This window comes from Terribacillus halophilus (genome assembly GCF_900162685.1).
Lineage (GTDB): Bacteria > Bacillota > Bacilli > Bacillales > Amphibacillaceae > Terribacillus > Terribacillus halophilus_A.
Genome location: NZ_LT727828.1, coordinates 230,687 through 288,357, shown reverse-complemented (window position 1 = coordinate 288,357; position 57,671 = coordinate 230,687). Strand labels below are relative to the sequence as shown.

Genomic DNA, 57,671 nt, shown 5'->3' with positions numbered 1-57,671 from the left:
CGAACAGAAGAAATTGTCTATGATCAGGATCACTTAATCTCAGTAAGTGAAAATGCAGGTCAACTACTTTTAACAGCTGAGTTTCAAAGCTATGTAAACGAGCGTAAATTCAAAGTTCACCTGTGCCGAAGAGCGGATCCAGAATCTAAAGGTATGATTGAAAATGTAGTGAAATACATAAAAGGCAACTTCGCTGATAGTCGTGTGTTTAGAGATATAGAAGATTGGAATAAACGGGCAAGGCAGTGGCTCGAGCGTACTGGAAACCACCAGGTTCACCAGACAATGAAAAAAAGACCAGCAGAAGTGTTTCTCCTCGAAAAGCAACACTTACAGCCAGTCTCTTCGTTACTTTCATATGAAAGTACCAATAACCAAAGTATAACAAGAAGTGTCAGCAAGGACAACACGATCCGGTACAAGTCAAACCGTTACTCTGTCCCACTGGGGACTTATCAAAATATGAGTGAGAATCTTGTGTGGATTGAAATCAGGGAAGATGATCAGGCCCTGATCATCCGTAAAGAAGCAAATGGTGAAGTGATTGGCGAGCATATGATCAGTTCTGAAAAGGGAAAGCTGATTCAAAACCGTCACCATACTCGTGATCGCTCCAAAGGTGTGGAAGAGCTTAAACAACGCCTCATTTCCCACTTTGGAGATCAGGTTCGCGCAGCTGCATATTTAGATGAGATTAGCCAAAGATACCCTAGGTATCGGAGAGATCAATTTACAATTATTCATAAGGTGATCCAACAATACCCAGCTTTAATTGATACTGTTTTAACCAAGTGCACGACAGAAAAGCTCTACAATGCGAATGACTTTCGCGATATCGCTCATCACCTTGATGCTTTACGAGATGAGCCGATTGAAGAAGTACAATCTTATTACACGAGTCCGCCAAAACATTCTCATATCAAAGCCTCTACCCGTTCTCTAAATGCCTATACTAGCATTTTAGGAGGTAGAGCATGATGAATAAGACAGTACATGAACTACAAAATCAATTCCGGCAGCTACGCTTAGCAGAAACGGCGGAGGAGCTACCACAGCTTCTTCGCGAAGCTGAAAAAGCATCGTGGACTTACTTGGAATTTTTAGAGTCTATCACTCGCTTTGAATTAGCCAAGCGTGAAGCGAAAAGTCTGGAGAAAAGAATGAAATGGGCACGCTTCCCTTTCGTGAAGTCATTAGACGAGTTTGAGCTGAAAGGCCAAAACATTCTGACGGCTCGCCAGCTCTCTCAACTGCGAGAATTAAGCTGGCTGGAGCAACAGTACAATCTCATTCTTTTAGGTCCTCCCGGCATCGGAAAAACGTATATCGCAATTGGTCTTGGATTGGAGGCTGTTTACAGAGGGTTCAATGTTAATTTCGCTACAATGGGAGAACTTGTGCAGCTTCTAAAATCAGAAGAATACCTGAACAAATCTAAAGTTCAGCTTAAGAGAATTAGAAATGCCGACCTAGTGATCATTGATGATTTAATGTATATGGCCATGGATCAAAGAGAAGCAAACCTATTCTTTCATTTGATTAATCATCTGTACGAACGAAGTTCGATTATCCTGACGTCAAATAAAAGTCCAGATGAATGGGGCAATTTAATCGGAGACCAAGGTATCACCACAGCGATTTTAGACCGTTTACTTCATCGAGTGGAAGTGATTCATGGAGGCGAGGAAGAGGAAAGCTATCGGATGAAAAATCGGAAGAGCATCTTTTCAGCAGAAGTGTAAAAAGGAAACGAGCAAAAAGTGTAAAATTCAACTTGACGTCTACAAGTTGCTTAGGGTAAGTAGCAAAAGGGCTATTGATGATGCATATCAAAATAAAACTCAGATAGGTTCTAATAAGTTTATAGGTGAGACTCCATCAGGAATTAAAATAGAAATGTTTCTGAATAAGAACGGTTTAATAGCTACAGCTTACCCACTATATAATAAATAGCATAAAAGGTGTAAAGAGCATGAAATATTCATATGAATTTAAAAAGGATTTATTTGATATAACTAGGATGAAATTATCGGTAGAATTAAGTGTTTTCGAGGATATTTCAACAGAAGAAGAAGCGGATGAATATGTTAGTTTAAGTACTTTGCCGTCATCATAAGTATTCTTAACTTATAAAATGTCATCTCGTTCGGTTCTCACACTTTTCGCAAGAGATAAAGTATTACAAGGTACTCCATGATGGTATAGCCATCATGAGGTCTCTTTTCAAGCATCTTCTCTTATTTCATTTAATTAGTTGTATACACGAAAAAAAGCACCTGTTGTTCCTTGACAATCAAGTGCCTTATATCGCTAAATATAGCAGTGTATTTATTGATTTATCATTATTTAATCGTCCTGTAAGCCTATTACAATCCATTCATCAATAATATCCCAGAAATCAACATTATATTCTGGCTGATCATTCGTAAACCACAGTGTTGCTAAGTTTTCCTTGCAGTTGTTTAAATCTATAGCAATATATCCACCCATTCCATTCTCAAAAAATCCATAGGTAGTATCAATATTAATTCCTAAAGGCTCATCCAACTCCTCAAGAATTCCCCATTCATATTCACTAAAATGAGTTATTCGCTCTAACGGTATTAAACCCATTGCTCTACTTGGAAAATAATAAAACCCGTTGTGTAACTCTTCATAAAATTCATTAATGGATTGAGGAACACTCGACCATACTTGTTGCATTTTTAAGTTATGAAGGGATTTGTTCGGTATTCCCCCTTCATAATAAAGAATTTCATCATTTTCACTTTTAACACTGTATAGTACAGCATATTGTCCATTATCTATAATAAGTTCGAATTCTAAGAGATTCTCTTGCAAATACATTATAGTATTACTTAATTCTTCTTTACATGCACTATTCCATAAAGCTATTAATTTCTTTTTCCTTTCTTCCTTATTAGTTTCGATAAGGACCTTCATCCACTTTTCAGGGATAAGCTTTTTTTCAATATTGAGTAAGTCTTCTTTAGACACAAACTCGATGCTTTTTCTATATTGTTTTAGAAAAGACAATTTATCCATTTTGATTTACTCCCTTTTATTTATAATATTAAACTCATCTATCATCTTTTGAATTTCAATTTCTAATTCTTTTTCTTTTAGTATCATTTTCTCCCTAAACTCAGCGTTTACAGGAATATTTTCTTTTTTGTAAATATACCAATCCGCAAAAGATTTCGAGCCTTTTGAGGTATTTGCCGCTTCACTGAGTCCTATAAAGTTTTCTACAAAGTTAGCTACATCCTTTTGTTGTTTATAAGTTAACGTGTCAAAGTCTTCCATACGAGCTATTTTCTCCAATGAAACAATATGGTCTGCGTGTAATTTCTTATCAATTATTTTACCAGGTAAAGCAAAGTCTTCTGTTCCAATTATATCATCTATATTTTTATTTACTTCTTTTTGTATTTTGGAAGAAGGAGAAGCTCTTCTTAATTTACCATATGTTTGGTCAGAAATTTTCCTTTCACCATATCTTGCACCTTGCGTGCTTTTACCCGTACCCTTAGCAACTCTCCCAATATCCCCCGACGCCCGTACACTAACCCCCGCAGTATCTACCTGCCCTGATCCATACATCACTGAATTAGGACTTCCGCTATGTTTGAACATGATTGGTGTACCATCAGTTCCTGTACCTTTCAACAGTTGGTCTGTTTTACTGTATTGGGCATCTTGAAGCTGCTTTATTGCTTTGGCTTCTTTCCATTCCATTAGGCTTACTGTGTTGTTTCGCAGAATAGAGTTTGTTTGGTTTGCACCGTCTGTTAGTGTGTCTGTCTGTTTTGTTAATTGTACCATTTCATGGGGTGTTAAGCCTTGTTTTGCTGCTGTATTTGTAAGATTTTTTCCTGTTACTTTTGATACAGCAGCGATATCTTTTACACTAGTTGCTGACAAATTACTGCCAAATGATCGGAAAGCTCCTGCACCTGCTCGTAGAGGAACGGCCCCTAAGATAGATGTGGCTCCTCGTATAGCTCTCTCATCAGCAGCTATGTCTCTTTGTGTTATCCAATCTTTTCCCGTAACGGCACTAGAGGCTTCCAGAACACCCAGTCCTGCGCCCGACAATCCTGCTACTAGTGGTGCCCCTGCAGGCGGAACTAAGATAGTTGCTATTGTTACACCGCCTAGGATACCTAGGTTGACCCAGAATTCAGTAGATAACTGCCCATCTTCAATGGATTTGTATTGAAAAGCCCCGCTGTTCATCCTTACATCTCTGTAATCATCATATGAGATATCGTCAGTTTCTGATTTATCCGATTGCTGTTTCCATATGGTAAATTCCTGCATCATTTTGTCAGCATAATAATTATCTCCGTTGAATAGGTCATCGATGGTTACTTCTTTCTTATCCAGCTCGAATTTGTAGGTACCCGTTTCATCCTTATACTCTCTTTCTTCCTTTGCATCGATACGGTTGGTTGTGCTGTAGTTGGAAATAGTAGCGTCACGCATGGTTTCTACAAATTCATCCATATCTTCATAAAATGGCTGATCTATCTTTTCTTCAATAAGATTGCCAACTTTTTTACTGTATTCTTGAAGGACTGCATAATCCTCATTCAGCGCTTTATACTTACTTTTATGATTTGTATGAGAGAAGGAAACGACACCATCTGAATCATATCTTGCTATTTTATCTTGCAGGTTTTCCAGGTTCTTGCTGATATCTTCCAAGGAAGAGAAGATGCCTTGTCCAAGTTGAAAATAGCCAGACTGTGTGAGCCCTTGGATACTGCTTTCTACCTTCTTCCACTGATCGTTGTGAAACTTCACATCCACTTGCTACACCTCCAATGCTGCTATGATGCGAATTGCTGCATATTCATCTGTCTGCATCATTTGAGTGAGTGTGTCGTTTACCAACGTGGAAATACGATTGTAATGCTCCACAAGCTCTAAGAATTTCTCATTTGCTTCTGGATATGCTGCAATGGCATCTATTGCTTTGCCTTCTGTATAAAACTCTACATCCATGATTTCTTTGATGGCGGGTACTGCATTTGTCTGCAGCTCTGTAGCAATAGCGAGTAAACGGTTATACACATCTGTCATCTGTTCTGGATTGATTGTAATGGTAGAACTCGCCATTTAAGCACCCTCCTTTTTCTGATAGGGAAAGTCCATTGCATCGAAGATTATCTTCATGAAGTAATGCTGGCTAGCATGATAGAACTTTTTCCGGAGACAATCGATCATAATCAATTTCTCTCCCTCTATCATTACAATCCAACTTTGCAGAAAGTCTGAATTGCTCAGCGAACGCGGCTCTTGAGACTTATGACAGATATCCAAGCTGAGGAAGTCATCTCTGACCCCAATTTGCTCTATCTTTTCTCTTTCTTTCCTATCGAGTTCCTTCATCAGGAACTCTTTCTCTATTGGCAGCGGCTCTCTGCTCATGACCGGCATGCGCTCTGTAAGCAGCTGCAGGACGAGCGGTTTTTCAATAAGAAATAGCTGATAGCTTGTTCCGTGTTCCTTTTCAACCAGCATAACGAGATTATCAGCGTCTTGCTCTCCAAAGGCGAACATAAGATGATTGCACTGAACGTATTTTTTACTATGTACATACTGGCGAATCACTTCCGCTACAAATCCACCTTCGTCTGTAAAAGCCCCTTCGTCTGTCAAATAACCTTTGGCAATCAACCGTTCATGTGCTTGTCTGAATGGTTCATCGCCCTGCAGCTCATACACCTTCTTATCTGGTAAACCATAAAGAATAGACGCTCCGAACGATGCCGCAAGCAGATATAGCTCTGTTGCCAGAAAACTTTCCTTCATACATCTCGCACCTCCCTTACCAATGCACTGTTCAGAAAGTCATACTTGTAGTCTCTTAAATTATCCAAATACGTGAGAAAACTATCACGAGACTTTCCTTCCCAGCCGTCAACATTCGCAGCCTTAAGCAAAGCCTCACATTGCTCATACGATTTATCCAAGGATGCTTGTAATCTCTTCGCCGCCCTCTGTACGCGCTGCAGTTCACTAGACTTGATCTGAACATCTTCAGCCATAAAACCTCTCCTTTATCCAGCTAATTACTTTTCTTCTTTTGCTTCGGCAATCGCTTTGTTTTTATAGTAGATATAGCGTTCGTATGCGTCGCTTCTCGCTCTGACTAACTTTCCCCGATGCTCTATCTCGCTATCTAAATAATCTACTAGTTTCTGATCTAGTCTTTCTTGTGCCGGAATATAATCGCTTGTCGGAATAGCACCTTCAGGCATACAAGGAATGCCGCTTTTATAAGACGAGTACGCCGATTCGGCTTCGCTTACCAGCTTGTCATGCTCTGCTATTGTGTCCTCAATTGCTTGATACAATTTCATGTACGCATCACGCTTATTCTCAGTCTCCGTATCAAACCAGCCAAACCAGCCCATATGTTCATCCCCTCAAAAATCTGTACTATACTCTGTAAGCAGTGCCAGTATGTACGTGCTCACTACCGGCAATCTTTTTTTATCCGTTTTCCTTTTCTCAAAAAACTTCATTATTATTACAGTAAAGGATTCCAAGTGAAAATTCAGTAAGACTTCTGCCTTGTTTTACCATTTAAAGGGGCTGTTTAACCTAGTAAAAAAGTTGCATTTGCACTCCTTATGCCTCATTAAGCGCTTTGTGCAGACCAAAAAAGCAGTTCAGAAGCGACCTGAACTGCTTTTCTAAATAATTTATATATTCCAATTGATGTGGCATTCTATTTTGATTCTCCATTCCGCACGCCTTCTTGTGTTATGGAGAGCTAAAAATGCGTTCCGTTTGGTGAACTTCTGACTATATAGATGTATATTAAATTTGCAATCATCACCTTTTTCCAAAATGATTATTTCCTTAGGAGATGAACAGAGCAAATACACGCACTCAAATCTCCTGCGTTATATTCTTTCTGTATCTTTGAAGTATATGATTGTATTTGGCATCAATTTCACATTTCAGTGCTAATTGTAATCTTCTCGTCCTCTGTCCGGTATCCGCTTCCCCGCTAATTTAGGTATAAGTGATGAAGACTTGTTTAACACCGTTATCATAGAGCATACCAATTCCCAACAGAGAGATTAATAGCTCCGTTCGCCGTCTAAATTGGATTAGGAATAGATAAACTGGAACCCTAAAAAAGTGAATAATTAATTATCATTTCCCCTTTTCTATAATTCATCACTTTAATATATCTGAAAAATAACAATATTGAAATTTATTTAGATATGTTATACAATCTGACAAACAGTCAAAGAAGAGGTGGATGATGAAATCTTTAGAGCGATTTAGTCAGTTTGTCGGCAGTACATTTGCGTTTTGGGTTATTTTATTTGCGGTAGCGGCTTTCTTGCTGCCATCTGGATTTACGTGGATTGTGCCTTACATAACACCATTATTGGGAATTATCATGTTCGGAATGGGCTTAACATTGTCTGCCAATGATTTTAAAGAGGTGGTAAAGCGTCCATTTGAAGTTTTTGTAGTCGTGGCCGGGCAATTTTTAATTATGCCGCTGCTTGCCTTTGCTTTGGCAAAAGGACTGCAATTGTCTCCAGAAGTGGCTGTCGGCGTTATCCTAGTCGGGTGCTGCCCAGGCGGAACATCTTCTAACGTCATGACCTTCCTAGCCAAAGGCGATGTTGCCCTATCTGTAACTGCTACAGCTGTTACTACTGTTCTCGCACCAATTGTAACACCTGCACTTATTCTTTTATTCGCAAGCCAATGGATTAACATTAGTCCTGTCTCTTTATTTGTCTCCATTGTGAAAGTCGTTATTATACCAATCGTTTTAGGTCTGCTAGTAAAGCGCTTCTTCAACAGACAAGCCACAGCAAGCGTAAAAGTACTGCCGCTTGTCTCAGCCGTCGCCATCATCGGCATTGTTGGAGCCGTCGTATCCAATAGCCAACAGCAAATTGCACAAACAGGCTTGGCAATCTTCGGTGTCGTGGTGCTTCATAACATACTCGGCTACCTAATCGGATTCGGAATTGCTAAGCTCTTGCGCATGGATCTGCCCAAAAGTAAAACAGCTTCAATCGAGATCGGCATGCAGAACTCTGGATTAGGTGCACAGCTTGCAACCGCACACTTCTCCCCACTCGCCGCTGTTCCGAGCGCTATCTTTAGTGTTTGGCATAACATCTCGGGGTCTATCTTGGCAAATATTTACGCAAAGATGGGTAATCGTAAGAAGGAGGAAGCTCCTAAGCAGCAGATCTCTTAGTTACTATTGGCTACCCCGTCTGCTGGGGTGGCTATTTTTTTCATGCTGCTTTTTGAATAATCGCCTCCCTTTTCTCTCTGTTTCTAGTATTTTCTTTGTCTAAGTCATTACCTCTTACTAAGCTCACTATAATTATAAAGGTGAACTACATACTGGGTATGTTAAATTTATGGGTAATAATAAAAACGGTAAAGCAAAATTCGAATTTGTTGGCACCAATAACAATGGAGATATTACTACTTATCACACTCAAAGCGGCAAGAAGTTCTGGAAAACTATTAATGGAGAAAATGTACCTGTAATAAATCCAGCAGATTAGAAAGTGAGAAAGTGACTGTGACATATATTGCCAAACTAATAAAACTTAACCCTCATATTGAGGAAGAAGTCACCCTTAAAATTAATGATGTGGAATTTACTGCATTTGCCTTTGTATGTCCTTACCCAATTGAATTAGGGAGAAGTTACCCTATCTCGATTGGATTTACAATTTTAGACGAATTAAACATACACGAACTAAACGAAAATCGAAAAGAGATTGTCCGTCTTGATTCGAGCTATGAATATCTAATAAGAGGTTTATTACAGAGAAATTCGTTAGATGCTGGGATAATTATTAATGATGAAGACGAATATTTTTCGGATTATCCAAATTTAATAGGCAAGCAAGTTGAGATCAAAGTAGACAGGATAAGTGTAGAGTTTCTACAAGAAAATAAAATTGATTCTTAAAAAAAAGACAAACACACCCAATTGGGCGACCTGAAAATGGTAAGAAAAAGCATTATGCTGGTAATAGATAACTAGACTGACCTACCGATCTGAGACACAAATAAAACACACTTATTAGGCTGCCATACCATCATATTCTTTTAGTGCGTGGTAGCCTATTTTTTCTTGTATGCGTTCTTTATTATAATACTTCATGTAACTGATACGACCTCTGACATCTTTTTCTGATATAGACCTAGAGTTAAACCTAGAAATATATAGATCCATCGTTCATAGATAACGCTATTAGAAATACGCGGCTTTTAAAAGAAAATAGAGCAGGAACTTGTGTGTATCAAATAGACGACGTTAAGATAGAGACAAGTGTATTGGGTGACTTTATATCTGTTATTTCAAAATAAAAGACAAGAGGATGGAAAAAAATGTGTATTAAGTATGATCAATATGATCTTCTAGAACTTTTTCAATCGGAACCGATTAGTGTTTCAGGTAATGCAGATGACGGAGAACTGATTTATACATATAAGGATTCTCAGAACTTTGAAGTTGTGTTAATGCTAGACGCCTACCAACAGTTGCTCAATTTAAGTATTCTATTTCAGGATTATACTGTATTTACAGGAGAATTTAAAAATGTTACCGAACTTAAAAAAACAGAAGAAGCAATGTTAATAGAAATAGATAAGGAAAATAAAGTGAGAGTAAAATTCCGTAAACAAGTAGGAGTAGAATTACTATAAAGCTTTCTTATAGCTCTCTTTTGCTTATTAATGATTGATTATATTGCTTCAACGGGCTTACCCTCTCAATTGAAAGTGCCCTATTCATCTTCAGTTTTACAGCAGCCCCCCTTTATGTCTCGTTTTTGTCCGCTATAAATTATTCACTCTCCTAATTCTACATCTTATTGAACTTTAATACAGTCTACTCCACATCTATTCCCTATGACTTCCTACTCGTTTTTCTAAAACTACAACTCCCTAATCCTGGTAATATAGATGTGTTTTCCTCACAAACCCTTTCACCATATTTTCCCTTTATTATAATTACTTATTAGGAGACAGTTAACGGAAAATTAGGTGGTGAAACAATTAAAAACTTAGATGTACAAGACATCCAGCAGCAAGTCGACAGTACAAAGAAATTCATCAACAAAACAAAAGAAGGCGTTGAACAAGTCAAGCAAGCCATAAACGGCATTGCAACCCTGAACGATGGATTCAAAGGCAAAACCGCCGACTCCATCCGCTCATTTTATGAGGAAGCGCATAAGCCCTTCCTCGAATTTATGGAAAGCTTTTTGGTACAATATGAAGAGGCATTGAGTTCTGTTACGGAGGAAGTTCGATCTTTTGAATCTAATGAACAAGGTTTTATTCGGGAAGAGTTTTTGCAAGATGATCTGAAAGCTAAGCTAGTGAAAGCTTCCACTAGTTTAACCTCCACATCAATAGCTATTAATCAGCAGCTGCTTCATGTAAGGGATATCGCCAACGTATCATCTGTGAACAGCGATCCGTTCATAGAAGCTATTGATAAGGGAAAAGAAAGATTATCAGATACCCTTTCTAATATGTACGATATGGATGCCAGCGCCACTAGTAAGCTGGATAAGCCAGAAGATGATATTCAGAAAATGAGGACGTATCTGGCAAAGCTGAGAAGTGCGATTGATAAGAATAATATCAGTGTTGATTCTTTCCATTTAACGCAATTTAAAGGCGAATTCTTTGCTTACCATGATGAGTTTAAGCTCTTGGCAAAAGGCAGAAATGCACTTGCGACTGGGGAAAAGGCAGAGATTACAGAGCAAGATTTCAATGAACTGTACCCCTATAAAAAAGAAGAAATATATGTCTCCGATGGCCGCTATGAATGGCACGGAAGATATTATACATTAGAAGACGGCAGAATCGTACGGGAGTATAAACATGATACTGGCGGTGTTTCTTATGAATTTGTTGATAAGATTCCAGATCCCCGAGCAGCTCCTGATAACTGGTTTAGTAAATCCCTTAAGTGGACATGGGACTTCTTTACGGAAGATATTGCGACTATTTTTGATCCGGAAGCTTCTGCTGGAGAGAAATTCTTTGCGTTAGCTATGTTTCTGCCGATAGGGAAACCTGTTAAAGTGATTAATAAGGTTGGCGGCGGCTTTATTTCAGATGGTGTTAAATATCTTGAGGATGTAATAAGTAATTATAACAAAGGACCATCCGTGAAGAAGTTCGATAGTATTGATTCTAGCAACATTAAGCAAGGGAATAAAAGTGTACTGGCCCCTGGTGGCGGATTAGCTTCTCATGAGATAAAGGGTGGACACTTATTAGAAAGGCACATTGGTAAAACTGACAAAGAATTATTAGATAGAGTGCAAAATAATCCAAGAATCGCTGGTGCATCTACATTTCAAGATAGGACAACTGCAGAAAAAGTGGCAAATAAAGTGTTAACTAATAAGGAAAACAAAGACCAAATTCAAGAGTGGTTAAAAAACACTAATAATAATCGAAATTTAGTTTTGACATATGAAGGTACTGAAGTCATTGGTCGTGGGGTTAGAAAAGGATCTACAACAGTGAAGGATATGACAGATGCCAGAATCGTACTTAAAAAAAGTTCTGATGGAGAATTTATTCTTACTGGTTATCCAAACTGATTAATGGAGTGATATAGTAATGAAAAAGAAACAACACGATGAGGTATTCCAATTTTTAGCAGGTAATTTTCATCAAGATATTGAGTCTCCGGAAGATGCACTTGAAGAATTATTAAGAGAATCAAACAAATATTATCTTAACGATACAGTCTTGTTCCTCAAGAAATTCATTAATAGTGCACCAACTAAGGACGAAAAGAATAACTTTATAGAAGAAAGCGCCGATGGAGTGTACTTTCCTGCACTTGAACAAGAACCTATTGATTGGTTACAAGACATTATATTGAGACTTGAAACTGAATTAAAATAGCTTAGTCCTTAAGTTATAAAAGACGAGAATTTAGATTCTCGTCTTTCTTCTTATGTATGCCCGCTCTATAATTATGTTTCTTAAAGTATAAACATGTGTTTTATCGTAACTAGTAGTGAAGAATTGAATTTACTAAACCAGTTATCAGGAGCTGCACGAGGATCTGGAATCTTATCAACAAATTCATAAGAGACACCACCAGTATCGTGCTTGTATTCCCGCACGATTCTGCCGTCTTCTAACGTGTAATATCTTCCGTGCCATTCATAGCGGCCATCGGAGACATATATTTCTTCTTTTTTATAGGGGTACAGTTCATTGAAATCTTGCTCTGTAATCTCTGCCTTTTCCCCAGTCGCAAGTGCATTTCTGCCTTTTGCCAAGAGCTTAAACTCATCATGGTAAGCAAAGAATTCGCCTTTAAATTGCGTTAAATGGAAAGAATCAACACTGATATTATTCTTATCAATCGCACTTCTCAGCTTTGCCAGATACGTCTTCATCTGCTGAATGTCATCTTCTTCCTTATCCAGCTTGCTAGTGGCACTGGCATCCATATCGTACATATTAGAAAGGGTATCTGATAGTATTTCTCAAAAGTGATTTTGCTAATTTAAGGATATCTGCTGCTCCCTGACCCGTTAAGGATACAAAGACGAATGTCTTAACTTGGTCATCCTTTAAATCATATCCCCTCATATGAGCTATCGCTGCAATCATTCTGATTTGTACATACATAACAGATGCTACATTGGCTGGAATTGCTACTGGGAGTGTAATTAAACCGCCTAAACCAGTTAAAAAGCCACTTGTAACCCCTTTTGCATTCTGCCAACGAATTAGGCTATCAATAGAATCTTCCACTGAGCTATTTCTTTTTAAATAACTTTCTGCTAATTCTTCTGCTGAATCTGTTCCCGGCAGGCCGTTTACTGCTTTTTCATAAGCCCAATCTAATACGTTTGATACTTTACTCTCTGTTATATGATTACTCATAATCTTAATTACCCGCCTATATGCATGATATACTTTTTCTGGTTATTGAATAAAACTATTTTACCGTAAGGAATTAAGACAATCTGAAAATTATAGTTTAGATTGGATAATAAAAGATTAATTCTCAACCATTCTTACAGGGCAAGGGAGTTCCATTGATTACAGCTACAAAGTCCTACAAATCGAGAGTAGTTATCAACAGTGCTTTCCTCGAAACAGATATCTCTATCCTAATAAAATACTAAAATTGAATTAGGACTAGGTGATACATCTACCTAAAAATAATTTGTAATGGCATCCCAATATAAATTTTAATCCACCATGGATATGTACCTTATTTTTCTAATATAGTAAGATAGTACATATAGGCTATGACATCGTAAATAAGGTGGATTTAATATGATATATGATAATATAGAAGACTTAATGGACAAGGCTCAGCAAGCTGAAGGGAAAACATTCGGAGAGATTGATACAACTGGAAGAATTAAGAATCTCCGTTCAAAAGGAACACTAGGAAATATTATTGAGGAAAGTTTTTTTGGCTATGAGATAAACTCCGTTGCCAAGCCTGATTTTGAGAACCTAGGAGTTGAATTAAAAGTAACTCCCTTCAAGAAAAATAAAAATGGTACCTACTCATCAAAAGAGCGTTTAGTCTTGAATATTATTGACTATATGGAAGAATTCAAAAAAACTTTTGAAACTTCTTCTTTTATGAGTAAAGCAGCAAAGATGCTAATAATGCTTTACAAACATGAACAAGATATCCCTATCAGTGACTATAAGATATTCAAAGCATTTCTAAATGAATTTCCTGAAGAAGATTTGTCAGTAATGCGTAGAGATTGGGAAACAATTGTATCTAGAATAAAAAATGGCGAGGCACATTTAATCTCTGAAGCAGATACGATGTACCTCTCAGCTTGTACCAAAGGTGCAAACAAAAACTCTATAAGAAAACAACCCTTCTCAGATACCAGTGCTAAACAACGGGCTTTCTCTCTTAAAGCATCTTATATGACGGGCTTAATCCGTAATTACCTTACACCAGAACATATGGAATCTTTCACTAAGGTTGAAGAGCTAAAATCAAAGCCACTTGCTCAAATCTTGGAAGATAGATTAAGACCTCACTTTGGAAAAAGGGTCGACACATTATGCGATGAGACAGGAATCAAGTATAATCCTAATAATAAATCTATGATTCCACTTCTCATGGCCCGCTTACTGGGTGTAAAGAAAAATGACGTTTCTGAAATTGAGGAGTTCTCTAAAGCTAATATCAAATTTAAAACGGTCAGTAGAGAACCTGATAACACTATAAGGGAGCACATGTCATTTAAAAATGTGGATTTTGACACACTGCTCCAAACAGATTGGGAAGAGAGTGAACTCTTTAAGTTATTTGAGGAGAAAAAATATCTATTTCTAATCTTTAGGTATACTGAAAAACATATTCCTAAAGTAAAAAGGATACCTTATTTTGAAGGAATCAAAATATGGAATATGCCCAAGGCAACTATCAACGGCCCTTTATATGATTTATGGGTTGAAACTCGTAGGATTACTAAGGCTCGCGTAAAACTTGTCCCAAAAGGGAACAGAGTGTTTAACAATTTACCAAAGTCCGACTTTAATGGAATATGTCATATAAGGTCTAAAGCACAAGACGGGAAAAATAAAGTATTACTTCCTGATGGTCAGCGGATAACGAAACAGTGCTATTGGCTGGATAGGAAATACGTCGCTGATATACTGGATAACAAAAAATACAAATAAACAAAAGGCTTTCCTAATTAAGTAGGAAAGCCTTTTGTTTATTAAACGTCTTTCTCGGAAAACATCAGGTCTAGTTCCCCTTGATTTCCATCTGCATTCTCTTTTTCTATTTCTATTACCCTGCCCCCCATGCGTTCAATCAGACCTACTACCAATGCATTTCCCATGCAAAAATATCTCATTCTATCAGTCATACTATTGGTCCAATTATCCGGAAAACCATTTAGTCGTTCACATTCTACAGGTGTTAGAAAGCGCAACTTTCTGGTTTCTGGATCCTCTACAACGTGTGTACTTCTATTAACTGTACCTTCACTGGTTAACATTGTTCTTCCTGGCTTATCAAGTGATTCTGGAAACGCCATGCCTCCCTCAGAAAATACATATTTATGGCCTGTTGCTGAGGTTCTCTCTATCTTTTTTGGACCTTTTAGGTAGGTGAACTTTTCGATGGCCGTCTCGGATAAATAATATTTTTCATCCACACCGGACTCTAGTATTTCAGCCAAAGTTATGGGCTCTTCTTCAGATGGTATTACTTCTTCCGTGTAGACAACATCGCCTCTCATAATACCGGCATTATAATAATTCATTGAGAATTCATCAGATATTTTCACTAAATCGTTCTGCATAATAAAAGATGTTGGTTTTTTCTTATCTGATATCTCGCCTTTAATCGGAAAGATCTTAGCAAAGAAACCATCTTTGTGAATCATATCACTATCTTCCTTGTACTCCCTGTTTAAGATATACGGCGTTTCGTCCTTAGTAGCAAATATGAAAACCCTTCTTCTCCGCTGAGCTTGTCCGTACTCTGCAGCATTAATGACTCTCCATTCCACTGAGTACCCCAAGTCTCTTAAACTAGCCAACATTATAGAGAAATCTCTCCCACGTTGTTTAGAAGGCGATTTAAGCAAGCGATCCACGTTCTCCAACAAAACATATCTTGGCTTTGTCTCCCTCATAAGCCTTGTAATCTCCCAAAAAAGGACACCCTTTTTACCTGTAATACCCTTTTCTCCATTAAGACTTCTAGCAACGGAGTAATCTTGACAAGGAAAACCTCCTACTATCATATCTATATCTTGTTTCTGAAATATTTTAGTATCAACCGTACTTATATCCTCATTTGAATGCATTCCTCTACCCATAAAATTACCAGCATAACAATCAAATGCATGCTGAGCTTTCTTTGAGGGTTCCCATTGATTTCCCCAAACCACGTCAAAACCGCCAGCAGTCTCCAAACCAATACGGAAGCCTCCAACTCCAGCAAACAATTCTATAACATTTATCACACCGAACATCCTTTCGGTTTATTTCCTTGAGTTAATTATATAAAAAGATATATCAAAGATCAACCATTTTGATTAACTTTATAGATAGTAAATTTAAATTAATAACCACTAATTATATCAGAAATACTCAGTTAACATAACCACTAATTCAATTCCTGAAATATGTCTTCCGTAGATAATCTAATTCTTCTATTGCACAACACGTTATTCGGAAAAAATAGATATCTTTTATACAGACTGTAAGTTAATTATTCAACACAAAAATATAACATGAAATCTAGCTAATTACTAATATACAGATATATTTGATTTCACATGCTACCTCTTAATGAAATACATTAATCTATCTAGTAGATCATCAGAAGTTTTTGTTAGACAGAAAAAATAGCCACCGCAAAGAGCTAACGATGGCTATCCACTATATTAATGCTTTAGTCAATTATTCATCTCTCAACAGCTCTACCCTTTCATTTAACGAAGAAATATTGACAACAACTGGTTCGCTTTGCTTCAACCTTCCGTCTGTTCCAAGATTAGGGCCATAAGCGATACACTGTCCCTTGTTTAGGGTTACCAGTCTCTTCTCCCATTCTTTCTTGGAAACATTGTCATGTGCAAGATTGGATGCAATTGTCGTTACTTCATTTTCGGGCGGCAAGAAATACACTTTCTGGCTGGAATTTTGCAAGCGGGCGATTTCATCTGTCGAGAGTAGCCCCTTAAGAAATTGTGTGGCATACCAACCGGACCAACCAAACTTCCTTCCTTCCGTCAAAATCTTGGCACTCGGTGATTTATCGCTATGATCCAAGTTTTGGGCTTCGTCCATAATAACCGGAAGAGGAATCGTTTGGTCACCATGTTGAAGTTTGTAATACCATAGATCCCATAAGATAAATTCAGTAATCATCTTCTGAACATCACTTGCAAAGCCTGCAAGCTGTATTACAATTACTTTTCCTTTATCTTTCTCCAGCTGTCCCCAATTGAAATCTTGCGATTTATCGAAAGGATTTTTATCAATCATGGGATTTAACTGAGACAGTGCTGTTTTAGCAGGACCCGAAGTATCTTCTTCTAACTCACCCCGTAACATTTCCAGATTCATTTCATCCCCGTATTTCCTCAATCCTCGAATGATTGCCTGATATATAGCATTCAATTGCTGTATTCCCAAATCTTTATAGATTGCCGCGAATACGCTTTTCATTCTCTCAGCCACATCGGAGAAATCTTCTTGGATATACTCGTCTTCATCCAATTCTTTCTCATTCCTTTTGAAAGGATTAATAGGGAATTTATCTCTGGCTACCAGGATTTGTTGTAGGTTATCGCCCAGGAACTCTTTGAATTCAGGTTCCAATTTAGATTTTTTAAACCCTCCTGTGTAGTCGAAAATGATACCAGAAATATCATTAGCAGCAAGTTCCATCAATAAACATTGTATAAAGTACGTTTTTCCTTGTCCTGATTTTCCTGATATCAAGATGTGTCGGTTCGCAAGTTCCTGATTTCCGTATTCCCAGTATAACTTCTGGGTAGAACCTTCAACTGTTCCTAACAATACGCGGATATCCTCTAGTTTTTTTGTAGGCTTCTCATCAATCTTCTCGAGTGCAGGTAAGACTTCAGTAGTTGAATTTAATTCATCACTTTCCACGAACTCTTCTTTTTCAGGAAGTATGTTGTCCTCTGGTAAAGACTTCTGTTCATCAACGATATTATTAATGACTTCCGACTTTCTACCATAAGTATTCGATAAAAGAAGAGACGTGTTAATATCTGTCTTTCCTTGATGAATCCGTGATTTGACCGATTCGATATCTTCAATTACTCCTGAATATGCATCTTCCTCAGACAACTCCAAGATAAGTGTGCCTTCTTCTTTCCTTGCCGATCTCCAAGTTGCCTCCTGTTTGAAGGATAACACCATTCCATTACCTATATGTGGTCTTAAGTGGTAACCTATTTGGTAATCATCGTTCAGAAGTTTAGCTTTCACTTTCTCTATCATGTTAAAATTCTTTTCTGGCCAGAGTCCATTGGCAACAAATTTTTGAGCATTGGCTAAGAACATTTGAATAAAAAAGTTACGGAAGAAAGCGTTTTTGAATAGACTCTCTCCGTTTTCCTCTTCTCGTCGTAATTGATAATCGAATAGTTTCCGCGTAGTTGCTATCTGATCTTTTGCCTTGGCTATGGTCGACACTTGGTTCAAGCCTACCTTGACCTCTACAGGGTAATAATGAAGATAAGTTTCACCGTTATCTTTTACTTCCAATCCTATCAACAACAAGTCATCGCTAGTCGAACCTTTTACACCTAGGTTTTTCGCTGAGAAAACTCCTTCACTTTTCGTCAGACCCACTACCCCCGCAACTCTTAGTATTTCTTCTAGGGAAATAGGTACCCATAACAAGTTCTTGTCATCTAAGAAGCTTAACGTATATTTTATCGCGGAGATGATGCTCAATTTTTCTCGAGAGAATTGTCCTTTGCTTCCGATAATGCGTAATAGCCACTCGCCGTTAATTGCATTGAAAGCACGGATAGCAGAATTTATTTCTTCCTCATTAGCCGTTATATATTCTTCCTCTAAATATTGTTTGATTACATTCCTATATTGAGATGATTTGTCCGTCACTGTGATGGCATCGTATTGACTAGAAGAAGTATATTGATCACTATAATGGATTATCAACAATTCTCGTTTCGACCGTTGAAAGAAATCCAAATCAACATTCGGGTCGATAAATGTCACCCAGGAAGAGGAATCATACAAAGAATCCAAAATTTCTTCTTTCATAGATGTAGTCCTAGTCACAATGGACTCATACTTCCGATAAGGGTTGCTCCCTTCGTTTTGAAGATTGCCTGCAAGTTCATTCATCAAATATGCTGTTGAAATCAACTCATCCTGTTTATCATGGACATTTTTAATTCCGAACCCTGTCCGATAATCATGTCTTCCTGTCACGGAGGTAACCGAAGACAAAAGACCATTCAACGACAAACCAGTTTCCATTTCTTCTATGTTGTCTTTAGCATGGCTGTCCTGGGAAACCATCTTATAAAAGGAAATGTGTGCGTAATCGTAATTCCCTTCATCTTGTAGCTTATAATAATGGATATTTTCTCGAACAATTCGAAGCATATCTGTCGGATCGAGCTCTTTCGAATCCAAAGAGATATCCAATTTGTCTTCAATGATATCCGTACTATTGTATAGGGAGAACTCTTCAAAGGCACTCAGACCGTCTCCTTTTCCATAAAGTGCAACATGCAGAGGAGTAATTCTTTGCGGCCCATAATTTTCAATTTGAGTTTTGATGAATTCAAACAGCCCTTTAAGCACTTCTCTGTCATTTGTGATGTTAATGACATTAACCTTTAGTGGTGATTTAGCTCCTGCTAAGAACAGGTAATTGAAATGTTCAACAAATTGCTGTAACTTTTCCCTCACAACATTACTTAAGTAGGCATTGGATTCCCCTACAGTAACTTGTTTCAAAGGCTCATACCTAATCCACTCACTAGCATCATGCTGGACAACTGGTCGGTAGAGAACATCATTAGCACCATAGATGTAAGGTAACAAGTTGTTCGGGCGCAATCGATCCAGTATGTGCTGTTCCAACGGCTCTCCTTTTAAATGCCTGTGGACAGCTAGTTGATAAGCAACATTTAGAGGATGTAAAGGCGTCATATGGATACGGTTCGCTTCTTCTATTGTTCCAAGCTTGAATATGCTTTTCTCAACATCCGTAATGATGGAATTTTCCTCTATGGATTGAATGCTTTCTTGGTAAGAATTCAAATAGTTTTGACTCAACGCTGAAAGCTCATCATCCATGAAGGCAAGACTCGGAAGTAATTTCTCTGATTCATAATAATTTAGCAACCGCTGATAACTTTCCCTCAACTGTTCTGGAAGTTTTAATTCAACTGATTTTAAACCCGTAGCAGATTTTTCAGCGAAATGCACTCTTTTTTGTATCCAATTCTCTTCCATTTCTAAATAAGACTTAAATTCATCTCTAGGAGTTTTTATTATTGTACCTGACAGCAACTTTCCGCCTTCATAGTAGAAATGGCTTTGTTTTTCACGTTTCATTTTCCATATTTGTTTTCCTAGGACTGGAGTTACTTTGGTTACTTGATCTTTTACTTTAAAAGGGATAGAAACTCCGTTAATTTCTATTTGGAACAACAAAGAATCGTCAGACCAAGCCGGTGAGGCATTGGAAATCTCAATAGATTCTTCTTCCAAGTTCATTTTGATTGATTCTCCCTGTTCCTCTATGTACCATTCCTTGTGTTGAGACTTGTTCTCCCCAATCAGAATGTTACCCCCGCCATTGTGTATGACTAATCTTTCTTCGTTTTCTTTTATTTCATATGAAGTCTGAATCCGTTTCAGAAACTTTGGTCTGCATTCCACGATAACGAAATTGAATTCATACATCGACTTCGTATCGTTTTTATGTTTATAAACCACCTTGTAAAATGTGGTCTCGCCAACATTATGTTCTAGCGAAACCTCCAACTTTTTACCGGAGATTCGGACCATGTCTATGCTCTTCTTTTGTATGAATTCTTTTTTCAAATGTTCATCGAACTCGAAAGTGAAATTCACTAAACTCTTCCGTTCAGGATTGAAAACGATAATGTGGCGTTTCCGTTGACCTGCTTTTGTTTCACGAAACGGCTTCTCCCAATATTCAAGACCTTCCTTTGTCTTTTTATCAACAGATTCGAAGTACTCAAGTGTTTTTTTATCTTCAATACGCAACCGTTCATTGGACTCTTTAACAAATGAATAATCGCTATGTTGCCAGTCATCCTTCTTCAATTGAGTGACACCTTTATCGTCAAACGTTTTTTCGAGCTGCTGATCTAAATTCTCATATTCATGAATATGTTGGACCTTTTCGAAAAACTCATGGTTTTCTTCTAATCTCTTACGCATTTGGGAAGGTTTATATTGGTATAGATGTTCATCATAAAACAATCCCAGGGCTGAATAATTTTGTTCTTTTATACTTCCCTGTGATAGAAGTCCGAGTACTTCGGCAAAATCGGACAATGCAGGTTGCAACACCATATCCTCCAACTTTTTTCTGAGATGAAAACCGGCAACTTCCTTTTCCGCCTTAGATAAGTTGGATGCCTCTATCTCTTGCTGCAGTGTTTTTGTGATGGAATTGGCGTGGAATGGCATTCCCTCTTTTTGAAGATCGCTGCTTCCACCCCGGATACTGTCCAACGTTTCATGGCATATACTAAGCAGAGCAGTGTCTTTCCAAGTTCCTGACTGTTCTCCTGCTTGGTTCCTAAGTGTTACAAGAAAGTCTGGAGTGACTTGATCGACCGTTGCAGCTACCACAACTCTTATATTGCCGATTATCAAGCTGAATGTATTATATGGCGATCCCTTTTCGTGCTGGTAAGTATATGTCTCTGCAACATCTTGTTCATTCAAAGCCCGATAAAAATTCTTAACCTGTGACTCCTCGTCGAATTGTAGGTAAAAACGTTCTCCTCCTTCTAATGATTGGCTTTCGAAGAAAGTAATCAGTTTATCGGATAGGTAGTTATAAAATTGGTTTAACATACTGCGCATCCCCGCTATCACTCTTTTTATCTAATATGTTCAGTTTATCGAATAGTTGTACAACAGCTTCTCGTGAATGGCGATCCAAAAAGATTCCTCGCCGTTCAAATTCTCGGAAAACATCTTTCAAAGACTTACGCTCGTCTTTCACACTTATAGTCGTCAACAACAAAAGAAAATCCTGCGATATATTTAACATATAACCAAGTATCCCTCGAGTTTTTAAGAAATACCTCTTACCAACCTCTTCGACAGATAATGCATACCGGCTTTTCGTCTCAGCAGACAGACCTTCATCTAGACTCTGGTATAAATAAGATACAAGGGATTCATAATCTTTCACGACAAAGTTCATTGAAGGAAGAGAAACGTGGTAACGATATTCTTCTATCCACGTTTGTATCGCGTCGAATAATTCACTTTTTTGTTCTTCTTCTAATGTGTCTAGCTCATCTCTTAGTTCGTTGTAATCTTTAGCTGATGTAGTCCCGAATATAAAATTCAATTGTTCCAGGCAGTTAACATGAGTCAATATATGTTTAGAAGCGTCTTTGATAAGTTGATAGCCGCGCTGGTAGCCAATTCGGCTCTTGCTCGAACTTTCCCAATCCAGTGTATAGACAATTTCGCTTACTTTATAAGCACCATCTTTTTTTGATTGATTCAATTTCAAAGTCAATTGCGTAATATAAAAGAAGTAATAATAGGCTAGAAACAAATGGATATTTTCGATGAAATATTCTTTGTGTTTTGCCAGGTAAGCAATATCCTCCTTGAATACCTCAGTTATGGTTGGAAGCATTCCCTGGTAGCGCACACTTTTCTCAGAAGGCCTAAGGTGATCCATATGATTTAAAATAAGCTTAGCGACAAGATGATCGGATTCATCTTTTCCAAAGAATTTCTCAATTAACTTGTCTTCCTCCATCAGTACATCACGTATGAAAAGCGCAATATTCGCTTCGCCCTTTGATTCGTCCCCAGCAGTTAAGGGTATATATTGAAACATATGAGGGTGGAACACTTTCATTGTCTTCATATCTTCCGATACGAACATACGTATAAGTCGGACAAAGAACGGAATATCCTCCTCAGCCGGTTTAACCTTTTCAGTTATATCTTTTATTACCGACTCCATTTCCACATCCTTGTCCAGGGCATTTCCATTTATAATCCGTGAAAATTCACCTGTAACCCCACTAAACCCTTCGGCAAATTTCGCACGCTCTGGATTCCTTGTTTGAAACGGCAATATGGGACTTTTCTTATTGATTGTATGTTTCAAACCTTTTTTATCCTTTTTAATGGATAATGATTTTCGCAACTCTTCTAGCTGTTCTGTATAATTCATGACTTACTCCCTTTTGAACGAGAATTCCTCGAAATCTTCATCGTATTCTAATTTAAATAGAACATCCTCTGCGCTATCATAGACTACGATTTCATCCTCTTTGTTTCCAATTACCATCAAACTATCAATGAATTCCAAAAATTGGATCGCATCCTCTTTATCCTTTTTGTTGGGACGATAACCGTTCAATACTTTTAGAATAGTTTCATATAAAGGATAGTCTATCTCCAACATTGCATGTTTTGCTTTATTCTTATCTTGGAAACCTATCAACAAGGTGGTTTTGAACCGCTGAAAAGTCCCTTCTCCACGATTTACCAAATGACTTGTATATCGCTTCAATTCTAAGGATTGCGCTATATTCATCAATCCCAGAGACTCTTCAAAATATATATAAGAGTCATGATGGCGTGGCCCTCCTTTCCATGCAAAAACAGCCTCTTCAGTTTCTGTATAAATAATTTTCAAACCTGCTGGTATGCCGACATTAAAAGCATATAAATGCTTCATGAACCGGTTATAGGTGTCATTTTCAAAAATTGATTGTGAATCGCCAATAAAATACGCCAAACGTATTAAAGAAGCATTCAACAACTGTCTAGTAGCTTTCGTCAGCTCATAGAAAGCTCCCAGGTCCGATAATACTTTTTGCCACTCATATAAGGCTTCTGATTGACTATAAATCTGAAATACATCTGAGATATTTTTAGAATTATTCAGTTCAATCAACATCATGTCAGTTTTCTCTGAACGAATATGAATAGGGTCCAAATCTGCTACAACTTTCAATAATGGCGAGCGGTCCACACTATTGAAAAGGATGTTAGGAAGCAATACCTGTGTTTCCTCAATTACTGTCGACGAGGTCTTATATTCATCTATACTTGCAGGCACCAAGATATCATGGATGAAGTTTAATAATGTCCTAGTCGAAAGAATGAATTTGTACTGTACAATAGCTTTAATCAATATATCAGACAACTTATCACGCACTATACTCTCTTGTAGCAATCTATAGTTAGTCATAACTGGACCTGTTACTTCTTCTTCCTTGTCTTTGATGTACGCTGAATAAAAAGGATTTTCCTCGGTAGACTGCACGATTTTCTCAAACAAATTCGTAAAGTAATCCGATTTTGGTCCTTCTTTTGTAAGCTGATAAGGATGGTAGTCAGCGAAACTAATAAGGTTGAAGTGATGCTCCGAGTAATCTTCCGATACCAAATCAGTATCAAAAACACCAGATTTATTAATAAAAGCTGCAAGTCTTGTATAATTCTCTTCAATATATTTGGATTCCAAGAAATTATGGAGGACTCCCAGATTAATAGCCAGAATGAGCTTTTTATTTGTTTTCTCAATGTTATCGTCCGAAAAAGGAGTCAATACCTCTGCAAGTGTATCGAGTGAGTTTTTCTGTGGATTAAAACTTTCTGTTGCATCATTGTGAACGTCAAATTCATTCAACAAATCCGGTCGGGATTCACTCAAATGTGCAAGTAGGTGTGATTTTCCATCTCCCACGCTTCCGCACAGGAAGATTAATTGACTCCCATTCTCTGATTGCATTTTCTCCATGGTTTCAGTCAAATCCTTTTGAATGGGGCGTTCGACATGAAGGTATTTTTTAAAAGAACTGAAAGAGTTAGAACTTTCTACAGCCTCCTGTGAAGATTCTTTCAATTTAGATAGCTGATATAATAGGCGGCTTCCATACAAACTTCCTTCATCGTTTCGACCGCCAATTGGTTTACTATCATTTTCTTTTTTTTCAGGAACCGTAGAAACAACTTTACCTTCAGTCTCCTCTGTATGCTGTTTATCTAGCGACTGATTATGCGATTCCAAATTCTCTTTTTTTAGTAAATCAGCTAATTGTTTCGATAAAGTAGACTCGATTAAATCACTTATTTGCTTTGAGTCTACACCTTCGCTTTTTTGAATTGAAGGATGTTTATATGTTGGGGTCGTAAAATCGTGACTTCCATACACTTCCATAAGCCAAACTGAAATTTTAAACAAGTTCTTATGTACTTTTAAAGCAATTTCCAAATCCCCATTGCTATTTTCATGAGCTGCTCGATTACCTATTGTACGGATTGTATCAAAGGATTGGGCGACTTCTTTAGTAAACAATCCTCCGCTGTCCAACCTGTTAATCCTCTCAACTTGTTTTAAGTGTTTTAGATTCTCCATTTCCTCAAAGGTTGCTATTATTTTTGTCATGCGTTCAGCAAACAAACGACTTTTTATCAATACACCATGGGGGTCATCATAAAATATCTTCTCTATATCCCGTCCAAGTTGAACCAACTCCGGGTCCAAGTCTTGCAAAAAATCAAACGTAAATTCCTGCATGTATCTTCACCTCATTAATTACCTTCCGAATGTACTAACTTCAATTATAACGAATAAAAACACCATTTTTAAACTTATGTCTATTTCCATTTTTAGTTCCAACATTTAAATCGATAAAGCACTTACATTGTTATCGGGTGATACACCATTTTTATCGGTCTTTATCAACTGAAAAAAAGAACTATTTTCGAATTTGTTTATATTAAAGCGTGAGGTATAAAACTAACATATATGTAAGTTTTGTGCCTCATGAATATATTTTTTGTCTGATAACTTAGACGATATTTAGAATCTTAACAATCTATAAATACCTAATTTCTAATGAGTTACGTACTATTTTAACGCTTTTCTGATAAGATACTATTAGGACTTGTAAGAAATAATAAAAAGAATACTACATTACCTCCACTTTTAAATGTAAGTAGTCTTCTTACGAATTTTTAAGAAGTTTTGCCAGCTAATCTTATGATATAGTGTTTATCTCCAGAACTCCTATTTAGGACTAACCATTTGCAGTGTGTTCTTTAATATGATAAAAACCACTATACCGGTTAACCCTTTATGCTGCACTGTTTCTTTCTTAACTCTCAATCCTCTCAAACTTAGCATCATAAAGCCGAAACATCGTCTTATAATTCGACTATCCACCTTCAAACCAACATCAAGTCTTCCTTCTACTCGCAGTGGACCATTTGTAAAACGAAGGTCTTTCTGATTTTCTACAAAGACAATCATAATCTTATTCCAATAGGATTAGTCGCGGTTGTCAAACGGACACTCTGCTTCTGGCTCCGGAATTAATAGGAACCAACCGCCTGATAGGGATAATACTTCGCCCTTAAATCCATTAATGATGACGTCTTCTCCTTTTAGGTCCCAGAACCTTTCAGAAGGGGTGTCTTGTTTGTTCCGATGAACTTAATGAATTTGCCTCCTACATCAACGATATTTAGCAAACCGGCGATTTTATTTCTGACGCACGAAATTTTATGCTACATTAAAGACATTGACACAAAAACTTACCTATCTAACAAGGATGTGATTTACTATGATGATACATATAGCACCAACCTCGCATTACGCTGGCGTAACAATCGCTGGGGATTATGATGACTTTAATCTATTGTATGATTCTCTGCATACTATTGTGGGACAAGAAGAAGAGAATGTGGACTTTTATAATGCTCGGATTCGGGTTCTTGGTCTTTGTTATGATATACGACATGCTTTCATGGGAAACCGGGAGTGTGAATTTAGAGATAATGGGATTACTAGAGAAAAGATGAAATGGCTAGGTATATCCGTCGCGGATCAAAATCTCTATTATTCTTGCAAAACGTATTATCCCGAACTATTGTTTATCATGATGGCGCTTAATGACTTTATTGCTATTTACGAACAAAAGAAAGCTGCCAATCAGCTTTGGGACAGAAATATTACGACAGTACGGAGCTTTCAAGCTGCGGTAATGGATTCCCTTAGTAACACATTAAAGCCGCAGACATTCAAATTGATGCAGAAGAACATGAGTAAGACAGACAGGCCTTCTTTTAGCCGTTTTTACACAGCCTACTTGGATGAATTAAATATTCGCTTCCTGGACTGGGATGCAGACAAGCGCCTGAAGAATATCTCTATCATAGCGAAGCATCTCGCCGAACAAGGCAAGCCTTATCAGGAAACTGTTGATAATATACTCGAAGCAGCAAGAGAAAACAACTGTCATCCGAGCCAGATTAAATATGGTTACGAATACCCGGAATACGAGGAGATTAATTGGTGATTTAGCTGTGTGACTGTTTTTTTTGACGCATAGCTGCATGAGAAAACGAGAGAGAACTGGCTTAGTCCTCTCTCGTTTTCTCTATTTCCGTTACTATCTTTTTACCTAACCCTATAAAAATAATATCTTTTAGCTTGAAATTATGAAATGGAACTAAGATTTACGCAGCCAAAAGAGACCTTCCCGCACCGCAGAAAGGTCTCTCACATCACTATACTAACCACAGAAATAAGAATAGAGCCTGCACCAACGATGAACGTACTTTGCATAATAAAAGCTGCCAGATTCGTCTTAAAGGAGTGAATCGTATAATCATTCTTTATTTGCTTATCTGCTCTCTCCATAGCTCGTGATTTGCGAATCATTCGTTCTCCGATTATCCTGAAACCTTCTGTGACTGGAGTAAGGAAGCCTGTTTTGAAGATGATTGCGATGCTTGCAATGAGTAATAGGAAAAGACCAATTAAAAATGCGGTATTGGAGAGACCTGCTTTTGTAAAGGGAACAGCTAATGTTGCCACGTACCAGCCAAGGATCGTGAGGAAGAACAAAGATACTTTCCATTTCATGTGATTTGCAAGCTCCTTTCTTATGTAACGGAAAGCGGGACCTGCAAGAGATCCCGCTTTCCTTTCATTAGATTTTTCTTATTCAGAAACTTTTTCTGCCCATTTCAGGTACGGATAACGGTTAACTGGGTAGACAATGTTTTCGAAGTTCTGAGCTGTTAAGTAGTTGTTTGTATAATGGTAGATTGGGTTGAACGGCAGCTCTTCCATTAATACAGCTTCTGCTTGATGCAATAGTTCGTAACGTTTTTCTGGGTCTTGTTCTACTTTGGCATCGGCCATCAGCTGATCGTATTCTTCATTCACCCAGTTGGTGCGGTTATTCGGGCTATCGCCTAGATAGTAATCAAGGATTACCACTGGATCTACCAGCACGCCGATCCAGCCCATACGAGCCATTTGGAAGTTACCTTGTTTTGTTGTATCCAGGTACGTTTTCCACTCTTGGTTTTCCAATTTCACGTCCACACCAAGGTTCTCTTTATACATAGCTTGCACCGCTTCGGCAATTTTCTTGTGGTTTTCAGACGTATTATAAAGCAGTGTTACTTCTGGAAGCTCGGTCCAGCCTTCTTCTTTCATACCTTCTTCTAGCAGTTTCTTCGCTTCTGCGGCATCATCTTCAAAGTATGCACCGCCAGCTTCACGGAAGTCACCTTCTGGCGTTTCTACACCTTCTGGTACAAATGCACGTGCTGGCGTTTCGCCTGCTTTGGTGACGTTTGTTGTTAATGTCTCACGATCTACCGCTAGATTAAATGCTTTTCTAACTTTCGCATTGGTGAATGGTTCTTTATCGACATTAAACATATACATGTACGTACCAAAGTATGGCACTTCACTATATTCTTCAGAATCCTTTTCTTGATCAATCACATCAGATGGCAATGTCTGAATAAGATCCAACTCATCTGTCTTAAACATTTGATAGTACGTTGTGGCATCGTTCACCATCTTGTATGTTACTTTATCAAGGTTTACGACATCATGATCCCAGTAGTTCTCACTCTTCTCAATAACTACTTCACTATCATGCTCCCATTTTGTAAGTTTGAATGGGCCGTTACTTACATACGTATCTGCTTCTGCAGACCAATTTTTATTCTCTTCGACAACATCTTGTTTCACCGGATAAAATGACCACATTGTTAATAGCTCATCAAAGTATCCAAGTGGCGCTTCCAATTCCACGACAAGCGTCTTATCGTCTTCTGCCGTTACGCCAACGTCTTCTACGGAACCTTCCCCTTTGTTGTAAGCTTCTCCGCCTTTAAGATAGTACAAGTAGAAGGCAAAGGAGCTACCGGTATCCGGATTCAGCGTACGTTTCCACGCATATTCAAAGTCACCAGCTGTTACATTTGATCCGTCTGACCACTTGGCATCATCACGAATGGTAAAGGTATATGTCTTCCCATCTTCGGAAACATCCGCATTACTCGCTGCTCCTAGCACTGGATTTCCATTTTCATCTTTTGTATAAAGTCCTTCAAACACGTGATCTAAAACCCAACCTGATGTTGTATCGGTAGCTAATGCTGGATCAAGATCCGGCGGCTCACTCATGGCATTTACGGTAATTTCCTGCGCTACATCTCCGCTTCCTGACGTTCCTCCACTACAACCTGCGACAAATACAGCGACAGCTACCAGCAATACTAGACTTTTTAGCCACTTTTTCATCATAATGCCCCCTTCAGATTTTTAACTATTGTAAAGATGACAAGCTGTCCAGTGATTGTCTTTCACTTCTCTCCACTCAGGTACCGATTGCGCACAAACATCCATTGCAAATGGACAGCGTGTACGGAATCGGCAGCCACTTGGCGGGTCAACTGGACTTGGCGGATCACCTTCTAACACAAGTCTTTCACGTTTCTGTGCTTCCGGATTAGTAACTGGGATGGCTGATAATAACGCTTTTGTATACGGATGGAGCGGGTCATGAAACAGTTCATCGCTGTCGGCAAGTTCCATCATCTTCCCTAAGTACATCACACCAATTCGGTCACTAATGTGCTTAACCATGCCTAAATCATGCGCAATAAATAAGTACGTAAGATCTTCTTGTTCCTTCAAGTCTTCTAATAGATTAATAACCTGTGCTTGGATTGATACATCCAGTGCGGATATCGGTTCATCAGCTACAATAAACTTCGGTTCAACCGCCAGAGCGCGAGCGATGCCGATTCGCTGCCGCTGCCCGCCACTGAACTCATGCGGGTAGCGTTTAGCATGCCCTGGCTGCAGCCCAACTCTTTCTAACAGTTCATAGACGCGTTCCTGGCGACTATTGCCTTTCGCTAGCTTATGCGCATCAATCCCTTCCGCAATAATATCGCCAACGCGCATCCGTGGATTGAGCGAAGCATGCGGGTCTTGGAAAATGACTTGAATCTCTCGGTTAATCTGTTTCTTTTGCTTTTTATTTAATTCACTTAGATCCAGACCGTTGTAGACAATCTTGCCAGACGTTGGATCTTCTAAGCCTACAATCGTCTTGCCTAACGTCGATTTTCCGCTGCCGCTTTCTCCTACTAGACCAAACGTTTCGCCGCGCTTGATTTCAATCGAGATATCATCAACCGATTTCACGGTTAATTCTTTGCCGATTGGATAGTATTTTTTCATTTGATCGATTTGAATGATTGTTTCCGTCATAGCTGCTCCCTCCCGGCTGCTAATTCTTGCAGAGCTGGAGTTCTCGAATCGTTCAGCCAGCATTTCGCCTCGTGCCCTTGCTCGATGGAAAACGCAGGAGGCATTTCTTCGACACAAACGTCCATCGCATATTTACAGCGCGGTGCAAAAGGACAACCTTTCGGTGGAGAAAACAAATCGGGTGGTGCGCCGTCAATTGGCACTAATCGCTTCTTATCTGCTGCATGGATATCTGGAATCGACTCTAGCAGTCCCCATGTATAAGGATGCTTTGGATTGTTGAATAGTTCATTTACTGGTGCCGATTCGACAATCATGCCGCCATACATAACCGCAACTCTTTCTGCTGTCTCGGCTACAACGCCAAGGTCATGGGTAATTAATATAATGGAAGTATCTAGTTCATCTCGGAGGTTCTTCATCAAGTCCAACACTTGGGCTTGGATGGTAACATCTAATGCTGTCGTAGGTTCATCAGCTAATAGAACTTGTGGATGACAAGCAAGTGCAATGGCAATCATAATTCGCTGCCGCATCCCCCCGCTGAATTCATGCGGGTACTGATTATATCGTTCAGCAGGATTGGAAATACCGACAAGGCGAATCATTTCAATCGCGCGTTCCTTCGCTTCTTGCCCTTTTATGTCTTGGTGTGCTGTAATGCTTTCCGTAATCTGTTTGCCGACCTTCATGGTAGGATTCAATGAAGTCATTGGATCTTGAAAGACCATACTAATCTTTGAACCTTTTACTTTTTGCATCTCTCGTTTGGACAGCTTTAACAGGTCCTGTCCTTCTAGGAGTACTTCTCCGTTCTTTATTTTGCCTGGCGGAGTTGGGATGAGGCCCATGATGGACTGCACAGTAACACTTTTTCCGCTGCCGCTCTCTCCAACTATCGCTAAGATTTCTCCTTTATCCACATGGAAGGAAACATCCCGAACGGCTTGCACTTCTCCTCCATATGTTTTAAAACGAACTTCCAGGTTGTTCACTTCTAGTAAGTGTTCCAACATCCCACCTCCTATTTATTTGCTTTCGGATCCAGTGCATCTTGCAGGCCATCACCGAATGCATTAAAGGCAAACATGGTGAGGGCAATCATAAAGCCTGGGAAAAAGAGACGCCACCACTGCCCGCTTAAGATAACACCTAAGGAATCGTTCGCCATCGTTCCCCAGCTGGCAAACGGTGCTTGCACCCCTAAGCCGAGAAAGCTGAGAAATGATTCAGCAAAGATTGCTTGCGGTATGGTAAAGGTCAAATTGACGATAATGATGCCAGCTGTATTAGGAATCAAATGCCGCCAAATGATCTTCCCGTGGGAAGTCCCCATTTTTTGTGCAGCCAATACATATTCCTGTGATTTCAGCTGCAAGATCTGGCCGCGAATGATTCTGGCCATTCCTACCCAGCCAGTGACAGATAAGGCGATAATAATTGAGGTTACACCTGGCTCCATAATTACCATCAGCAGAATAACGATTAATAGATACGGAATACCGTATAGAATTTCAACGATACGCATTAAAATGCCATCAATTCGATCACCAAACTTACTGCGGCCAGCCATATAACCAGAGATACCGCCAACTGTAACCCCGATGATAATATCAATCGCTGCGGCAACGAGACCTATCGTTAGCGATACTCTAGCTCCGTACCACGTTCTGGACCAAACATCTCTGCCTAAATCATCGGAACCGAACCAATGCTCGCTGTTCGGAGCAACGTTTGTGTTACCCAGTTCTTGTTTAGCAGGATCGAACGGTACCATATGAGGACCAGCTATAGCAAAGAAGGCAATGACGACTAACAAGGTAAATCCAAGTACAGCCATCTTATTTTTAACAACGGTAAGAATGGTTTCTTTCCACACGCTCATACTCGGGCGCTGGATCGGATCATGGCCCCTGTTTTCTAGTGATAAGGGGCGAAAAAGGGAATCATCAACTTCAACGCGTCTTTCTTCCATCTTACTCCCCTCCACTCGTTAGTTTTATTCTTGGGTCAATGTAACGGTAAGAAATATCAATGATGAATAACGTCAACACGAGCAAGGTACTGAAAAAGATGGTAGTACCCATAATGACCGGATAATCGCGGTTAAAAATACTGTCTACAAAATAACGGCCGATACCTGGAATAGCGAATATCTTTTCGATAACGAAGGTTCCGGTAATTAACGATACAAAGAGTGGTCCAATAAAAGAAATGACCGGTAATATAGCATTTCGAATGCCATGTCTGATGACTAGCTTTGATTTTGACAGCCCTTTAGCATCTGCTGTCTTGATGTAGTTTTGATTTGTTACTTCGAGCATGCTAGATCGCATAAACCGCGCAATAACAGCTAGCGGTGTTGCAGCTAATGCGAGTGTTGGCAGAATGGAATGCTGCCAAGTTCCCCACGAGGCGACCGGTAACATCCCCCACTCAACGGCAAAGTACTTGATTAACAGCGGAGCCAGGATAAAGCTAGGGACAGAGATACCGATAATGGCGATAAACATAGATACATAATCCAGTGCTTTGTTTTGATTCAACGCTGCGACAATCCCGAGCAGCAGTCCGAAAATCAATGCGACGACCATTGCCTGCAACCCGAGCAGCGCAGAAGCTGGCGCACCATCGGCAATAATCGAATTAACCGATCTTGTTTCGGATTGAATGGAGTATCCTAAATCAAATGTCACTAAGTCCTTCATATATAAGACGTATTGCACAGCAATTGGCTCATCTAAGTTATACTTCGCTCGCATATTTTGGAGCACTTCTTCTGGCAGCACATCGGCATCCGAAGCAAACGGATCGCCAGGGATAAACTTCATAATCAAAAATGTCAGACTCGCTATGACCCATATCGTAAGCAGCATGGTAAGTAATCGTTTTACAATATACATGCAGATTCACCTCCGCTATTTTTCTAGCTGCACCGCTCTAGGCATTCACGCTGCCAAGTACACCATTTGTAGCTGTCATGGCAATGATTACACAGCCCCACATATGTTTGTAGGCGGTAACCATATCGTCACACGTGAATCGAATGCTTCTTGGACCAGTTAAGGTTACTGTAGGCAGCGTTGTTGTCATCATTGCCTGCTGCGGCCCCTTTAACTCGATGTCGAACGTAACAGGACCTTCTGTTCGTAACGGTTTAAAGGATTTTGTATCCTTCACTGCTTCCTCCGCCTTTTCACGAATTTCTTTTTGAGCAATTTCTGGATGAATCAACTCGGCCGCGAACCGATCTACAGCACGCTTGGTGACAGCCGCTTTTACGTCTGGTAATGTTTCTTGTACTTCTTTTACGTAAGCATCATCACCACTAATGAAAATGGCCGGGACATGAAAGCTGCCCGCAACAAGCGTGTTCATTTCTGTTTCTCCAACGACTTTGCCATTGATTTTCATTTCGTTTACACAAATACCTGCTAACGTGTGACTAATGACTGTGCGTTCTGATCCTGCTTCACGTCCATGATGGCCCACGAACATAATAGCGTCGAACGTATCATCTAATCCTTCTAGCTGACACATGACGCGGTTATTACCAGACACAAGTCTTGCACGAGCATCTAACTCTTCTACTAGTATGTTGGACATATTGCCATGCCCATCCGCTACGACCAGCTCTGTGGCTCCGCCGTTAAAGGCTCCCTCGATAGCAGCATTTACATCTGCTGTCATGAGCTTTCTGAATCGCTGATACTCGGAATTTGTTTTTAACTGCTGGTTGGTTGCTACTCCTGAAATACCTTCCATATCTGCTGAAATAAATATCTTCATCGCCATCACCCCTGATTGATAATTATAAATTTTCACACTAATTAGCTTAAAAAATTTTATCTAAAACGGAAAACGTGAATCTGGCGTCACACTCTTTACGAATGCTTTTACTAACTCCTTCGTTGCGAGAAGATCCCCTACATCTACAAGCTCAATCGCTGAATGTGTATAACGGGACGGAATGGATAACACACCTGTCGGGATGCCTTTGTTTGCATAAGTAACTGCCCCGCCGTCGGTGCCAATCCCGGTAAACACTTCAAGCTGATATGGAATTTGGTAGTGTTTCGCTAGCGTGATAAGCTGCTGTTTCATTGTCTTGGGAACAATTAAACTTGCATCCATAACCTTGATCCCTGTCCCTTTGCCTAAGTGGAGGGTTTGGTCCATTGTTTGCTCGAGTGTGTCACTTACTGCTGTTGTATCAATGGCAATCGCTGCATCGGCCTCGATATGTTCGGACGCTGTTTTCGCCCCTCTTAACCCGACCTCTTCTTGGACCGTGAATAAACAAATGAGCTCGCCAGCGAAATCATTCCCTACCTCTTCCAACACTTGCAAGATAACGGCACAACCTGCCCGGTCATCCAATGACTTCGCACGTACTTTCGGTTCGTCTGCTGTTCCAAGGGTTTGGAGATCGGTCCCCCACGTAATTGGTGTCCCTACCTCGATGCCCATGTCAATTACTTCTTCATGTGAGCTTGCGCCAACGTCTATGTATAACTGGCTGTGCTTTCTCACTTTTTGCGCATCATCAAACTTCGCAAAATGTGCAGAAAGTGTTCCTATCATTCCATTGATATGCCCTTTTTCTCCTAATAGTTTTACCGTCTGTGCGACTAGGTTTCGATCATCATTGCCGCCAAGCTTTTCAAATCGCAGAAATCCGTTTGCCTCAATCTTCTTGACGATAAAGCCCACTTCGTCCATGTGGGCTGTTAACAGAATAGCAGGTCCTGCTTTCGCTCCTTTTTTCTTGGCGATAACATTACCAATCGGATCTATCTCAACTTGGTCTGCTTTATCCTTCAAATAGTCTCTAAGAAAATAACTCACTTCTTGCTCATAACCACTTGGACCGTGCAGGCTAGTTAATGTCTTTAGTAAATCAATCAAGTTAAGCAAGCTCCTTTCTATAGATATTCGAACGTATTCTTATAATTTTCTAATTGAATAATCGTATTAATGGCTGTAATTCCTTCAATACGATCCAGGTTAAGCACACAGTCTCTTATATCCTCTTGGCTTCTTACGTTAATTTGAATAAGCAGCGGATATTCTCCTGATGTCATCGTAATATAGCGAACTTCTTTCAAGGTGCTAAGTTCTTCCTTCACTTTGGCCATCATCCGTTGTTCTGTCTTTATTTGAATAATTGCTCCAGCTTTTAAACCAAGCGCAATTGGATTCACGACACCGACAACTTCGATAATTTTATTCTGAACCAGATTTTTGTACCGAAGTCTGATTGTTTTCTCTGTCACATCTAATGCATTTGCTATTTCAGAAAATGGCAAGCGCCCATCCTTTGATAACATTCGGATTATACCGCGGTCTAACTCATCAATTTGATACTCCACTGAACTTCCTACTTTCGGACTTATTTACAATTAAATTACCCTTTTAGATACATACTGTCAGATAAATTAACATTTACATTCCCAAATTATTGATTTACTATCGTTATAAGGAATCAGGTATAGAGGGTATTATACAAGTTAAATTTTCAGAAATCAATGATAATTCGGATTTTAATGGAGGTTATACGATGAAAGCCATCACGAATGTATCTGGTGTAGACGGAACTGGCAAGAACTTACGTAATACAACGATTTTAATAAAGGATGGAAAATTCACTTCAATAGGAGAAGCATCCAGCATTCCCAATGGCTATGAAGTAATCGATGCGATGGGAAAATATTTTACTCCGGGACTAATCGATGTGCACACCCACTTAGGCGTACATGAAGAAGGCATCGGTAAAGAAGGTCATGATTTCAATGAAACGAGTGCAGCTGCTACACCGCAAGTACGGGCAATTGACGGAATTAACCCTAAAGATCAGGGTTTTGCGGATGCCAGGCGAGCAGGTGTCACCACCGTACAAGTGATGCCAGGAAGTGCGAATGTAATTGGCGGTGAGATGTGTGTATTGAAGACCACGGGCACAATTGTAGATGAGATGGTCATTCGAAATCCTTCTGGCTTAAAAGCGGCAACAGGTGAAAATCCAAAACGATTCCATGGCGATAAAGGAAGAATGCCAACAACAAGAATGGGAGTAGCCGCCATTCTTCGTGAAAAATTAATAGCAGCCCAAACTTATATGGAAGAGCGCAAAACCGGAAAAACGGCGAGAAACCTTGGATTAGAACATATTGTGAAAGTATTAAATAAAGAAATCCCCCTTCGTGTTCATGCCCATCGCGCCGATGACATCGTCACTGTCTTACGCTTAAAAAGAGAGTTTGATATTGATCTAACCATTGAGCATTGTACAGAAGGCCACCAAATCGCACCATTTATCGCCAAACACGATATCTCTGTCTCCGTGGGACCGACAATGACACCACGTTCGAAAATTGAACTTGCTGATAAAGGCTGGAACACCCTACTAGCTCTAGCAGATGCATCTGTTCCATTCTCTATCACGACAGATCATCCCGTTATTGCCATTGAGCATTTGATGACGAGTGCAATTCTAGCTGTTAAATACGGTCTGCCAGAAGAAGAAGCATTAAAAGCTATTACACTGCATGCTGCGAAACATCTAGGCGTAGACGATCGAGTTGGTTCCGTAGAAGTTGGCAAGGACGCAGATTTTGTTCTCTGGGATGGCAATCCGTTTGATCTAAGAAACAAAGTCGTACAAACCTATATCAACGGTGAATTAGTATAAATCATACATGCCCTGTCTCCTGATCTGCCATACGATTGTTGTGTGGCAGTAAATCAGGAGACTTGTTCTATAACAAGATAACAAGATAAATATTCAGATAGTAATGGAGGTAGCATACGATGACAAACAATGGGGTTTCAGCAGATGATTTGTTTGAATTTTCATTCTTATCCGATCCACAGCTCTCACCAGATGGCAGCTGGGTTGTTTTTATAAAGCGCGTTATAAATGGAGAGAAAAAATATCAATCAAATGTATTTGTCTTACATGTAGATTCGAAGGAAGTCACCCGGTTTACCCAAGGAAATTTCTCCGACACGCAGCCTAGATGGTCAGCTAACGGGAAAGACATATTCTTCACCTCCAATCGCTCTGGAAGGCAGCAAATTTGGCGTATTGCATTTAGTGGCGGTGAAGCAACGCAAGTCACTTCGTTCAAGAGAGGTGCCTCACAGCCAGTTTGTTCTCCCGATGGCAAACAGCTCATTGTCACAGTGCCGCTCACGAAATCAGATAACTTAGAAGAGAAGGAAACAAAGCAGGAAGCGACAGAAGACAAAATACAACCTTATATCACAACAAAACTGCATTACAAGTCCGACATGAGCGGTTTTTCCGATGAAACATTCCAGCATATCGCCTTAATCGATTTAGAAACTGGCACAGAGACCCTGTTAACAGATGGAGCGTATGATCATCATTATCCGGTCTTCTCACCAGACGGAACACATGTGGCTTATACTGCCAACCGTTCCGAAGATCCGGAACAAACATTCTTCTCGGATATTTATCAGCTGAATCTAGCAACGAAAGATACAGAGAAGCTGACGACTAGCGACAAAAGATTTCGTGCGCCTCAGTATTCTCCTGATGGGACAAAGCTCTCGTTATTAGGAGATGATCTAGCTTTTGCAGGCTCCACCCTTACTAGAGTTTGGTCGCTCGATCTTGCAACCAGGAATTTAACTTGCTTGACGAGTGAGTGGGATGCGGAGTGCAGTGATATGGCAATTAATGATATGGGTACAGGTGCAGGAGATATGGGAGCCATTTGGCACAAGGCAAATGATGCGCTGTACTTCTTAGCTAGTGAACAAGGCGCAACGAACTTATATCGAGTGACACTCGAAAAACAAATCACGAAAGTACTTGGTGGGAAAAGACAAGTTTATGCATTTAGTACAAACAAGGATCAAGCGCAATTTGTGTATGCCGTTAGCCAGTCTGATATTCCAGGTGACCTATTCGTCTCCACTTTCTCAGGGGATGAAGAACAGCGTTTAACAGCAGCCAACGAGCACTTGCTGCAGACGAAAGCTCTGGCTATTCCAGAAGATTTCATTTTTAAGGCAAATGACGGAACTGACTTGCAAGGATGGATCATCAAGCCAGTCGGATTGAAAGAAGGCGAATCTTATCCACTTGTGTTGGAGATTCATGGCGGACCGCACGCCATGTACAGCTACGCGTTCATGCACGAGTTTCAGGTCCTCGCTAGTAAAGGATATGGTGTCCTGTTTATGAACCCACGAGGAAGTCATGGCTACGGACAACAGTATGTCGATGCCGTGCGCGGAAACTATGGGGGTGTAGACTATGATGATGTGATGACTGCTCTTGATTATGCGCTAGACACATACGATTGGATCGACCCAATGCGTTTAGGTGTTACGGGCGGAAGCTATGGCGGATTTATGACGAATTGGATTATCGGCCATACGAACAAATTTAAAGCTGCTGTTACGCAACGCTCTATTAGTAACTGGATTAGCTTCTATGGTGTTAGTGATATTGGCTACTTCTTTACCGAATGGGAGCATAAGACGACCATCATGGAGGACCCCGATGAGCTATGGAGAATCTCGCCGCTTCGTTACGTCAAGCATGTCCAAACACCACTGCTGATCTTGCATAGTGAAAACGACTATCGCTGTCCAATTGAACAAGGCGAGCAACTATATGTAGCCTTAAAACAGCAAAAAAAACCAACACGTTTTGTCCGTTTCCCCAATTCCAATCATGAGCTGTCTCGAAGCGGAGATCCGAGCCTGCGAATCGTTCGACTGAGCGAGATAACAAATTGGTTTGATCAGTACTTACAATAAAGAGAGGTAATGGATTTGAAGATTTTACTCACTGGATTTGAAGCTTTTCTGGGAATGGCCTCCAATCCAACAGAAGTGATTGTCCGTCAGCTAGACGGTGTCACAATAGATGGAAAACAAATAATCGGAAAGGTGCTTCCGGTGAATTTCACAACATCCGCAGGCATCCTTTTAGAACATATAAAAGCTTATCAGCCAGCAGCTGTTATATCTTTAGGATTAGCTGCCGGCAGAAATAGAATCACACCAGAACGCGTAGCGATAAACTGTATGGACGGCGAAGCAGATAATAGCGGCAATCAGTACAACGGTCAAAAAATAATAGAAGGTGCACCTGATGCCTATTTTTCAACGCTACCTATTAAAGAGATGGTCTCAAGACTGCACGCGCATAACCTGCCTGCGACTATCTCTAACACGGCCGGCACTTATTTATGTAACCAAATTATGTACACCGCAAGGCATCATATAGAAACGAACAAGCTGGATATCGTCTCCGGATTCGTGCACATACCAGCACATCATGAGCTAGCAATGACTAATCCCAAGCTGCCATCATGGTCGATAACGGACTTGGAAGAAGCGGTTCGAGTTATAATTGAAGGAATATGATAAAAGATGAAAGTGCAGGAATTGTCCCTGTACTTTCATCTTGGTTTTTAATAGTATTTTAAGTTTAGTCCTTCCGAGTTTGGTACAGTACTGTTCTGTCTGAGCAGCTGCTTAAAGAATAGCCGTGCGTAAATGGGGATTCCTATTATTCACCTTTTCCTTTATCTGCTCTTCCAAAAGCAATCGTATCAATACCTTCCCTATCCAGAAAGTCCTCTATTTTTTTCTGTTCGCTTCCATTCACAACATCCGTTGCATCCTTTATTGATCCGATATCTACTTTTGGCATTTTTCCTTCGCTTAGATCATCTGTAAAAGTACTGATTGCTTCATCCAATCCATACATCATCTCATTTGAGACTGTAATATACTGGCTAATTCGTTTAGACTCCTCTTGATAATCTTCAGGCAGCGTATTATTTACGATATAGCTAGAGAAATTCTTATCATTTTCTTCTGTGAGCTTTCTAATTTCATCAAATTCCTCTAATTCATCACGCTTTAATTCCTCTCCTCCATCAATAACATCTAAAAATGGATAACTGGCATTCATTAATGCTTCATTGCTATCCAGATATGTTGTTATGCTCAATTTCATCTCTTCTTCTTCAATGATACGTGCTTGTTTCTCAGAGCTAAAAACAGTACTAGGAATCGTAACGTCCTGCGTGGAAATAACTTCTTCTTCTGTCGTGTCTATCGTTTCTTCCTGGGCTTGGGAACAAGCACTTAATGTAAATAGAACAAAGATACAGCACAATAGCCTTTTCATACTCTTTTCTCCCCCCTAACAATTGGAGTATTTAAGTTTAAGCATAACCTTTCCCTTTCCAATAACTACAACAGAGCTTCCCATTAATATAACGAACTTTTAAGTAAGAAGTTTCAAGGTTCAAAAACTTTTTTCTAATATATGTAAATAGACCCCGTCCACTTATTGGCTCTCCCTTCCATTGGATATGCATGGCTTACCGGGAAATAATAAACACACCAAACGATTTCCTAAGAAAAAAGGATGTGTCTTATTTGGATTTCTTCCACAGCCAAGAAACACTCACTACGATGCAATGGATACTTCGAGCAGTTGTATCATTTATCTTCTTATTAATTGTCGCGAAGGTGCTGGGGCAGCGGTCTATATCACAGCTGAGACTTCTGGATTTTGTTATTGCTTTAGTTGTTGGGAATATTATCGCTCACCCTTTATCAGATGAAGACTTGGGCTTGAAAGGTTCTCTCATAACAACGATTGTATTGGTGCTTTTATATCTTGGGGGGATTTTCCTTATTTTAAGGTGGCCTTGGTTCCGGAATTTAATAAACCATAAGCCGATTCCAATTGTCAGAGATGGCAAGATTCTTTTTGAAGGCTTGCGGCACGCCAGAATATCGATTGATGTACTGTTGGAAGAATTACGCAAAGGGAAAGTTGAGGACGTTACAAAAGTGGCGTTAGCACTTTGGGAAGCGGAAGGAAGGGTGTCGTTCTTTCTGGATCCAAAATATGAAGCTCTTACCCCAGAGAACATGCAGATTCAAACACAGCCCTTTCATATGCCGCAAACAATCATAAAAGATGGGAAAATCCTTCAAAAGGAGCTGCATGAAACTGCTAAGGATGAAGAATGGGTTTTGTCGAAATTAAGCAGTAATTATCAGACTGATGTTAAAAATGTACTGTTTGCGACAATTGATAAGAATGAGAAGCTTACTGCCTTTTTATATCGTTGATTTTCAAATTAAAACGTAAGCCCGCACTAAATGACAGTGCGGGCTTTCCGTATGTAAAAAATCTCACCTATATAAGATACTTTTTTCTATATTGTTCTTGATTTTACATATGTAGTTCTAATATAAAGTTAATATATTTTTCTGGCCTATAAATTCATATTTCTTTAAGTAAGCAATAAGATTAGGAGGTTACAATGAAAGCTAACCATTTAATATATCTATGTAAAAACTAAATTCTCTAGGGGGGTATTAGGATGTTTGCTGGTCATTTTGGAGTAGCCGCTGCAGTAAAAAGTAAAACCCCGCAAATTCCGCTTTGGTCATTATTGGTCAGCACGCAATTACTTGATCTTGTCTTCTTTGCATTAAGTACCACTGGACTCGAGACGATGGAGCCATTAGGTGATGGTGGTTATACCCAGGTGATGATATATGCCTTCTATACCCATTCTTTACTAGGAGCATTGGTGCTATCCATCTTAGCAGCAGGTCTTGCTGCATTCTTTTGGGGAAAGATAGCAGGCCTTGTTATTGGAGCTGTTGCGTTTAGCCATTGGATTCTAGACTTGATTGTTCATCGTCCAGATTTACCTATTCTTCCTGGCAATGCAGGAGAATTTCCGCTTCTAGGATTAGGTCTATGGAATTCCTTTCCTGCAAGCTTCCTTCTTGAATTCTTATTAATAACGATTGGTGCATTTTTATATTTCCGATACGCACTCCGCTCGTCGGGTCCTAAACGCAGAGCAAGAGCTATTACATCGGGATGTATTATGGCTGTCTTCTTACTGCTTTGTTTAGGGTTTGATGTTCTCGCATGATTTTCTCATAGCAAGTGTTAATTAAAGATAATCCACATTACTTTATTGTTCCTGACTCTAGCTGCTTTATAGCACTAACCAAAGCGGAGGCAGACATCTTCTATGTATAATTTAAGAGAAAGCCGTTTTGCCCACTACTTTTCAAGTATAATAAACCTAATTCAGTTAATGCATATATTATTTCTCAGTGAGAATTCTATTCATATAACGAAAAAACAATAAACGGGGCTAAAAAATGAGTAATGTAAGTTTTGCGGATTATCAGGTAAGCGAAGAAATTAAAAGAGCACTCGATGTGTTGCGATACGAAACGCCAACAGAAGTGCAAAGCAAAGTAATTCCATTAGCAATGGAAAAGCAAGATCTTGTGGTAAAAGCACAGACAGGCAGCGGCAAGACGGCTTCTTTTGGTATTCCTGTGAACGATATGATCGTATGGGAAGAGAAAAAACCACAGGCCTTGATTCTTACGCCAACGCGGGAGCTAGCAGTGCAAGTTCAGGAAGATATCAAAAATATCGGCAGATTCAAACGGATTAAAGCTGTTTCTGTTTATGGAAAAGAGCCGTTTAAGAAACAAAAAGATGAATTAAAGCAGCAAACGCATGTCGTCGTTGGTACGCCTGGACGTGTGATGGACCATATCGATCGCGAAACACTTGATTTGGACCAAATAAAATATCTTGTTATCGATGAAGCAGATGAAATGCTTAACAGAGGTTTTATTGATGAAGTGGAAGCAATCATTCAATCGTTGCCTGCTGACCGTGTGACAATGGTCTTTTCTGCTACCTTGCCAAAGGATGTTGAAAACCTTTGCCACAAATATATGAAAGACCCTGCTCACGTCGAAATCGAGTCTACCGGAGTAACAGCCGATACGATTGAACACTCTTTAATAGAAGTGAAAGACGAAGGCAAAATCTCCCTCCTAAAAGATGTTACGGTTGTAGAAAATCCAGACAGCTGCATGATTTTCTGCCGCACGAAAGAAAATGTAGATACGGTGTATAGCGAACTAGATGAAGCTGGCTATCCTGTTGAACGGCTCCATGGCGGACTAGAACAAGATGAGCGATTTGCTGTTATGGAAGGTTTCAAAATGGGCAAATTCCGCTATTTAGTGGCTACCGATGTAGCTGCCAGAGGTATTGATATTGATAACGTGAACCTCGTTATCAACTATGACGTTCCAATGGAAAAAGAAAGCTACGTGCACCGTACGGGAAGAACTGGCCGTGCCGGAAATAAAGGACTAGCTATTACATTCTCGACACCTTATGAAGGAAAGTTCCTTAAAGCAATTGAAAGATACATCGGCTTTGACATACCTGCTGAAGAAGCTCCGAGCCAAGCCGAAGTAGCTGGTGCTAAAGCTGCTTTCGAGGAAAAAATAAGCAGCAAGCGCATTGTAAAAAATAATAAAACAGCCCGTATCAATCAAGATATTATCAAGCTCCATTTCAACGGCGGTAAAAAGAAGAAAATTCGTGCGGTTGATTTTGTTGGAACGATTGCGAAAATTCCCGGCGTTACAGCTGAAGATATTGGCATTATCAATATTCAGGATACGATGTCCTATGTTGATATCCTAAACGGAAAAGGCTCGATCGTTTTACAGGCAATGGAGAACACGACGATTAAAGGGAAGAAATTAAGAGTGAGCAAGGCAATTAAATAGTAAGCACAAGAATCCCCCTCATTAAAATGAGGAGGATTCTTTCTTTATCAAAATGCAACTTGTCGCTGACAGGATTATTACCTTTACTTCAAGTCCCTAACCCCTGTCTCCAACATCTCCATCTGCAAAACAGTCTGTTCATCCGTAATGGTCTTCTCTCTTCCATTTATAATCGCTTCATATAAATCATCATATACACGCCCATAATCACCATCGACCGATTTTACGGTTTCTTCATGAACGGTACCTTCTTCGTCCACATAAGTCAGCACACCGTAATGCTGTAATGTATCGATACCGAAATCTTTATTATCCGGCATATGGAATAACTTCAGGTGCTCTTCTTGACGATCTTTTGTTTCTTTCACAAAGCTTCCCTTTTTACCATAAACAACAAAGCTTGGTCTTTCTTTCACCCTGAAGTAACTGGATTTTACCGATACTTTCAGCGTGCCGTAATACAAATCCAGATCAAAGTAATCATTCATTCGGCCTTGCCCTAATAATTGCCTCACGTCATAGTGAATGTGATCCGGCTTGCCGAAATAGCTGATAACTTGATCCAAGGTATGGCAGCCGTGGCCATACAAATAGGATTCTGCCGGGTCAAAAGATTGCGCAGACTCTGGCACTTCGGGGCGATAATAGTCATAATGCATCTCTACTTCCAGCAAGTCCCCTAGCCTTCCTTCTTCGATGACTTTTTGAACAGTTAAGAAGTCGCTGTCAAAACGCCTGTTTTGATATGCCTGCACCAATAATCCTTTTTCTTTTGCCAATGCAAATATCTCTTTTGCTTGCTCGGACGTCTCCATAAAAGGCTTTTCAACTAAACAGTGCTTGTTATGCGCTAGCACTTGTTTTGCGTAGTCGTAATGGCTGTCATGTTTTGTGCAGATAACAATAAGCTGAATATCGGGATCCTGCAGTAATTCATCTAACTCGGATGTGTAACGTACTCCTGCAATTTTGCTCCAGCTATCACGTTCTGGACTTCTCCGGTAAATTGTTTTCACCTTTATATTGTCTCGTTGCAAGACGAACGGCAGATGATATCTGTTCGTGCTTTTTCCATTTCCTATGTAACCGATAGTTAGCATCTAGCAGCCTCCTAAAATTTATTTATATGTAAATTTTTCTATTTAAAAGAAAAGTACCTTCTGAGGTTGATAAGTTCATCATACCAGAAGGTACTTCTTTATTTTACATTAAGCCAATAACGTGGAAAACGATACCAACTGCGAACAATCCAAGAATCATTACAATTGGCGAAACTTTCTTTCTAAGCAGCCACATCGCAAGAAGTGTGATCAGCAATCCAGCTAACCCAGGAATTAAGCTGTCTAAGTTGTCTTGTAAAGTCGTTACATTCGTATCGCTTAATGACCTGCCGGCGGCTTGCTGTTCTAATGCTGTGCGCACTCCTTCTGAACCAGCAGGCAAGTTATCCCAATCAATATAAGCGCCTTCATCAAGCTCTACCTCGGATACAGTTGGTGCAAAGGCGACCGATACCCATCGGTTAACTAATGCACCGAGGATGAACATCCCGAGTATCGAGGCGCCCTTGGTTATATCTCGGAGCACGCCGCCAGATAAATCTTCCGTAATCTTCGAACCAGCTTTGTAACCGAGTTCTTGCGTATACCATGTGAAGCCCATACGAGATAAGTTCCATAATACAAAGTAAAGAATTGGTCCAAGTATGTTACCTGTTAAAGCAAGTGATGCTGCTAATGCACCAAGGATTGGTTTTAACGTAAACCAGAATACTGGATCCCCGATACCTGCTAACGGTCCCATCATCCCGACTTTCACGCCTTGTATTGCTTTGTCATCAACAGGCGCTCCGTTCGCACGTTCTTCTTCAAGTGCTAACGTTACCCCAATAATAGGTGACGCTACATATGGATGTGTATTAAAGAATTCTAAGTGCCGTTTTAGGGCAGCAGCACGATCTTCTTTTGACTTATATAATCTTTTAATTGCAGGAATCATGGAAAATGCCCAGCCGCCGTTTTGCATCCGTTCATAGTTCCAAGAACCTTGAATGAAAGTGGAACGCCACCAAATAGCTACGCGATCTTTTTTTGTTAATTTCAATTCTTGTGCCATTTTTTGTCCTCCTCCTCTGATTAATAGTTATCGATAATATCGCCTAATGGATCTCCTGTGTTTCCATTTCCGCCGTTACCGCCTGAACCACCTTGTTTCGTAAGCGCTAGATAGATAAGTGCCAGTGCGACACCGATACCGCCAAGTCCCAAAAGTGTGATCGAAGGGATCGTTGCTAATACAAAACCAATTGCAAAGAATGGCCATACTTCTTTTGTCGCCATCATGTTGATAACCATTGCATAACCAACAGCTACAACCATTCCGCCCCCTACTGCCAGACCATCTGTCAGCCAGCTTGGCATCGCCGTAAGCAAATCTCTTACCGGAGCAGCACCAATTGCCACAATCAGTGCAGCTGGAATGGCAATACGCAAACCTTGCATGATAATCGCGATAATATGCCACATTTCAACTTTCTTGAAGTTTCCTTCTCTCGCTGCAGCATCCATTAAATGTACTATTCCTGTTGCAAGCGTACGTACGATGATTGTCAAAAGCAAACCTGCTACCGCAAGTGGAACTGCAATTGCGATTGCAGAAGTTACACCTGCTTCACCTTGTCCGCCTAATACTAAAATAATTGCAGATGCGACGGATGCTAACGCAGCATCCGGTGCTACAGCAGCTCCGATGTTTGCCCAGCCTAAAGCGATCAATTGCAGCGTACCACCTAATATTAGACAAGGTACTAATTCGCCTGTAACCAAGCCGATTAATGTACAAGCAATGATTGGCTGATGGAAGTGGAATTCATCCAAGATGCCTTCTACACCGGCTAAAAATGCCACGAGAACAACTAATATTATCTGAATCATAGTTAAATCCATGGTTATTCATCCTCCTTTTATCTGATGTTTAGATTTATCTCTGTTTGTTTAACTCTGCTTGCGCTCTTTTCAGAATGTCGTCCATATTGCCTTTCGAATCGCCCGGTACTTTACGTACATCGAACTTCAGGCCTTTTTCTTTTAGTTTAGCGAACGTATCAATATCACCTTGATCAAAAGCCAATACTTTATTTGGCTGCACTTTGCCAGGTGAATGAGACATCGAACCAACGTTGATTGTTTCCAATGGAACGCCGCCTTCCACCGCTCGAAGCACATCCTGCGGGTTTTCGAACAGAAGTAATGCACGCTGGCCGCCGAAGTGCTGATCATCTTTTGCAAGGTCGATCATTTTATGGATAGGCACAACATGCGCGTGTACACCGGATGGAGCCGCCTGTTGGATTAATTTCTTACGCAACTCATCCTGTGCCACTTCATCCGATACAACGATGATTCGTGTTGGCTGTGTCGTTTTGGTCCAAGCCGTTGCTACTTGCCCGTGAAGTAAACGTGTATCGATACGCGCTAACACGTATTTAAATGTCCCTGGGGCACCTGTTGTGTTTGATGGCCCGGCACTTGCGGCTGCAGGTGCAGGTGCTGATGCTGGTTCTAATTCCTCTGGTTTTACTTTCACCGCATCTTTCGCCGTCTCTAAAATATGCGCCGCAATCTCATGCGCTGTTTCCATAGAAAGTCGCGATGCAAAGGCTTCAATTAACATGGCTAAGTTCAAACCAGCAGCAATTGCCCATGTATCTTTGTGTGCTTCCAGTAAGCTGCTTGCTTGGTTGAACGGCGTCCCGCCCCAAAGATCGACTAGAAATAATACTTCATCTGGATTGTCGAAATCGGCAACTGCTTTTTCCATTTTTAGCTTCACATCTGCCGGTCCTTCGCTCGGCATCAATGTAACAGCTTTAACATTCTCTTGTTTTCCAAAGATCATCTCCCCAGATTGCAAGATGCCTTCGGCGAATTCACCGTGCGTGGCAATAATAATTCCTACCATCCTTTTACCTCCTATTAAGATAATTGGTAAATCTTCAATAAACATGGCCAGCTCCTAAAGCAATTTTTCAGCTCCTATAAACCGGTTACATTTCCGACAATAAAAAAGGCATGAGCAAAAAGTAGATTAAAAGAAGACAGAGGTATAGAAGGACCCTTATACTTCGAATTAACCGCTTTTCACTCATGCCTGATCGAATCAGTAACACGTAAAAATAATTGCGATAGCTATTAAATTTTATTTTGCAAGCGCTTTAATTATCGTTCAAAAAAATAAGCGCCTAATTACTTTATGAGCTTCCATGAGTATTTTATCACACTACTTTTTCCCTTACAAGTGGGAAATTGCTTAGCTGGCTCCTCCTCCGTAACAGTCTATCGTTTCACAACGCAGCATATGTCCTGCAAAAAAAGACAAATTCCTGCTTGTCTTCAATAAAAGGTTACTAGAAAAGGTTACTTGGCAGATTTACGTTTGAATCCACGCTTGAGTACGTCAACAAAGCCCAATGATTGGACCAGCCGATTCGGTTCCACATATTCACGAATCGCACGTAAAACCCCTTTTGGATCTTTAGAAGAGAATGAATAAGTCCCATTCTGCCTTGTCTGAATCGCATAACGCGGGATCCACTTTCCTTTAAACAAGACTGAAGCAACCACGTGATCAACTTCCTCCCAAGGAATTTGAATAAACTTGCGCGCATCACGATTATTGAAGAATTCAAACCCTTTATCTCCAATCATGATCTTCCCATAAGCCGAAATACCTGTATGTGAAGTTGCATCAATCACTAAATCGACTTTTGTGTTAATTGATTGAACCATGTGGTTTCCCCCATTTCTTTATTAATAATAATTATACACGGATTGCTGCTTTAAGCAAAAAACATTAGAATTTTCCCCTTCATATCTATCAATAGAGGAGCTTTATTCTGTATTTACCTACTTCACAACGTTCCTTAAGGCTATACTATTAAATATGTTACCAGTACATGCATGTAGTACTCAAGGACTCCCCATTCCCCAATATAGAGAAACCGTTAAATATCTTTTCTATAATTGACACAACGTTAAATAATCTCTTATAATATAATGCTTATAAGACGCGTTCCACATATTAAATAGCGATAAGTGAGGTTCATTTATATAACTTTATATTCTATTAAAAGGAGTTTTTCATTTGAAAGTTCAAACATGGAGACAATCTTGGTTTGGAAATAGTATAAAGACAGAAGTTCTAGCGGGTATTGTGATTGCGCTCGCCCTTATTCCTGAATCCATCGCATTCTCCGTTATCGCCGGAGTAGACCCGATGGTCGGCATGTATGGGTCATTTTGTATCGCAATCATGATTTCATTAGTAGGCGGTCGACCAGGAATGATATCTGCAGCTACGGGAGCGCAAGCTTTACTAATTGTTGGCTTAGTGGCAGATCACGGTCTGCAATACTTGCTAGCAGCAACAATTTTAGCTGGGATATTTCAAATTCTCTTTGGAGTCTTTAAGCTCTCTCGGTTTTTAAAGTTTATTTCCGGTTCCGTTGTGACGGGTTTTGTTAATGCTTTAGCTATCCTTTATTTTATATCCCAGATTGAGCACTTTGAAGGTGCGACATGGGTTATGTATGCCTTTGTGGCCTTAACACTCGCTATCATTTACATTTTCCCGCGAATCACAAAAGCAGTGCCATCACCACTAGTCGCTATCATTATTGTAACAGCCCTATCTATTTACCTGCATGCAGATGTGAATACTGTAGGAGATATGGGAAGTCTTTCTCAGACTTTACCAACGTTTCTATTCCCTCAAATTCCGTTGACAATGGAGACGTTCTTAATCATTCTTCCATATTCTCTTGCTATGATGATTGTTGGGTTACTTGAATCTTTATTAACAGCTACGATTCTTGATGAGACAACGAACACACAAAGTAATAAGAATATGGAAAGCCGCGGACAAGGAATAGCGAATATTGCTGCAGGCTTTTTCGGCGGACTACCAGGCTGTGCCATGATTGGACAATCAATTATTAATGTATCGTTAGGAGCACGCGGTCGCCTCTCCACACTTGTAGCCGGCGGATTTCTAATGGTGCTTATTCTTCTTCTCACAGATGTTGTTAACCAAATTCCGATGGCAGCAATTGTAGGTATCATGCTTATGGTTGCAATAAGTACGATGGATTGGAGATCAATCCGTACGCTGCATAAAGTATCAAAAGCAGATGCTTTCACGATGGTTATTACTGTTGCATTAGTTGTCTACACACATAACTTGGCAATAGGTGTTCTAGCAGGTGTTGTTTTGAGTGCATTGTTCTTCGTGATGAAAGTATCCAGTTTCTCTAAAATAAAGACGACTACTGAATTAAGCCAAAATGGAACAAAGAAAACCTATTTTGTTCGTGGTCAGCTATTCTTCGTCACCTCACCGGCTCTTATTGAAGAATTCGACTATGACGATACCGTGGAATCCGTTGATATTGATTTCAGCAATGCAATTTTATGGGACAATTCCGCTGTTGAAGGATTAAATAAGGTAAAAGAGAAATTCGAACAAAACAATATTTCTGTAACCATCACTGGATTAGACAGTACGAATTATTTTCATCAAGAAGAACTTGTTCGTTCATAATGAACACCATTAGAAACCATATTTCTCATTTGAGAGATGTGGTTTCTAATGCTTTTATAAGAGACTAAACCTTCATTCGAAAAGAAATAGATCCGTTACGAGCGAGAACTATTTCACCTCTGGATTATGAATTGTATATATGTACCTCTACTTTAGAGATCCCTACGTGCGCACTTGTTATCTTTGTAAATAAAAAGGAGCAATGTCAGTAATGAACGAAGTCGGCACCTTAAAAAAGGGGTTAGACATTTTTATGATGATTCTAAAACACCCTAATCTTACTGTACTAGAAATCATAAATGCGTTGGAAATCAACAAAAGTACGACGTATAGACTTGTTAAAACATTAGAACAGAATCAATTCATTGTTCGGACTGATAACAACCGCTATCAACTGTCCAATGAACTAAAATCAATAATCTTACAAAACGAAAACATGCCTTCCTACGAATTTGACTGGAAAGCAGTTCCCGCCATGAAAAAGCTAGGGCAGCAGACGAAGGAAACAATCTATACAGGAATGTTACTCGATTTAGAAGTTGTGATTACACAGGTAATTAACGGACAATATGCCACAAGAACGCATATGGAAATTGGAGCTAATAGCCCTATTCATCATAATGCTATTGGCAAATGTATCTTAGCTCACCTCGAAGAAACTAGCAGAGATAGAGTCCTAAACGCACTACCCTTAGAAACGTATACGGAGAATACCATTGTCACCAAAGAAGCATTTGCGGAAGAGCTGCAGAAAATCCGAGAAGTTGGTTATAGTGTTGATAATGAAGAAGGGGAACTAGGCGTCCGCTGCATTGCTGCTCCAATCTGGAAAAACAACAAAGTCATTGCAGCCGTTGCTTTGACCGGTCCTTCTGTCCGCATTTCCACAGAGAAAGACGACTATCACGCAAACTTAGTTCAGCAATGTGCAAAAGAAATCACTACTTCTATTGCACAAGAATATCCGTATACATAAAAAAGTGCCATAAGTCGATTTTGGCACTTTTTCTTATATGTCAGCTCTATTGCTGCTTATTGGTAATTCACAAAAGCCGGTGCAGGGTCTAATTCTAAGACGTCTTTTGGTGTCATGACAGGTTCGTCTTTCTTGTAAAACACCTTAAACCCGCCGTACTGAATCGGTTGATTATGTACTAATTGGTGATAGCCTGATCGTTTTAACGCAGCGATTCCGTGACCATCATTATTTAACACGACTTCTACGTTTGATGTCGGCTGAATAGCATTTTTGTTAGTCAGAATGATATCGGCAAATTGATGCACGATAACCACCTTATCCGGAAGTCCATTTTCTTCCGTCAGATTGGATACATAGTCGATCGCTTTTTGAACATTTTTACCATCAACTCGTCCTAAATTTACTCCAGGTACTTGCCCTTCTTGGACGTGAAACTCTGTATCTATCGCTAAATGAACGTATGGCAGTTTGAGGTATTTCTCGATTGATTTTACTTGATTCATAATTGTGTCTTGCCCCAATTGAATATCCAAAATCAGCAGTGCATCATTTTCTTTTGCTAATTTTGCGTATTTTTCAATTTCCTCATCTGGTGTCGCATGCACGTAATGTCCTTCTTCTCCAGGACTTCGCTGCGCAACCGTTGTAATCAATTCAATCGCAGGAATGGCAGGTCTATCCGGGTCCAGTTCAGAATACGCCTTCGTTTGTTCTTTCAGTTTATCCATTAATCCTTCAGGACTGTACTCTCCTAAGATCCCCATACTTTCTGAATGTGGATGACCATAGTAGGAAACGATTCGATGATTCTTTAGCGGTCCATCTGTTTGGTCTTCTGCTCCTTTTTCTAACGTTTGACCTAATGGAACACTTCTATCTGTATCATCACCATGCGCTTCTGAACTTGGCATTTCAGCCAGCTGCTTATCCGTATACTGCGTTTCAAGCTTCTCTGCTGAATCCGATGGTGCAATAGCTTGATAGTTTGCTTCAGACGCAAATCTTGGCGAACTAGCTATTTGCTCCTCTGCATAATGCTCCTCCGTGAAGGTCATTTCCGATTTTTCAATTTGGTCTGGTTGTGAATCTGCACTCTGTGAACAGCCAGCTAATATGGCTGCCAGGATAGCTCCTGTTCCTATCATTCTTTTCAAATTATCCCACCTGTTGTATGTAAGAGTATTTCATAGTTGATCTAACAAAGAAAATTTTATACTATCACGCTGCTATAAATCTAACTCTAAAATCTAATCAATCTTGCATGTAAAAGCTGCTTGTTATACTTACCACAAGTGAGACATTTCAAAACATTTATTGGGCGTTCGAATTCTTTCTTTTTATGGTTAATTACGATTACTTTTTCGGCAACAGATAGCTCTTTCAATCAACTATTCTTGTCCCATGAACTTCTGTGATATTTAATGCAGATGCGATTGATGTAAGATTCTTCGTTGTAATTCCTCCGCCAGGGAGAATAACAATTCTATCATTTGCGTACTCAATAAATCCCTTCAGCTTCATTAAGTTATTTTCAATCTTAGTAGATAAATGCCCTCCATGCGTTAGGATGCGATCTACTCCATGTTCCGCCAGCCAATCAATCGCTTTAAACTGATTTTCAGGTCTTATTTGGTCAAACGCCATGTGAAAGGTGACCTCTAGTCCTTCTGCTAAATCTAGTAAGGCAATCATAGCGTCTTCATCAATCCAACCAGCAGCATCTAAACAACCCAACACCACTCCGTCTGTTCCTAATTCCTTTACATGAACAAGATCCCGCTTTATGATCTCTATTTCTTCTTTACAATAAGCAAAGTTCCCGCCCCTAGGCCGTATCATCGCCATAACCTTCACATTTTTACTGTGGCTATAGTTAATTGTCACTTCTGCTACACCGTGACTTACTGTTGTCCCGCCTGCTGTAAGATTGTCACAAAGTTCAATCCTGCCAGCTCCTTTAGCAATAACTTCACGGACCTTCGTAAAATTCTCTACACAGACTTCCTTAAGCATTTCTATATCCACCTTACTAATGAAGATTACTATTTTCTGCGATTCCACTATTACCTAATCAATTTATTCATTCGTCTTTTGATAGTTACCGCCATTCAGCATTCCTTCTTGTGGTAATTCAAGTTTGAAATGGGTACCATTCAGTGAACTGCCGACTATATTAATATCTCCTAGGTGTTCAATCATCATCTTCTTCACGAATGCTAGACCCAATCCCATTCCTTCACTTTTATTTCCCACTGACACAAAGGGATCGAATACACTCACCCAGTTCTCAGGGAGTATACCCTCCCCTGTGTCGATAAAGTGTATAATTATATTCCTATCATCAATCTCTGTGCTGATTGTTATCTTCCTTATCGTCCTGTTTTCAGGCATTGCTTCCACACTATTTTTTATCAAATTTATAAACACTTGTTTCAAGTTTGTCTTATTCAGATACACATTCAATGGTGAATATATATTTGTGAATTCCAGCTCAACCTTATTTTCTTCGAGCATCCCGACTGTAAATTCAATAGACTCTTGAATGATTTTCACAAGATCATCTGTTTTATAAGTCACTGCAGACGACTTCATGTACGCACTATAATTATCTGTCAGCTCCTCTAAATGGTCCGAAGCATTCCCTATCATATTCAGTTTTCGTTTATCTCCCTCATCAAAGGAACCCTTTCTGTCCATCAAGCTGGAGAAACCTTTAATAATAGAGTTTGTGTTTCTCACTTCATGAATCAAACTGCCAGTCAAATGACCCGTGTAATCTAGTTTTTTCTGTTTTTGCATTAATTCAAAAGAATGAACCTTCAATTCTACATTCAACTTCACAAAAATGTGCATGTTTACCACTGAAAATAAAATGACACCAATGCTGCTAGTAAGAACGCCAGTTAAAGGAAAGAAATTTAAAATCCCCGGTATGACAAGCAGCAACGCATTAAGTGAAAAACCCATAAGGAAGTTCTTAAAATATGAGTTCCGTAATCTCATTGACAATATAGGTATAACTATTAAGAAAAGGACAATAATAGCCATGTGCAAAAGATACACCCAAAATAGCGGCCCATAATCAGGAAAATAGTAAACACCAGTAAACCTTGAATGGGTCACAGTCAATCCTTTAATACCTAAGTCTGTCCAATTTATCACATATACAACAGCACTCCATATAGTGAAGACAATAAGTGCTTTTTTGGTGAAAAAAGCGTAAAAAACATCCGTCAGCCAATTTCCCTTTTTCAGCACTGATGGTTGATCTATGATAATCCTATAAGCTACATATAATACAATTGAGAGACCGAATGTTGGTCCCAAACGAAATAGCTTAAACAGAAATAGCACCATATCCTCTGACAGAACATCTTTAAAATAAAGAACTCCGGTATCCAACTGCCAAATTGTAATCAAAATCATATATATAATCATGCCTGTCGACAACTTTGTTTCATCGTATACTTTACTCATGCTCCATGCTAAAAAAGATGGCAGTAACCCAATGGCACAAATTAATATACCAATAATCATACCGACTAACCCCTAACTGCTGACTATGTTCTTTTGTAAAAGTAATGTTGAGATTCCATTACACGATTTAGGAGCTATATCCTATAGATTTAGCTCCTATGCTCATATATTTCTTCATAAGTTATTCTCATACATTATATCAGATGTCTTTCATTTAGCTTTAACAGTCAGTGGAGGAAAAGTTGGTGGGAACTATCATCTTTTTTCTGTTAAGGCCTAACGGAACATACAGGCTAGTATGATTACGTTTATGATACAGATATTCTAGGCAAGCACAATCAGATTGGTGCCCAAGACCTTAAACGCATATTCAGGTGCAATGAAACTAAAAAAAGCTCAACATTATGCATTACGTTGTTGAGCTTTTCTTTCATAATATCAAACTGGAAATCTCTCAGTTATCTAAGGATTGTTGAATCGATATTATTCGGTTGGTTTATTATAGTTCTCACCATTCAGCATTCATTCTCTTGGTATCTTAAGCTTGAACTTTTTGCTGATAGATATCATCTTTTCCGGCTTGCCTCCCGGCATTGCCTCCACGCTATTCTTTATCAGACTTAGAACGACTTGTTCTAAGTTTGTCCTATTCTAATAGACATTCAGAGGCAAATATATATTGACAGCTCTCTTCAAAATTCCTCACTTACTTATGGTACGGTTCCCCCTTAATAATCCGAAACGCCCGATAAACCTGCTCCACCAACACCAGTTTCATCAACTGATGCGGGAATGTCATCTTAGAAAAAGACAGCGCATAATCACTCCGCTGCATCACTTCTTCACTCAATCCTAGTGAGCCACCAATCACAAAGACAATCTTACTTTTTCCATATGTGGCCAAGCTGTCAATTTTCGACGCGAGTTGTTCGGATGTGATCATTTGGCCTTTTATTTCCAGGGAAATGACGTGGTCGTCGGGGCCAATTTTCGACAGGATGCGATCGCCTTCTTTTTGTTTGACGATTTGCATGTCGGCTTCGCTTAAGTTTTCAGGGGCTTTTTCGTCTGGTACTTCGATTAGTTCTACTTTGGCGTAAGCACCGAGGCGTTTGGTGTATTCTTCTATGCCTTGCTTGAGGTATTTTTCTTTTAGCTTGCCGACGCTAATGATGGTAATTTTCATTTGCTTGCCTTCTTTCCGTCCAGTTTTGTATCTATCTGTCATTATATAGCGACTTGGGAGAGTTTACACGGGGTTTTATGAAGAATGATGGAAGAGTATTCTCTTTATTCTTTCTAAAATGATCGCAAATAAATGAGTGAACCCTCTGCAGCAAGGGGCCGCGGGGAGTTCTCCGACTAAAAATGAGAGCAAAGGGAGTTTCCCTTCGCTCTCATTTGTGAAGCTTCTTCATCTGCCCGCTTTTCTAAACTATCCTATTTAACTCTCCCGCAGATCATCAAGGGATTTGACGACTGTATGCCTGATCGGTTTCCATTCAATCTTCTTGAATAGCGCAAACAAGGATATAGGCAGATATGTAAACATAAAGAGTGGAAATGTGAATAGATAAAAGACCTTTTTCCAGTTCGGACAGCGAATCTTATTCCATTCTGCAATGGTTGTAATGAGTCCCAGCAAAAACAGTGAACCATAAATAGTTAGAACTCCAATCGCTACGCCTGTCGTGTAGGTCTCAGTAAGTCCTCTGCCTTCAATGGCCACAAGTACCAGTATCAATATATTAGCGAGCAGACTGAGTACTGTTAAAATCATAATTGGCATAACTGTCATCATCATATCAAAGCAAGATAGCTTATTTCCTTTACCTCGAACCACTCCATGGGACAGCCCTTTTCCGTAATTCATAAACACTTGGTAAAAACCTTTTGCCCAGCGTAATCGCTGCTTCCAGGATTGACTGAATGTAGATGGTTGTTCGTCATAAAACACAGCGCCGCCGCAGTAGCCGATTTTGTCACCTTGAATTATTTGAGAGACGGTGAATTCAATGTCCTCTGTGAGCAAATGATGCACCCAGCCTCCGTTCTCTTTTATTACATCCGAACGGATTAAGAAACCTGTTCCCGAAACAGCACAACTTGTCTTGAGGAACATTCTTGGGCGGTTAAGGAATTCCGCTTCATACAGAAACCAAAGTGCATAACCCGAGGTAATCCAATTCTCATCGTAGTTTTTGGAATTTCGATAACTGGTTACGATTCTGTATCCCTGGTTAAAGGTTTTATTCATTTCCGCAATATAGTTCTTATCAAGAAGATTGTCCGCATCAAAGACAAAGTATCCATCATAATTAGCAGCGGAATAATTCGCATCTATAACGTTCAGTACATGCTTTAGCGCATATCCTTTTCCAATTTGATTCTCATTGAAGCGTTCTGTAACAATAGCTCCTGCTTCTCTGGCAATCTTGGCCGTGTTGTCGGTACAGTTATCGGCCACGACGAAGATGTCATATAGCTCTTTTGGGTAATCTTGATCCTTGATGGTTTGGATCAGCTGACTGATTACCAGCTCTTCATTTCGTGCCGGGATCAAGAAAGCGTACTTAGAAAGAGGAGCCTCTTGGTTATTTGGGTATT

The 57,671-nt window shown here is 39.7% G+C and carries 51 protein-coding genes (2 of these 51 running past the window's edge); 19 read left to right on the top strand and 32 right to left on the bottom strand.

Translation table 11 applies throughout. The features are described 5' to 3' along the window. The 4 genes in view from istA to B1K52_RS17880 are tightly spaced (at most 46 nt apart) and all read left to right on the top strand, a layout consistent with a single transcriptional unit that may run on beyond the window. Positions 1-978 carry the 3' portion of an IS21 family transposase gene (istA, locus tag B1K52_RS06220; protein ID WP_143588798.1) on the top strand. Its footprint begins 564 nt before the window's first position, so 978 of the gene's 1,542 nt are visible here — the last part of the coding sequence; its start codon lies off the left edge, out of view; its stop codon occupies positions 976-978. Next, positions 978-1,742 (top strand): IS21-like element IS643 family helper ATPase IstB, encoded by a 765-nt coding sequence (gene istB, locus B1K52_RS06215; RefSeq protein ID WP_077303950.1) that lies wholly within the window; start codon positions 978-980, stop codon positions 1,740-1,742. Before istA ends, istB begins: the two co-directional genes overlap by 1 nt. A gap of 46 nt (positions 1,743-1,788) precedes the next feature. Next, positions 1,789-1,953 carry an EndoU domain-containing protein gene (locus B1K52_RS18465; RefSeq protein WP_373022270.1) on the top strand — a complete coding sequence of 55 codons (165 nt, stop codon included), beginning with the start codon at positions 1,789-1,791 and terminating at the stop codon, positions 1,951-1,953. 19 nt (positions 1,954-1,972) lie between these two features. Further along, entirely contained in the window at positions 1,973-2,116 is a 144-nt protein-coding gene (locus tag B1K52_RS17880) for a hypothetical protein (protein ID WP_179106482.1), read from the top strand. Between the two features lie 230 nt (positions 2,117-2,346). Here B1K52_RS17880 and B1K52_RS06205 read toward each other — a convergent pair whose 3' ends face one another. From B1K52_RS06205 to B1K52_RS06180, 6 genes are all read right to left on the bottom strand, one after another. Next, positions 2,347-3,045 (bottom strand): SMI1/KNR4 family protein, encoded by a 699-nt coding sequence (locus B1K52_RS06205; protein ID WP_077306410.1) that lies wholly within the window; start codon positions 3,043-3,045, stop codon positions 2,347-2,349. Between the two features lie 6 nt (positions 3,046-3,051). Further along, entirely contained in the window at positions 3,052-4,710 is a 1,659-nt protein-coding gene (locus B1K52_RS18215; protein WP_256855851.1) for a hypothetical protein, read from the bottom strand. A gap of 108 nt (positions 4,711-4,818) precedes the next feature. Then, positions 4,819-5,124 carry a hypothetical protein gene (locus B1K52_RS06195; protein ID WP_077306408.1) on the bottom strand — a complete coding sequence of 102 codons (306 nt, stop codon included), beginning with the start codon at positions 5,122-5,124 and terminating at the stop codon, positions 4,819-4,821. Next, positions 5,125-5,820, bottom strand: a complete 696-nt coding sequence (locus B1K52_RS06190) for a DUF5081 family protein (protein WP_077306406.1) — start codon at positions 5,818-5,820, stop codon at positions 5,125-5,127. Beyond that, complete coding sequence (locus B1K52_RS06185; protein WP_077306404.1) at positions 5,817-6,056, bottom strand: hypothetical protein; 240 nt, start codon at positions 6,054-6,056, stop codon at positions 5,817-5,819. Before B1K52_RS06185 ends, B1K52_RS06190 begins: the two co-directional genes overlap by 4 nt. A gap of 24 nt (positions 6,057-6,080) precedes the next feature. Continuing rightward, positions 6,081-6,425 carry a hypothetical protein gene (locus B1K52_RS06180; RefSeq protein ID WP_077306402.1) on the bottom strand — a complete coding sequence of 115 codons (345 nt, stop codon included), beginning with the start codon at positions 6,423-6,425 and terminating at the stop codon, positions 6,081-6,083. An 863-nt stretch (positions 6,426-7,288) separates the two neighbouring features. On the opposite strand from B1K52_RS06180, the gene B1K52_RS06175 reads away from it, so the two are divergent. The 5 genes from B1K52_RS06175 to B1K52_RS06150 all read left to right on the top strand — a co-directional run bounded on the left by B1K52_RS06175 (position 7,289) and on the right by B1K52_RS06150 (position 11,955). After that, complete coding sequence (locus B1K52_RS06175) at positions 7,289-8,251, top strand: bile acid:sodium symporter family protein (protein ID WP_077306400.1); 963 nt, start codon at positions 7,289-7,291, stop codon at positions 8,249-8,251. A 336-nt stretch (positions 8,252-8,587) separates the two neighbouring features. Continuing rightward, positions 8,588-8,983 carry a hypothetical protein gene (locus B1K52_RS06165; RefSeq protein ID WP_077310519.1) on the top strand — a complete coding sequence of 132 codons (396 nt, stop codon included), beginning with the start codon at positions 8,588-8,590 and terminating at the stop codon, positions 8,981-8,983. A 422-nt stretch (positions 8,984-9,405) separates the two neighbouring features. After that, positions 9,406-9,723, top strand: coding sequence for a hypothetical protein (locus B1K52_RS06160; RefSeq protein WP_077306398.1), 318 nt, complete (start codon positions 9,406-9,408; stop codon positions 9,721-9,723). A gap of 350 nt (positions 9,724-10,073) precedes the next feature. Continuing rightward, the gene (locus B1K52_RS06155; protein ID WP_256855960.1) at positions 10,074-11,645 is read left to right on the top strand and encodes a T7SS effector LXG polymorphic toxin; all 1,572 of its coding nucleotides are present in this window, start codon (positions 10,074-10,076) and stop codon (positions 11,643-11,645) included. A gap of 13 nt (positions 11,646-11,658) precedes the next feature. After that, the gene (locus tag B1K52_RS06150; RefSeq protein WP_077306394.1) at positions 11,659-11,955 is read left to right on the top strand and encodes a contact-dependent growth inhibition system immunity protein; all 297 of its coding nucleotides are present in this window, start codon (positions 11,659-11,661) and stop codon (positions 11,953-11,955) included. Between the two features lie 80 nt (positions 11,956-12,035). Here the strand turns inward: B1K52_RS06150 and B1K52_RS06145 are convergent, their stop codons facing one another. Both B1K52_RS06145 and B1K52_RS06140 read right to left on the bottom strand, forming a co-directional pair. After that, positions 12,036-12,521 carry an LXG domain-containing protein gene (locus B1K52_RS06145; RefSeq protein WP_077306392.1) on the bottom strand — a complete coding sequence of 162 codons (486 nt, stop codon included), beginning with the start codon at positions 12,519-12,521 and terminating at the stop codon, positions 12,036-12,038. 1 nt (position 12,522) lies between these two features. Beyond that, a complete protein-coding gene (locus B1K52_RS06140) occupies positions 12,523-12,951 on the bottom strand; it encodes an EcsC family protein (protein WP_077306390.1) in 429 nt (142 codons plus the stop codon). Positions 12,952-13,350: 399 nt separating this feature from the next. Here B1K52_RS06140 and B1K52_RS06135 point away from each other — a divergent pair, with 399 nt between their 5' ends. Beyond that, positions 13,351-14,733 (top strand): Sau3AI family type II restriction endonuclease, encoded by a 1,383-nt coding sequence (locus B1K52_RS06135; RefSeq protein ID WP_077306388.1) that lies wholly within the window; start codon positions 13,351-13,353, stop codon positions 14,731-14,733. 41 nt (positions 14,734-14,774) lie between these two features. On the opposite strand, the gene dcm is transcribed toward B1K52_RS06135, so the two are convergent. The 4 genes from dcm to dptF all read right to left on the bottom strand — a co-directional run bounded on the left by dcm (position 14,775) and on the right by dptF (position 25,357). Further along, positions 14,775-16,034, bottom strand: a complete 1,260-nt coding sequence (dcm, locus tag B1K52_RS06130) for a DNA (cytosine-5-)-methyltransferase (protein WP_077310518.1) — start codon at positions 16,032-16,034, stop codon at positions 14,775-14,777. A 439-nt stretch (positions 16,035-16,473) separates the two neighbouring features. Then, positions 16,474-21,648 (bottom strand): DNA phosphorothioation-dependent restriction protein DptH, encoded by a 5,175-nt coding sequence (dptH, locus tag B1K52_RS06125; protein WP_077306386.1) that lies wholly within the window; start codon positions 21,646-21,648, stop codon positions 16,474-16,476. Then, positions 21,629-22,999, bottom strand: coding sequence for a DNA phosphorothioation-dependent restriction protein DptG (dptG, locus tag B1K52_RS06120; protein WP_077306384.1), 1,371 nt, complete (start codon positions 22,997-22,999; stop codon positions 21,629-21,631). The genes dptH and dptG overlap by 20 nt, the downstream gene beginning before the upstream one ends. A gap of 3 nt (positions 23,000-23,002) precedes the next feature. Then, entirely contained in the window at positions 23,003-25,357 is a 2,355-nt protein-coding gene (dptF, locus tag B1K52_RS06115; RefSeq protein ID WP_077306382.1) for a DNA phosphorothioation-dependent restriction protein DptF, read from the bottom strand. Positions 25,358-26,405: 1,048 nt separating this feature from the next. Here dptF and B1K52_RS06105 point away from each other — a divergent pair. Then, entirely contained in the window at positions 26,406-27,140 is a 735-nt protein-coding gene (locus tag B1K52_RS06105) for a DUF6904 family protein (protein WP_077306378.1), read from the top strand. Between the two features lie 203 nt (positions 27,141-27,343). Here the strand turns inward: B1K52_RS06105 and B1K52_RS06100 are convergent, their stop codons facing one another. The 9 genes from B1K52_RS06100 to B1K52_RS06060 all read right to left on the bottom strand — a co-directional run bounded on the left by B1K52_RS06100 (position 27,344) and on the right by B1K52_RS06060 (position 35,742). Then, positions 27,344-27,709 carry a DUF3899 domain-containing protein gene (locus tag B1K52_RS06100; protein ID WP_077306376.1) on the bottom strand — a complete coding sequence of 122 codons (366 nt, stop codon included), beginning with the start codon at positions 27,707-27,709 and terminating at the stop codon, positions 27,344-27,346. A 78-nt stretch (positions 27,710-27,787) separates the two neighbouring features. Beyond that, positions 27,788-29,392, bottom strand: a complete 1,605-nt coding sequence (locus tag B1K52_RS06095; protein ID WP_077306374.1) for a peptide ABC transporter substrate-binding protein — start codon at positions 29,390-29,392, stop codon at positions 27,788-27,790. A 21-nt stretch (positions 29,393-29,413) separates the two neighbouring features. Then, on the bottom strand, positions 29,414-30,370 hold the full coding sequence (locus B1K52_RS06090) for an ABC transporter ATP-binding protein (RefSeq protein ID WP_077306372.1): 957 nt from the start codon (positions 30,368-30,370) through the stop codon (positions 29,414-29,416). After that, the gene (locus B1K52_RS06085; RefSeq protein ID WP_179106481.1) at positions 30,367-31,386 is read right to left on the bottom strand and encodes an ABC transporter ATP-binding protein; all 1,020 of its coding nucleotides are present in this window, start codon (positions 31,384-31,386) and stop codon (positions 30,367-30,369) included. Before B1K52_RS06085 ends, B1K52_RS06090 begins: the two co-directional genes overlap by 4 nt. 8 nt (positions 31,387-31,394) lie before the next feature. Further along, positions 31,395-32,345, bottom strand: coding sequence for an ABC transporter permease (locus B1K52_RS06080; protein WP_077306368.1), 951 nt, complete (start codon positions 32,343-32,345; stop codon positions 31,395-31,397). 1 nt (position 32,346) lies between these two features. Then, the gene (locus B1K52_RS06075) at positions 32,347-33,273 is read right to left on the bottom strand and encodes an ABC transporter permease (RefSeq protein WP_077306366.1); all 927 of its coding nucleotides are present in this window, start codon (positions 33,271-33,273) and stop codon (positions 32,347-32,349) included. Positions 33,274-33,310: 37 nt separating this feature from the next. Next, positions 33,311-34,159, bottom strand: coding sequence for a M55 family metallopeptidase (locus B1K52_RS06070; protein WP_077306364.1), 849 nt, complete (start codon positions 34,157-34,159; stop codon positions 33,311-33,313). 60 nt (positions 34,160-34,219) lie between these two features. Next, positions 34,220-35,278 carry a M42 family metallopeptidase gene (locus B1K52_RS06065; RefSeq protein ID WP_077306362.1) on the bottom strand — a complete coding sequence of 353 codons (1,059 nt, stop codon included), beginning with the start codon at positions 35,276-35,278 and terminating at the stop codon, positions 34,220-34,222. 17 nt (positions 35,279-35,295) lie between these two features. Then, positions 35,296-35,742: an Lrp/AsnC family transcriptional regulator gene (locus B1K52_RS06060; protein WP_077306360.1), complete on the bottom strand. Its 447-nt coding sequence runs from the start codon at positions 35,740-35,742 to the stop codon at positions 35,296-35,298. 188 nt (positions 35,743-35,930) lie between these two features. Between B1K52_RS06060 and B1K52_RS06055 the strand changes: the two genes are divergently transcribed. The 3 genes from B1K52_RS06055 to B1K52_RS06045 all read left to right on the top strand — a co-directional run bounded on the left by B1K52_RS06055 (position 35,931) and on the right by B1K52_RS06045 (position 39,778). Next, positions 35,931-37,061 carry an amidohydrolase gene (locus tag B1K52_RS06055; RefSeq protein ID WP_077306358.1) on the top strand — a complete coding sequence of 377 codons (1,131 nt, stop codon included), beginning with the start codon at positions 35,931-35,933 and terminating at the stop codon, positions 37,059-37,061. Positions 37,062-37,180: 119 nt separating this feature from the next. After that, positions 37,181-39,166, top strand: a complete 1,986-nt coding sequence (locus B1K52_RS06050) for a S9 family peptidase (protein WP_077306356.1) — start codon at positions 37,181-37,183, stop codon at positions 39,164-39,166. A gap of 15 nt (positions 39,167-39,181) precedes the next feature. Beyond that, entirely contained in the window at positions 39,182-39,778 is a 597-nt protein-coding gene (locus tag B1K52_RS06045) for a pyroglutamyl-peptidase I (RefSeq protein ID WP_256855850.1), read from the top strand. Between the two features lie 145 nt (positions 39,779-39,923). Here the strand turns inward: B1K52_RS06045 and B1K52_RS06040 are convergent, their stop codons facing one another. After that, positions 39,924-40,550 (bottom strand): NDxxF motif lipoprotein, encoded by a 627-nt coding sequence (locus B1K52_RS06040; RefSeq protein ID WP_077306352.1) that lies wholly within the window; start codon positions 40,548-40,550, stop codon positions 39,924-39,926. A 254-nt stretch (positions 40,551-40,804) separates the two neighbouring features. On the opposite strand from B1K52_RS06040, the gene B1K52_RS06035 reads away from it, so the two are divergent. From B1K52_RS06035 to B1K52_RS06025, 3 genes are all read left to right on the top strand, one after another. Continuing rightward, complete coding sequence (locus B1K52_RS06035) at positions 40,805-41,509, top strand: DUF421 domain-containing protein (protein WP_077306350.1); 705 nt, start codon at positions 40,805-40,807, stop codon at positions 41,507-41,509. A gap of 254 nt (positions 41,510-41,763) precedes the next feature. Continuing rightward, complete coding sequence (locus B1K52_RS06030) at positions 41,764-42,330, top strand: permease (protein ID WP_077306348.1); 567 nt, start codon at positions 41,764-41,766, stop codon at positions 42,328-42,330. A gap of 235 nt (positions 42,331-42,565) precedes the next feature. After that, entirely contained in the window at positions 42,566-44,011 is a 1,446-nt protein-coding gene (locus B1K52_RS06025) for a DEAD/DEAH box helicase (RefSeq protein WP_077306346.1), read from the top strand. 83 nt (positions 44,012-44,094) lie between these two features. On the opposite strand, the gene B1K52_RS06020 is transcribed toward B1K52_RS06025, so the two are convergent. From B1K52_RS06020 to B1K52_RS06000, 5 genes are all read right to left on the bottom strand, one after another. Then, positions 44,095-45,111, bottom strand: coding sequence for an oxidoreductase (locus B1K52_RS06020; protein WP_077306344.1), 1,017 nt, complete (start codon positions 45,109-45,111; stop codon positions 44,095-44,097). Positions 45,112-45,214: 103 nt separating this feature from the next. Next, positions 45,215-46,126 (bottom strand): PTS system mannose/fructose/sorbose family transporter subunit IID, encoded by a 912-nt coding sequence (locus tag B1K52_RS06015; protein ID WP_077306343.1) that lies wholly within the window; start codon positions 46,124-46,126, stop codon positions 45,215-45,217. Positions 46,127-46,146: 20 nt separating this feature from the next. Beyond that, the gene (locus tag B1K52_RS06010; RefSeq protein ID WP_077306341.1) at positions 46,147-46,956 is read right to left on the bottom strand and encodes a PTS mannose/fructose/sorbose transporter subunit IIC; all 810 of its coding nucleotides are present in this window, start codon (positions 46,954-46,956) and stop codon (positions 46,147-46,149) included. A gap of 34 nt (positions 46,957-46,990) precedes the next feature. Next, the gene (locus tag B1K52_RS06005; RefSeq protein ID WP_077306339.1) at positions 46,991-47,971 is read right to left on the bottom strand and encodes a mannose/fructose/sorbose PTS transporter subunit IIA; all 981 of its coding nucleotides are present in this window, start codon (positions 47,969-47,971) and stop codon (positions 46,991-46,993) included. A 455-nt stretch (positions 47,972-48,426) separates the two neighbouring features. Continuing rightward, positions 48,427-48,798, bottom strand: a complete 372-nt coding sequence (locus tag B1K52_RS06000) for a DUF956 family protein (protein ID WP_077306337.1) — start codon at positions 48,796-48,798, stop codon at positions 48,427-48,429. Positions 48,799-49,153: 355 nt separating this feature from the next. Here B1K52_RS06000 and B1K52_RS05995 point away from each other — a divergent pair, with 355 nt between their 5' ends. Both B1K52_RS05995 and B1K52_RS05990 read left to right on the top strand, forming a co-directional pair. After that, complete coding sequence (locus B1K52_RS05995) at positions 49,154-50,608, top strand: SulP family inorganic anion transporter (protein WP_077306335.1); 1,455 nt, start codon at positions 49,154-49,156, stop codon at positions 50,606-50,608. 211 nt (positions 50,609-50,819) lie between these two features. Further along, a complete protein-coding gene (locus B1K52_RS05990) occupies positions 50,820-51,584 on the top strand; it encodes an IclR family transcriptional regulator (RefSeq protein WP_077306333.1) in 765 nt (254 codons plus the stop codon). Positions 51,585-51,640: 56 nt separating this feature from the next. Here B1K52_RS05990 and B1K52_RS05985 read toward each other — a convergent pair whose 3' ends face one another. The 5 genes from B1K52_RS05985 to B1K52_RS05965 all read right to left on the bottom strand — a co-directional run. Beyond that, entirely contained in the window at positions 51,641-52,732 is a 1,092-nt protein-coding gene (locus B1K52_RS05985; protein WP_077310517.1) for a hypothetical protein, read from the bottom strand. A 235-nt stretch (positions 52,733-52,967) separates the two neighbouring features. Beyond that, positions 52,968-53,600: a copper homeostasis protein CutC gene (locus B1K52_RS05980; protein WP_077306331.1), complete on the bottom strand. Its 633-nt coding sequence runs from the start codon at positions 53,598-53,600 to the stop codon at positions 52,968-52,970. Between the two features lie 63 nt (positions 53,601-53,663). Next, the gene (locus B1K52_RS05975) at positions 53,664-55,124 is read right to left on the bottom strand and encodes a sensor histidine kinase (protein WP_256855849.1); all 1,461 of its coding nucleotides are present in this window, start codon (positions 55,122-55,124) and stop codon (positions 53,664-53,666) included. A 646-nt stretch (positions 55,125-55,770) separates the two neighbouring features. Continuing rightward, positions 55,771-56,250 carry a 23S rRNA (pseudouridine(1915)-N(3))-methyltransferase RlmH gene (rlmH, locus tag B1K52_RS05970; protein ID WP_077306329.1) on the bottom strand — a complete coding sequence of 160 codons (480 nt, stop codon included), beginning with the start codon at positions 56,248-56,250 and terminating at the stop codon, positions 55,771-55,773. A 258-nt stretch (positions 56,251-56,508) separates the two neighbouring features. Beyond that, positions 56,509-57,671, bottom strand: partial view of a glycosyltransferase family 2 protein gene (locus B1K52_RS05965; protein ID WP_077306327.1) — the 3' portion only. Its footprint extends 121 nt past the window's final position; only the last 1,163 of its 1,284 coding nucleotides appear in the window; its start codon lies beyond the right edge, outside the window — the gene reads right to left on this strand; the stop codon is at positions 56,509-56,511.

Coding starts and splice junctions, on each gene's coding strand:
- istB (WP_077303950.1), top strand. CDS start 978: ATGAATAAGACAGTACATGAACTACAAAATCAATTCCGGCAGCTACGC.
- B1K52_RS17880 (WP_179106482.1), top strand. CDS start 1,973: ATGAAATATTCATATGAATTTAAAAAGGATTTATTTGATATAACTAGG.
- B1K52_RS06205 (WP_077306410.1), bottom strand. CDS start 3,045: ATGGATAAATTGTCTTTTCTAAAACAATATAGAAAAAGCATCGAGTTT.
- B1K52_RS06195 (WP_077306408.1), bottom strand. CDS start 5,124: ATGGCGAGTTCTACCATTACAATCAATCCAGAACAGATGACAGATGTG.
- B1K52_RS06190 (WP_077306406.1), bottom strand. CDS start 5,820: ATGAAGGAAAGTTTTCTGGCAACAGAGCTATATCTGCTTGCGGCATCG.
- B1K52_RS06185 (WP_077306404.1), bottom strand. CDS start 6,056: ATGGCTGAAGATGTTCAGATCAAGTCTAGTGAACTGCAGCGCGTACAG.
- B1K52_RS06180 (WP_077306402.1), bottom strand. CDS start 6,425: ATGGGCTGGTTTGGCTGGTTTGATACGGAGACTGAGAATAAGCGTGAT.
- B1K52_RS06175 (WP_077306400.1), top strand. CDS start 7,289: ATGAAATCTTTAGAGCGATTTAGTCAGTTTGTCGGCAGTACATTTGCG.
- B1K52_RS06160 (WP_077306398.1), top strand. CDS start 9,406: ATGTGTATTAAGTATGATCAATATGATCTTCTAGAACTTTTTCAATCG.
- B1K52_RS06145 (WP_077306392.1), bottom strand. CDS start 12,521: ATGTACGATATGGATGCCAGTGCCACTAGCAAGCTGGATAAGGAAGAA.
- B1K52_RS06140 (WP_077306390.1), bottom strand. CDS start 12,951: ATGAGTAATCATATAACAGAGAGTAAAGTATCAAACGTATTAGATTGG.
- B1K52_RS06135 (WP_077306388.1), top strand. CDS start 13,351: ATGATATATGATAATATAGAAGACTTAATGGACAAGGCTCAGCAAGCT.
- dptH (WP_077306386.1), bottom strand. CDS start 21,648: ATGTTAAACCAATTTTATAACTACCTATCCGATAAACTGATTACTTTC.
- dptG (WP_077306384.1), bottom strand. CDS start 22,999: ATGAATTATACAGAACAGCTAGAAGAGTTGCGAAAATCATTATCCATT.
- dptF (WP_077306382.1), bottom strand. CDS start 25,357: ATGCAGGAATTTACGTTTGATTTTTTGCAAGACTTGGACCCGGAGTTG.
- B1K52_RS06105 (WP_077306378.1), top strand. CDS start 26,406: ATGATGATACATATAGCACCAACCTCGCATTACGCTGGCGTAACAATC.
- B1K52_RS06100 (WP_077306376.1), bottom strand. CDS start 27,709: ATGAAATGGAAAGTATCTTTGTTCTTCCTCACGATCCTTGGCTGGTAC.
- B1K52_RS06095 (WP_077306374.1), bottom strand. CDS start 29,392: ATGAAAAAGTGGCTAAAAAGTCTAGTATTGCTGGTAGCTGTCGCTGTA.
- B1K52_RS06090 (WP_077306372.1), bottom strand. CDS start 30,370: ATGACGGAAACAATCATTCAAATCGATCAAATGAAAAAATACTATCCA.
- B1K52_RS06085 (WP_179106481.1), bottom strand. CDS start 31,386: ATGTTGGAACACTTACTAGAAGTGAACAACCTGGAAGTTCGTTTTAAA.
- B1K52_RS06080 (WP_077306368.1), bottom strand. CDS start 32,345: ATGGAAGAAAGACGCGTTGAAGTTGATGATTCCCTTTTTCGCCCCTTA.
- B1K52_RS06075 (WP_077306366.1), bottom strand. CDS start 33,273: ATGTATATTGTAAAACGATTACTTACCATGCTGCTTACGATATGGGTC.
- B1K52_RS06070 (WP_077306364.1), bottom strand. CDS start 34,159: ATGAAGATATTTATTTCAGCAGATATGGAAGGTATTTCAGGAGTAGCA.
- B1K52_RS06055 (WP_077306358.1), top strand. CDS start 35,931: ATGAAAGCCATCACGAATGTATCTGGTGTAGACGGAACTGGCAAGAAC.
- B1K52_RS06050 (WP_077306356.1), top strand. CDS start 37,181: ATGACAAACAATGGGGTTTCAGCAGATGATTTGTTTGAATTTTCATTC.
- B1K52_RS06040 (WP_077306352.1), bottom strand. CDS start 40,550: ATGAAAAGGCTATTGTGCTGTATCTTTGTTCTATTTACATTAAGTGCT.
- B1K52_RS06030 (WP_077306348.1), top strand. CDS start 41,764: ATGTTTGCTGGTCATTTTGGAGTAGCCGCTGCAGTAAAAAGTAAAACC.
- B1K52_RS06025 (WP_077306346.1), top strand. CDS start 42,566: ATGAGTAATGTAAGTTTTGCGGATTATCAGGTAAGCGAAGAAATTAAA.
- B1K52_RS06020 (WP_077306344.1), bottom strand. CDS start 45,111: ATGCTAACTATCGGTTACATAGGAAATGGAAAAAGCACGAACAGATAT.
- B1K52_RS06015 (WP_077306343.1), bottom strand. CDS start 46,126: ATGGCACAAGAATTGAAATTAACAAAAAAAGATCGCGTAGCTATTTGG.
- B1K52_RS06010 (WP_077306341.1), bottom strand. CDS start 46,956: ATGGATTTAACTATGATTCAGATAATATTAGTTGTTCTCGTGGCATTT.
- B1K52_RS06005 (WP_077306339.1), bottom strand. CDS start 47,971: ATGGTAGGAATTATTATTGCCACGCACGGTGAATTCGCCGAAGGCATC.
- B1K52_RS06000 (WP_077306337.1), bottom strand. CDS start 48,798: ATGGTTCAATCAATTAACACAAAAGTCGATTTAGTGATTGATGCAACT.
- B1K52_RS05990 (WP_077306333.1), top strand. CDS start 50,820: ATGAACGAAGTCGGCACCTTAAAAAAGGGGTTAGACATTTTTATGATG.
- B1K52_RS05985 (WP_077310517.1), bottom strand. CDS start 52,732: ATGATAGGAACAGGAGCTATCCTGGCAGCCATATTAGCTGGCTGTTCA.
- B1K52_RS05980 (WP_077306331.1), bottom strand. CDS start 53,600: ATGCTTAAGGAAGTCTGTGTAGAGAATTTTACGAAGGTCCGTGAAGTT.
- B1K52_RS05975 (WP_256855849.1), bottom strand. CDS start 55,124: ATGATTATTGGTATATTAATTTGTGCCATTGGGTTACTGCCATCTTTT.
- rlmH (WP_077306329.1), bottom strand. CDS start 56,250: ATGAAAATTACCATCATTAGCGTCGGCAAGCTAAAAGAAAAATACCTC.